The 57,671-nt window shown below is 52.9% G+C and carries 51 protein-coding genes (1 of these 51 running past the window's edge); 38 read left to right on the top strand and 13 right to left on the bottom strand.

What is annotated here, in order from left to right; genetic code table 11:
• The 3 genes in view from BUA28_RS10685 to BUA28_RS10675 are tightly spaced (at most 45 nt apart) and all read left to right on the top strand, a layout consistent with a single transcriptional unit that may run on beyond the window.
• A protein-coding gene (locus BUA28_RS10685; protein WP_072768114.1) for an RnfABCDGE type electron transport complex subunit B crosses the window boundary here: on the top strand, positions 1–565 show its 3' portion. It extends 167 nt beyond the left edge of the window; the window shows 565 of its 732 coding nt (coding positions 168–732); the start codon falls outside the window, past its left edge; its stop codon occupies positions 563–565.
• Positions 562–1,194, top strand: coding sequence for an endonuclease III (gene nth, locus BUA28_RS10680; RefSeq protein WP_072768113.1), 633 nt, complete (start codon positions 562–564; stop codon positions 1,192–1,194). The genes BUA28_RS10685 and nth overlap by 4 nt, the downstream gene beginning before the upstream one ends.
• Before the next feature lie 45 nt (positions 1,195–1,239).
• Entirely contained in the window at positions 1,240–1,668 is a 429-nt protein-coding gene (locus BUA28_RS10675; protein ID WP_072768112.1) for a DUF1841 family protein, read from the top strand.
• Positions 1,669–2,057: 389 nt separating this feature from the next.
• Here BUA28_RS10675 and BUA28_RS10670 read toward each other — a convergent pair whose 3' ends face one another.
• The 9 genes from BUA28_RS10670 to ppc all read right to left on the bottom strand — a co-directional run bounded on the left by BUA28_RS10670 (position 2,058) and on the right by ppc (position 12,459).
• On the bottom strand, positions 2,058–2,384 hold the full coding sequence (locus BUA28_RS10670; protein WP_072768111.1) for a c-type cytochrome: 327 nt from the start codon (positions 2,382–2,384) through the stop codon (positions 2,058–2,060).
• 25 nt (positions 2,385–2,409) lie between these two features.
• On the bottom strand, positions 2,410–2,742 hold the full coding sequence (locus tag BUA28_RS10665; RefSeq protein ID WP_072768110.1) for a c-type cytochrome: 333 nt from the start codon (positions 2,740–2,742) through the stop codon (positions 2,410–2,412).
• Between the two features lie 121 nt (positions 2,743–2,863).
• Positions 2,864–4,795: an ATP-binding cassette domain-containing protein gene (locus tag BUA28_RS10660; protein WP_072768109.1), complete on the bottom strand. Its 1,932-nt coding sequence runs from the start codon at positions 4,793–4,795 to the stop codon at positions 2,864–2,866.
• A gap of 126 nt (positions 4,796–4,921) precedes the next feature.
• Positions 4,922–5,440 carry an inorganic diphosphatase gene (locus BUA28_RS10655; RefSeq protein WP_218587260.1) on the bottom strand — a complete coding sequence of 173 codons (519 nt, stop codon included), beginning with the start codon at positions 5,438–5,440 and terminating at the stop codon, positions 4,922–4,924.
• Between the two features lie 118 nt (positions 5,441–5,558).
• A complete protein-coding gene (locus BUA28_RS10650; protein ID WP_072768108.1) occupies positions 5,559–6,392 on the bottom strand; it encodes an HlyC/CorC family transporter in 834 nt (277 codons plus the stop codon).
• 77 nt (positions 6,393–6,469) lie between these two features.
• Positions 6,470–7,000 carry an rRNA maturation RNase YbeY gene (gene ybeY / locus BUA28_RS10645; RefSeq protein WP_083569966.1) on the bottom strand — a complete coding sequence of 177 codons (531 nt, stop codon included), beginning with the start codon at positions 6,998–7,000 and terminating at the stop codon, positions 6,470–6,472.
• Positions 6,975–7,952, bottom strand: coding sequence for a PhoH family protein (locus tag BUA28_RS10640; protein WP_072768106.1), 978 nt, complete (start codon positions 7,950–7,952; stop codon positions 6,975–6,977). Before BUA28_RS10640 ends, ybeY begins: the two co-directional genes overlap by 26 nt.
• A gap of 116 nt (positions 7,953–8,068) precedes the next feature.
• Complete coding sequence (miaB, locus tag BUA28_RS10635) at positions 8,069–9,433, bottom strand: tRNA (N6-isopentenyl adenosine(37)-C2)-methylthiotransferase MiaB (protein ID WP_072768105.1); 1,365 nt, start codon at positions 9,431–9,433, stop codon at positions 8,069–8,071.
• A gap of 299 nt (positions 9,434–9,732) precedes the next feature.
• Positions 9,733–12,459, bottom strand: a complete 2,727-nt coding sequence (gene ppc, locus BUA28_RS10630) for a phosphoenolpyruvate carboxylase (protein ID WP_256598302.1) — start codon at positions 12,457–12,459, stop codon at positions 9,733–9,735.
• 207 nt (positions 12,460–12,666) lie between these two features.
• On the opposite strand from ppc, the gene hemC reads away from it, so the two are divergent.
• The 4 genes from hemC to BUA28_RS10610 are packed head-to-tail and all read left to right on the top strand — an operon-like array spanning position 12,667 to position 16,683.
• Positions 12,667–13,635, top strand: a complete 969-nt coding sequence (hemC, locus tag BUA28_RS10625) for a hydroxymethylbilane synthase (RefSeq protein WP_072768103.1) — start codon at positions 12,667–12,669, stop codon at positions 13,633–13,635.
• Entirely contained in the window at positions 13,632–14,426 is a 795-nt protein-coding gene (locus tag BUA28_RS10620; RefSeq protein WP_072768102.1) for a uroporphyrinogen-III synthase, read from the top strand. Before hemC ends, BUA28_RS10620 begins: the two co-directional genes overlap by 4 nt.
• Positions 14,423–15,475 (top strand): uroporphyrinogen-III C-methyltransferase, encoded by a 1,053-nt coding sequence (locus BUA28_RS10615; RefSeq protein ID WP_072768101.1) that lies wholly within the window; start codon positions 14,423–14,425, stop codon positions 15,473–15,475. The genes BUA28_RS10620 and BUA28_RS10615 overlap by 4 nt, the downstream gene beginning before the upstream one ends.
• Positions 15,472–16,683, top strand: a complete 1,212-nt coding sequence (locus tag BUA28_RS10610; RefSeq protein WP_072768100.1) for a heme biosynthesis HemY N-terminal domain-containing protein — start codon at positions 15,472–15,474, stop codon at positions 16,681–16,683. Before BUA28_RS10615 ends, BUA28_RS10610 begins: the two co-directional genes overlap by 4 nt.
• A 138-nt stretch (positions 16,684–16,821) precedes the next feature.
• Here the strand turns inward: BUA28_RS10610 and BUA28_RS10605 are convergent, their stop codons facing one another.
• Positions 16,822–17,862: a CDP-6-deoxy-delta-3,4-glucoseen reductase gene (locus BUA28_RS10605; protein WP_072768099.1), complete on the bottom strand. Its 1,041-nt coding sequence runs from the start codon at positions 17,860–17,862 to the stop codon at positions 16,822–16,824.
• A gap of 52 nt (positions 17,863–17,914) precedes the next feature.
• On the opposite strand from BUA28_RS10605, the gene BUA28_RS10600 reads away from it, so the two are divergent.
• The 4 genes from BUA28_RS10600 to BUA28_RS10585 all read left to right on the top strand — a co-directional run bounded on the left by BUA28_RS10600 (position 17,915) and on the right by BUA28_RS10585 (position 21,821).
• Positions 17,915–18,829 carry an SDR family oxidoreductase gene (locus BUA28_RS10600; protein ID WP_072768098.1) on the top strand — a complete coding sequence of 305 codons (915 nt, stop codon included), beginning with the start codon at positions 17,915–17,917 and terminating at the stop codon, positions 18,827–18,829.
• Positions 18,830–18,865: 36 nt separating this feature from the next.
• On the top strand, positions 18,866–19,198 hold the full coding sequence (gene cutA, locus BUA28_RS10595) for a divalent-cation tolerance protein CutA (RefSeq protein WP_072768097.1): 333 nt from the start codon (positions 18,866–18,868) through the stop codon (positions 19,196–19,198).
• Between the two features lie 11 nt (positions 19,199–19,209).
• Complete coding sequence (gene dsbD / locus BUA28_RS10590) at positions 19,210–21,150, top strand: protein-disulfide reductase DsbD (protein WP_072768096.1); 1,941 nt, start codon at positions 19,210–19,212, stop codon at positions 21,148–21,150.
• Between the two features lie 116 nt (positions 21,151–21,266).
• Positions 21,267–21,821 carry a TlpA family protein disulfide reductase gene (locus tag BUA28_RS10585; RefSeq protein WP_072768095.1) on the top strand — a complete coding sequence of 185 codons (555 nt, stop codon included), beginning with the start codon at positions 21,267–21,269 and terminating at the stop codon, positions 21,819–21,821.
• A 252-nt stretch (positions 21,822–22,073) separates the two neighbouring features.
• Here BUA28_RS10585 and BUA28_RS10580 read toward each other — a convergent pair whose 3' ends face one another.
• Positions 22,074–23,048, bottom strand: coding sequence for a sulfite exporter TauE/SafE family protein (locus tag BUA28_RS10580; RefSeq protein WP_072768094.1), 975 nt, complete (start codon positions 23,046–23,048; stop codon positions 22,074–22,076).
• Between the two features lie 162 nt (positions 23,049–23,210).
• Between BUA28_RS10580 and BUA28_RS10575 the strand changes: the two genes are divergently transcribed.
• A complete protein-coding gene (locus tag BUA28_RS10575; protein WP_072768093.1) occupies positions 23,211–23,585 on the top strand; it encodes a DUF2784 domain-containing protein in 375 nt (124 codons plus the stop codon).
• A 127-nt stretch (positions 23,586–23,712) separates the two neighbouring features.
• The gene (locus BUA28_RS10570; protein WP_072768092.1) at positions 23,713–26,841 is read left to right on the top strand and encodes a DUF748 domain-containing protein; all 3,129 of its coding nucleotides are present in this window, start codon (positions 23,713–23,715) and stop codon (positions 26,839–26,841) included.
• Positions 26,842–26,928: 87 nt separating this feature from the next.
• Here BUA28_RS10570 and BUA28_RS10565 read toward each other — a convergent pair whose 3' ends face one another.
• Positions 26,929–28,629, bottom strand: a complete 1,701-nt coding sequence (locus tag BUA28_RS10565; RefSeq protein WP_072768091.1) for an OprO/OprP family phosphate-selective porin — start codon at positions 28,627–28,629, stop codon at positions 26,929–26,931.
• Between the two features lie 343 nt (positions 28,630–28,972).
• Between BUA28_RS10565 and BUA28_RS10560 the strand changes: the two genes are divergently transcribed.
• The 25 genes from BUA28_RS10560 (at position 28,973) to BUA28_RS10435 (ending at position 57,138) form a co-directional block, all read left to right on the top strand.
• Positions 28,973–29,230, top strand: a complete 258-nt coding sequence (locus tag BUA28_RS10560; protein ID WP_072768090.1) for a DUF2024 family protein — start codon at positions 28,973–28,975, stop codon at positions 29,228–29,230.
• A gap of 90 nt (positions 29,231–29,320) precedes the next feature.
• The gene (locus BUA28_RS10555; RefSeq protein ID WP_072768164.1) at positions 29,321–30,070 is read left to right on the top strand and encodes a S1 family peptidase; all 750 of its coding nucleotides are present in this window, start codon (positions 29,321–29,323) and stop codon (positions 30,068–30,070) included.
• Between the two features lie 238 nt (positions 30,071–30,308).
• On the top strand, positions 30,309–30,788 hold the full coding sequence (locus tag BUA28_RS10550) for a response regulator (protein WP_072768089.1): 480 nt from the start codon (positions 30,309–30,311) through the stop codon (positions 30,786–30,788).
• Positions 30,789–30,812: 24 nt separating this feature from the next.
• Positions 30,813–31,478 (top strand): response regulator transcription factor, encoded by a 666-nt coding sequence (locus BUA28_RS10545; protein ID WP_072768088.1) that lies wholly within the window; start codon positions 30,813–30,815, stop codon positions 31,476–31,478.
• 804 nt (positions 31,479–32,282) lie between these two features.
• Positions 32,283–33,683: a TIGR03013 family XrtA/PEP-CTERM system glycosyltransferase gene (locus BUA28_RS10540; protein ID WP_072768087.1), complete on the top strand. Its 1,401-nt coding sequence runs from the start codon at positions 32,283–32,285 to the stop codon at positions 33,681–33,683.
• Position 33,684: 1 nt separating this feature from the next.
• The gene (locus BUA28_RS10535) at positions 33,685–34,098 is read left to right on the top strand and encodes a hypothetical protein (RefSeq protein ID WP_072768086.1); all 414 of its coding nucleotides are present in this window, start codon (positions 33,685–33,687) and stop codon (positions 34,096–34,098) included.
• A gap of 33 nt (positions 34,099–34,131) precedes the next feature.
• Complete coding sequence (gene prsK, locus BUA28_RS10530) at positions 34,132–36,207, top strand: XrtA/PEP-CTERM system histidine kinase PrsK (protein WP_371915214.1); 2,076 nt, start codon at positions 34,132–34,134, stop codon at positions 36,205–36,207.
• Between the two features lie 220 nt (positions 36,208–36,427).
• Positions 36,428–37,780 (top strand): PEP-CTERM-box response regulator transcription factor, encoded by a 1,353-nt coding sequence (gene prsR, locus BUA28_RS10525; protein ID WP_072768084.1) that lies wholly within the window; start codon positions 36,428–36,430, stop codon positions 37,778–37,780.
• A 52-nt stretch (positions 37,781–37,832) separates the two neighbouring features.
• Positions 37,833–39,419: an acyl-CoA ligase (AMP-forming), exosortase A system-associated gene (locus tag BUA28_RS10520; RefSeq protein WP_072768083.1), complete on the top strand. Its 1,587-nt coding sequence runs from the start codon at positions 37,833–37,835 to the stop codon at positions 39,417–39,419.
• Positions 39,416–40,651, top strand: coding sequence for a pyridoxal-dependent decarboxylase, exosortase A system-associated (locus BUA28_RS10515; protein WP_072768082.1), 1,236 nt, complete (start codon positions 39,416–39,418; stop codon positions 40,649–40,651). Before BUA28_RS10520 ends, BUA28_RS10515 begins: the two co-directional genes overlap by 4 nt.
• Positions 40,652–40,782: 131 nt before the next feature.
• Positions 40,783–42,621 (top strand): asparagine synthetase B family protein, encoded by a 1,839-nt coding sequence (locus BUA28_RS10510; RefSeq protein ID WP_072768081.1) that lies wholly within the window; start codon positions 40,783–40,785, stop codon positions 42,619–42,621.
• 379 nt (positions 42,622–43,000) lie between these two features.
• Positions 43,001–43,702: a TIGR04282 family arsenosugar biosynthesis glycosyltransferase gene (locus BUA28_RS10505; RefSeq protein WP_072768080.1), complete on the top strand. Its 702-nt coding sequence runs from the start codon at positions 43,001–43,003 to the stop codon at positions 43,700–43,702.
• Entirely contained in the window at positions 43,689–44,387 is a 699-nt protein-coding gene (locus BUA28_RS10500) for a TIGR04283 family arsenosugar biosynthesis glycosyltransferase (RefSeq protein WP_072768079.1), read from the top strand. The genes BUA28_RS10505 and BUA28_RS10500 overlap by 14 nt, the downstream gene beginning before the upstream one ends.
• Positions 44,388–44,409: 22 nt before the next feature.
• Complete coding sequence (locus BUA28_RS10495) at positions 44,410–45,465, top strand: methyltransferase domain-containing protein (RefSeq protein WP_072768078.1); 1,056 nt, start codon at positions 44,410–44,412, stop codon at positions 45,463–45,465.
• 3 nt (positions 45,466–45,468) lie between these two features.
• The gene (locus BUA28_RS10490; protein WP_072768077.1) at positions 45,469–46,431 is read left to right on the top strand and encodes a radical SAM protein; all 963 of its coding nucleotides are present in this window, start codon (positions 45,469–45,471) and stop codon (positions 46,429–46,431) included.
• A 344-nt stretch (positions 46,432–46,775) separates the two neighbouring features.
• On the top strand, positions 46,776–48,911 hold the full coding sequence (locus tag BUA28_RS10485) for an FAD-dependent oxidoreductase (protein WP_072768076.1): 2,136 nt from the start codon (positions 46,776–46,778) through the stop codon (positions 48,909–48,911).
• Between the two features lie 169 nt (positions 48,912–49,080).
• Positions 49,081–49,914 carry a phosphate ABC transporter substrate-binding protein gene (locus tag BUA28_RS10480; protein ID WP_072768075.1) on the top strand — a complete coding sequence of 278 codons (834 nt, stop codon included), beginning with the start codon at positions 49,081–49,083 and terminating at the stop codon, positions 49,912–49,914.
• On the top strand, positions 49,868–50,746 hold the full coding sequence (gene pstC / locus BUA28_RS10475; protein WP_072768074.1) for a phosphate ABC transporter permease subunit PstC: 879 nt from the start codon (positions 49,868–49,870) through the stop codon (positions 50,744–50,746). Before BUA28_RS10480 ends, pstC begins: the two co-directional genes overlap by 47 nt.
• Before the next feature lie 19 nt (positions 50,747–50,765).
• Positions 50,766–51,647: a phosphate ABC transporter permease PstA gene (gene pstA, locus BUA28_RS10470; RefSeq protein ID WP_072768163.1), complete on the top strand. Its 882-nt coding sequence runs from the start codon at positions 50,766–50,768 to the stop codon at positions 51,645–51,647.
• A gap of 112 nt (positions 51,648–51,759) precedes the next feature.
• The gene (locus BUA28_RS10465) at positions 51,760–52,518 is read left to right on the top strand and encodes a phosphate ABC transporter ATP-binding protein (protein WP_218587262.1); all 759 of its coding nucleotides are present in this window, start codon (positions 51,760–51,762) and stop codon (positions 52,516–52,518) included.
• A gap of 444 nt (positions 52,519–52,962) precedes the next feature.
• Positions 52,963–53,499, top strand: a complete 537-nt coding sequence (locus BUA28_RS10455) for a cupredoxin domain-containing protein (protein WP_072768072.1) — start codon at positions 52,963–52,965, stop codon at positions 53,497–53,499.
• Between the two features lie 12 nt (positions 53,500–53,511).
• Complete coding sequence (locus BUA28_RS10450) at positions 53,512–55,002, top strand: cbb3-type cytochrome c oxidase subunit I (RefSeq protein WP_072768071.1); 1,491 nt, start codon at positions 53,512–53,514, stop codon at positions 55,000–55,002.
• Positions 55,003–55,020: 18 nt separating this feature from the next.
• The gene (locus BUA28_RS10445) at positions 55,021–55,635 is read left to right on the top strand and encodes an SCO family protein (protein ID WP_072768070.1); all 615 of its coding nucleotides are present in this window, start codon (positions 55,021–55,023) and stop codon (positions 55,633–55,635) included.
• The gene (locus BUA28_RS10440; RefSeq protein WP_072768069.1) at positions 55,632–56,255 is read left to right on the top strand and encodes a hypothetical protein; all 624 of its coding nucleotides are present in this window, start codon (positions 55,632–55,634) and stop codon (positions 56,253–56,255) included. Before BUA28_RS10445 ends, BUA28_RS10440 begins: the two co-directional genes overlap by 4 nt.
• A 37-nt stretch (positions 56,256–56,292) precedes the next feature.
• A complete protein-coding gene (locus tag BUA28_RS10435; protein ID WP_072768068.1) occupies positions 56,293–57,138 on the top strand; it encodes a formate/nitrite transporter family protein in 846 nt (281 codons plus the stop codon).
• 31 nt (positions 57,139–57,169) lie between these two features.
• On the opposite strand, the gene BUA28_RS15575 is transcribed toward BUA28_RS10435, so the two are convergent.
• Complete coding sequence (locus tag BUA28_RS15575) at positions 57,170–57,457, bottom strand: hypothetical protein (RefSeq protein ID WP_178298014.1); 288 nt, start codon at positions 57,455–57,457, stop codon at positions 57,170–57,172.
• Positions 57,458–57,671: the final 214 nt, after the last annotated feature.

The following is a 57,671-nucleotide window of genomic DNA, read 5'->3' as shown; positions in this document are numbered from 1 at the left end:
AGAATTGTTGGGGATAAGGCCCATGGCGCTGAACACCCTGCACGGTTTCCCCAAACCCAGGACAGTGGCACTCATTGACGAGCAGCCCTGCATAGGCTGCACGCTTTGTATTCAGGCTTGTCCGGTGGATGCGATCGTGGGAGCGCCTGGCCACGCGCATACTGTCATTGCTGCCGAATGCACCGGCTGCGAATTGTGCGTGGCGCCGTGCCCGGTGGATTGTATCAGCATGATTCCATCCAAAGCACGAGCTGCTGGTTCCGCGGATAATGAGGATGCCCAAATTGATGACTGTTTGATACTTGAATACGACAAGCAAGTTGCCGACCGCGCTCGCGCACGTTATCAGTTCAGGTTGCAAAGGATCGAGCGTGAAAAACAGGAGAGCGAAGAGAGGCTTACGCAAAAAACCAAAGCCATGAGCAGCATTTCATCATCCACCACCGATCTCAAGAAAGCAACTATTCAGGCTGCGCTTGAGCGTGCCATGGCCGCTCAAGCGCAGGCTTCGAAGAAAAATAGCACTGTCGATATGCCGGCAACATCCCGCCGTATTAATTCATGAATTCAAGCATACGCCACGAGATATTCAGGCGTTTCAAGTCGGTGAATCCTAACCCTACCACCGAACTGGAGTATCGCTCGACTTTTGAATTGCTTATCGCAGTGATCCTTTCGGCCCAGGCTACCGACAAGGGCGTGAATGTGGCGACACGGAAACTGTTTTCCACCGCAAATACGCCTGAGAAAATTCTCGACCTTGGGGAGGCCGGGCTGCGGGATTACATCAAGAGCATCGGGTTATACAAAACCAAGGCCAAAAATATTATCGCTACTTGCAACCTGCTCATCCAGCATCACGGCAGCAAGGTGCCGCAGACCCGGGAAGAGTTGGAAAAACTGCCGGGCGTGGGGCGCAAGACCGCCAATGTGATATTGAATACTGCATTTGGCCAACCCACCATGGCGGTGGATACCCATATTTTCCGGGTTGCAAACCGTACCGGACTTGCACGCGGCAAAACCGTGCTGGAGGTAGAGCTGAAACTACTGAAGTACATACCGAAGGAGTTCAGCCACGATGCACATCACTGGCTTATTTTACATGGGCGGTATGTATGCATCGCAAGAAAACCGAAATGTGCCATTTGCATCATTAACGATTTGTGCGAGTTCAAGGAAAAAACTCTTTAAGGAAAACAACTTTGAGAAAGATGATACTGCTTGGTCACAGTCTGGATGTTTAATCCTTCGCGGGAACAGGCGCGTCAGTTTTTCTTTGATACCTGGCGCAAATATCGGCAGCGAGAGATACTCTCCGACATGGAAAACATGGCAGTTGAAGTGATCTTGCTGCATCCGGAGTACCACGCCATGCTTGATGATCCGGGACGCTACCAAGACAAGGATTATTTGCCGGAAACGGGCGATACCAATCCATTTCTGCATATGGGCATGCATATTGCCATCGGGGAGCAGCTTTCAATAGACCAGCCCGCCGGTATTCGCAAGCGATTTGAACGTCTACTGAAGTTGACCGGCAATGAACACGATGCCGCGCATCAAGTCATGGAATGTCTTGCGGAAATGATTTGGCAGGCACAACGCAACCAATCGGCGTTTGATGCTTCGGTATACTTTGAATGCCTGGACCGGGGGCAAAATTGATCTTTATTTGAGGTGACGCCATCAGTCCGATTTATCTGGACTCAGAGCAGCGGGCCATTAGCTTCCAGCGCGCCCGCAACTTCTGAACAAGCTCTCCCTGTAGGGAGAGCTTCCTATGTCATCCGAGGAAGGGCCTGCGCTGGTGGGCTGAAAACCGATGGGGATGGCGCTCAAGCGATGCGCAAAGGGTTCCCCGAAGTGAGCGTCGGGCAGTACGGGATCCAACGACTGCGCCTGGCGCCTACCCCCACTCCAAGGCGCGCACCTTCTTCGGGAGCGCATTATTCTGCGCTGCGTTCGCGCACTATCCGTCTTGTTTTCCTCAACCCATCCCTACATTCATTGGACCATGATCATGCTCGCGTAGAGCTTATTCAGAAATTCCCGAATCAATATTTGGTTTTCAGACCGGATTGGCTTGCAAAATAAGCTGATACATTTTCAATGTCTTCCTTGCTCAAGGCGGCGGCCATGCCGGCCATGATGGGGTCCTGGCGCACGCCCGACTTATATTCGTTCAACGTGTGAACGAGATAATTTGCATGCTGCCCATTCAGCTTCGGAAAAGCGGGTGCGGGACTATTGCCGTCCGGACCGTGACACGCAGCGCAAACCTCTGCAGCTTTTTTCTTGCCAGCTTCAATATCGGCCGCCATTCCCTGGCTGGAAATCAGCAGCAGCGCGCCGCTCGCCGCGGCAATAACGAAATTTTTCATGAGGCTTTCCTTGCGTAATGAGTAATTATTTTCCGCTGGCACCAGCGTAATAGGCCGCCAGGTCTTCCATATCCTGGTCCGATAGTTGGGCGGCAATAGCCTTCATGCTGGGGTGGCTGCGTGCATCTGTTTTATACGCCTGTAGTGCTTTGACCAGGTACTCTGCATGCTGACCGCCAATTCTCGGGACGTTATACACCGTCGGGTAAGATGTCCGGTATCCTTCTATGCCATGGCAACCGATGCACATGGTATTCTTCTGCTTCCCTGCAGCTGGATCACCTGCTGCCTGAGCCGTACCGGTGACCGCCAGAAGCAGACCCCACGCAAATAAACTTATTATTGCTGGTCTTTTCATTATCAGTGCCCCCTCTTTACAAAAAGAGCGACTCTAAACGATGTGCCATTCCTGGTCAATCTATAAAATCTATAAAACAATAACATATATCGAATAGGGATATATGGAATGAAATTCATCGTCATGATTTCTGACCGTTTACCCGGCGTTTTGCCTCAAGCTCTTCCCATCGGGCGAGACAATTCATAAGCTCTTCTTCAATCCCGGCAAAGCGTTCATGCAAGGACCGCGCTTTTTCCGGTTGATTGAGATAAAAATCCGCAGTATCCAGCTGGCAGGTGATGGCGGCCTGTTCCCGCTCCAGAAGCTCGATCTTTTGAGGCAGCTCATCGAGTTCGCGGATTTCCTTGTAATCCAGTTTAATCCGAATGGGCTGTTCTCGCACTTCGCGCGCCTTGGACGGAGCGATCTGTTGCGATTTTGCCGCCTGTTCCTTTGCCGCAGCTTTCAGATATCCCTTTGCCCGTACCCAATCTTCATAGCCGCCGACATATTCCCGCAGTATGCCATTACCTTCGAAGGCGATAACCTGGGTTACGACGTTGTCGAGAAATTCACGATCGTGGCTGACGAGAAACAGCGTGCCCGAATAGTTTTGCAGCAGCGACTCCAGTAGTTCCAGCGTTTCGATATCCAGATCGTTGGTTGGTTCGTCAAGGATCAGGACGTTAGCGGGGCGGGTGAACAAACGCGCCAGCAATAGCCGGTTGCGCTCACCGCCCGAGAGAGACTTTACCGGCGAACGCGCCCGCTGTGGGGCAAACAGGAAATCTTCCAGATAGCTGATGACGTGCTTGCGCGTCTCGCCAATATCGATAAAATCCGAACCCTGGCTAATCGTGTCTATCAGGGTTGCCTCCTCGTCCAGCTGTTCGCGCAACTGGTCAAAATAGGCTACCTCAAGCTTGGTACCCAGTCGGACATCGCCGCTATCCGGCGGTAGTTCGCCCAGTATCAGCTTTAGCAAGGTGGACTTGCCCGCACCATTAGGTCCCAGCAATCCCACGCGATCGCCGCGCATGATCCGGCAGGAGAAATCGTCTATGATGATTTTGTCGCCATATCTTTTGCTGACGTGTTCCAGTTCGGCCACCATGCGTCCGGACTTGGCGCCTTCATCGACGTTGAGATTTACCGTCCCCATCTTTTCGCGCCGGTCGGCGCGCTCTATTCTCAGCGCTTCCAATCGTCTTACCCTGCCTTCGTTACGCGTACGGCGTGCCTGAATCCCCTTTCGTATCCAGACCTCTTCCTGCGCCAGCACTTTATCGAATTTTTGATTGTGGACGGCTTCAACTTCCAGCATCTCCAATTTTTTTCGCTGGTACTCGGCAAAATCGCCGGGGAAGCTTGCCAACTTACCACGGTCGAGCTCGACAATCCGCGTCGCTACATTATTTAGAAAGCGGCGGTCGTGCGTGACGAACAGCACGCTTCCGGCAAAGTCCTTCAGCAGTCCTTCCAGCCACTCGATAGAGGAAAAGTCCAGGTGGTTGGTCGGCTCATCCAATAGCAGCACGTCTGGAGATACCACCAGGGCGCGAGCCAGCGCCACCCGCTTTTTTTGTCCGCCGGAGAGTTGTCCCACTAAAGCGTCGGGGGGGAGATCAAGCTTGTCGATAGCGGTTTCCACCCTGGCCTGGATGCGCCATCCATCTTGAGCTTCCACTTCGGCTTGCAGATCCTGCAGGCGAGAAAGAAGCGCCTCGGTGTCTCCCGTGCCGTCGCTCAAGAGATGAGACGCTTCATGATAATGAAGCAGCACCTGGCTGACTTTCCCCAATCCCTTGGATACTTCCTCGAATACCGTAAGGGCGGGGTCCAGCTCCGGTTCCTGCGGCACATAGGCCAGCTTTAATCCGGGCGTGCGCCAGATCCTGCCATCGTCCGGCTTGATTTCGCCTGCTATGATGCGCAGTAAGCTCGACTTCCCGCCGCCATTTCTGCCGATCAGCCCGATACGTTCGCCGGTATCAAGCTGCAAGTCTACATGATCAAGCAGCGTGTGATGACCAAAGGCAAGACAAGCGCTTTCAAGAGTGAGGAGAGGCATGGGCAGGGAAAGTTACTTCAGCTTGATTGATAAGGGGCGCAATTCTGGCATGCTTGGTGAAGTTTGGCAAAGAATCCGCCATGCTGATCAATGCGGGTTCGCCGGGCACGAGAACGATGCAGACAATTAGTCGAGCGGCAGCTCAAGCAATAAATTGTCTCGCGGCCGAGCGCGCCCGAGCGCCTGAACTGCTTCGCACCAGCCTTCACATGCATTGCGCCCCGGCCGGCCTCGCCAGATATTCAGCATCCCCTTGCATTTTGCGTAGAAGTAGAAGAATTTCAATACTTCCTGGCGCTGCGCCGCATTCGGAGAGTAATCGCTACAGACAAGCTTGTCGTCTATCAAGCCGCCATCAGTCATAATCACGGCTCCCCAGGCTTTGACGCGTATCCTTGCGCCCAACGACAGGCGCGGGCCGAGTACCAGCGCATCCAGAAGATCGCCGTCGAGGCCGATGTAACCAGGTACCGAGCCGTAGTTGAACGGACATGGCAGGGGCGAGATAAAGTCGACTCTACCGGTGGATCCGCGTTTAAGGAAGCTGCCCCGCGGAACTTCAATCACCACTTCCACCACTGGCGGTTCAGTCAGCGCCTGATGTATCGTATCCAGGCCGCAATAGGCGTTGCTGATAGTTCTCACGGTTCGAAGACACTTATTTGCGCCAGAACGCTTTGAGGTCCTGCTCCGTCCAGGATGGACATTATTGGTCCATCATCTTGAAGTCCGGTTTTGATCCAACCCCCGACTTTTTTGTACGTTAGCACTGCTCGACATTATCCTTTTCGACCAGTAGCGTATACAGCCTGCGGCTATCGGCGCGCAACACGGTAAACTTGAAAGTGCCGACAGACACCGATTCGCCTCGTTTCGGCAAACGGCCAAATTTATGCAGTACCAGACCACCCACAGTGTCGTAATCTACATCACTTAACCCGGTCCCGAGCCTTTCATTAAAATCGTCGATTTCGGTAATAGCCTTGACACGGTAATGACCGCCCGGATCCTGCACGATGTTGTCTTCGGCCTCGTCGAAATCATGTTCATCCTCAATGTCACCAACGATTTGCTCCAGTACGTCTTCGATAGTCACCAGCCCCGCGACACCGCCATACTCATCCACTACGACGGCTATATGATTGCGGTTAGTCCGAAAATCCTTGAGCAACACATTGAGCCGTTTGGATTCAGGAATAAAAACGACCGGCCGCAGCATATCGCGTACATCAAATTCTTCTTCTCCTGCAAAGTAACGCAACAGATCTTTCTCCAATAATATACCTATGACATTATTTTTATCGTTTTCAGTCACGGGAAATCGCGAATGGGCCGTCTCGATAACCAGCGGGATAAACTTGTCCGGCGTTTCGCTGATATCGATCACACTCATCTGTGAACGCGGAACCATGATATCTCGAGCCTGCATTTCGGATACCTGTATCACCCCTTCGATCATGCTCAGGGCATCCGAATCGAATAAATTGCGTTCAAAGGCAGAATGCAATAACGCGATCAGTTGCTCGCGATCCCCTGGCTTGCGCAAAAGCCAGGCGCTGACGCGATCGAGTAAGGCTGGTTTCGGGGGATCATCCATATGCGTTTGCCAGTTCGTTTACAAGAAATAAATAAACTGTGGAAGATGCCGACAAGCACATGCGGACCTCTCCATAATCAACATTCTTCAGCGGTCCCCAAAGATTCCCTGTAAGGATTTTCATATCCCAGTCTTTCGAGATACTCGGCCTCCATCTGCTCCATTGCCGCTGCTTCAACATCGTTTTCATGATCGTAGCCCTGAAGATGCAAGACGCCGTGCACGGTGAGATGTGCGTAATGCGCTGTCAAATTTTTATGTTGCTCACGCGCTTCTCTTTCGATTACCGGCGCGCACAGCACAATATCTCCAGCCAGGGATTGCGCGCTTGGCCCAGCATTATCGTAAATAAAAGTCAGGACATTGGTCGCATAATCCCTGTTTCGAAAATTCCGGTTGAGGCTATGGCCCTCCGCTTCATCAACGACGCGCAGCCCAATCTCCGCATCGTGCGTCAATGCGGCTTTGATCCATTTGCGAAACGCCGATCTAGGGGGCGCCTCCGCAGCGCGGGCAGCGTATTGTGTCGCCAATTTCAGCTTTACTTCGCGGTGCGAGACTTCTGTAGGAGCCGGGGAAAGGTTACTTGTCTTTTTCGTATTTTTCATAGGCATTGACAATTCTTTGCACCAGCGGATGCCGCACCACATCCTCCGCCCCAAAATGCGTAAAAGCGATACCACGCACTTTTTTCAGGACCTGCTGGGCCTCTACCAGGCCACTTTTCTGATGTTTTGCAAGATCGATCTGAGTGATATCGCCTGTTACCACAGCCTTGGAGCCAAAGCCGATACGAGTCAGGAACATCTTCATCTGTTCGGGTGTCGTGTTTTGCGCTTCATCAAGTATGATAAAAGATTGGTTCAACGTGCGCCCGCGCATGAAAGCCAGCGGCGCAACTTCAATTGCGCTCCGCTCGAACTGCTTGCTGGTTTTATCAAACCCCATCAGATCATAGAGTGCATCATAGAGAGGCCGTAAGTAAGGGTCCACTTTCTGCGCCATGTCGCCCGGCAGAAAACCCAGGCGCTCGCCTGCTTCCACCGCAGGCCGCACCAGTACGATACGCGCTACGATATCGCGCTCCAGCGCGTCCACCGCGCTCGCCACGGCCAGATAGGTCTTTCCCGTTCCCGCAGGACCGATCGAAAACGTGATGTCATGCGTCTGGATTTGCTGCAGATATTCGACCTGGCGAGGCGTCCGGCCGCGTAAATCGCTACGGCGGGTAATCAGCGCGGGTTCCGTCGGTTCTTTCGTAGCAGTAGCAGCCGCAAGTTTTTTCGAATGATGAGGATTCATCGCTTCGATCAGGCCCAGTTGAATTTGCTCGATGCTCAAATGATGTTGCGCATGGCTGTAAAAATTTTGCAATGCTTCTGCGGCAAGCAAAGTCTGTGCGGATTTGCCCCGTAGGCTGAAGTGTTCTCCTCGGCGCGCAATGGTGACATCGAGTAGGGTTTCGATCTGCCTGAGATTCTCATCCAGCGCACCGCATAAGTTGGCGAGACGCTGGTTATCAGCTGGGGAAAAAGAAATTTCGACAGGTTGGGGTTTCAAAAAGGCTGTAAGACACGATAGCGAGGACTTAATTCTGGCAGCGACAGCCGTACTTTGCAAGGAGTGAACGTGAAGAGGGCTTGCGGCGCATCACAAATCAACCTCACGTGGACATCTTACTCAAGTTCCGTAAATTTGGGCTGCACGATTTTCCCGCGCAACGAGTGCGCTAACGCCGCAGAGATCTCGATGTTTAAAAAATGCCCGGTCTCTGCCGGGTTGCCGACAAAATTTACCATACGGTTATTATCGGTGCGTCCGCAAAGCTCGTTGGCATCTTTTTTTGATTGCCCCTCCACCAGAATACGTTGAGTCGTGCCGACCATGCTCCGACTGATGGTCCGCGCCTGTTGCTCGACTTTTTCCTGCAAGCGTTGCAACCGCTCGAGCTTGATTTCATAAGGCGTAGTGTCCGGCAAGGCTGCCGCGGGTGTGCCGGGCCGCGGGCTATAAATGAAGCTGAATGAACCATCGAAGTTCGTTTCTTCTATCAACCTCATCGTCGCCTCGAAATCCGCCTCGGTTTCATCGGGAAAACCTATGATGAAGTCGGAGGTAAGTGAAATATCGGGGCGGATATTACGCAAGCGGCGGACGATGGATTTGTATTCCAGGGTAGTATAGCCGCGCTTCATTGCCGCCAGTATCCGGTCTGACCCTGACTGAACCGGCAGATGCACATGATTTACCAATTTCGGCAATGTTTCGTAAGTCCGGATTAATCGTTCAGTGAATTCTTTAGGATGAGAGGTGGTATAGCGGATCCGCTCGATCCCGGGAATTTCATGAATATATTCAAGCAATAGCGCGAAATCGGCCATCTGCCGATCGTCCCCGGCTTCCCCATATTCGATTATGCCCCGGTAAGCATTTACGTTCTGCCCCAGCAGCGTCACTTCCTTGACGCCTCGACTTGCCAGCCCTGCAATTTCCGCCAGTATGCTGCTCAGGGGACGGGAGATTTCCTCGCCGCGGGTATAGGGCACCACGCAAAAACTGCAATATTTGCTGCAGCCTTCCATAATAGAAACGAAAGCGGTTGCACCTTCTGTACGTGCTGGCGGGAGGTGATCGAATTTTTCAATCTCGGGGAAAGAGATATCCACTTGCGGGCGGCCTGTGGCTTGACGCGCGGAAATCAATTGGGGCAACCGGTGCAGGGTTTGCGGACCAAATACCAAATCGACATATGGCGCACGCTTCACTATTTCTGCGCCTTCCTGGCTGGCGACGCAACCCCCTACGCCAATGAGAAGATTCGGGTTGGCCGTTTTAAGATGCCTGACGCGTCCCAGATCATGAAATACCTTTTCCTGGGCTTTCTCCCTCACCGAGCAGGTGTTGAACAAGATCACATCGGCCTCGGCGGGATCATTTGTTTTTTCCATGCCTTGCGCGTCATGCAGCACGTCCGCCATCTTGTCCGAGTCGTACTCGTTCATTTGGCAGCCAAACGTTTTAATATAAAGTTTTTTAGCCACACCTATCTCCAGCCTTACCGAAATATTGTTCGAACTACCCAGTACTGCCACCGTTCAGAAGTCGCAACGAATGCGCGGGTTTCAGCACGTCAAGCCGTTGGGGCTTTTATAACGGCGGCAACCATTGTTCAAACCTGAATTCGCCCCGTATCGAATCCACCAAAAAGGTGAAGCACAGGATATAAAAAATCCTGTTTAGTTATAGCGCTTAGTTGACAAATAAGCGGTCAACTGCCGGATTCGGGTTCGTCGCGAGAACATGATCTTTCAGAGGGAGTCCGGTAATGCCGTAAATGAGCTTATCCGCTGTTTCGCAACCCTGCGGCCACTCCATTGATCGTGAGTTGTATTGCACGCTTCACGGCATCGGTCGCATCGCCCGAACGATAACGCCGCAACAGTTCTACCTGCAGATGGTTGAGCGGATCAATATACGGCGTGCGATTACGAATGCTGCGAGCAAGTGTAGGGTTATCCTGCAGCAACTCGGTGCGGCCAGTGACTGCGAAAAGCCACTTCACGCTAAGATCCCATTCTTTCTGTATGCGGCCAAAAACTTCCTCGCGCAAGTTGATATCGGTAACCAGCTCCGCATAACGCGATGCAATGCCCATATCGGTCTTGGCGAGCACCATATCCATATTGGATAACATGGTTTGCAGAAATGGCCAGGTACTATGCATTTCCTGCAGGAAGCCCAGCCCTTTTTTGCCTCGGCCCTGGCGCTGGACAAACATTTCCACGGCCGTGCCAAAGCCGTACCAGCCCGTAATCATGGCGCGATTGACACCCCAACTGAACGTCCAGGGTATGGCGCGCAAATCTTCTATCCGATCGGATTGAGTGCGTGATGGCGGGCGGCTGCCGATATTAAGTCCAGCAATTTCCCTGATCGGGGTCGATTCCTGAAAATAACGCTTGAACTCCGGGGTTTCGTATACAAGGTTGCGATAAGCGGTGAGCGCATCGCGCGCGAGTACTTCCATAGTATTGTGATACTCGGTGGCGCGTTTACCAAGGGGATCGCGGCTCAGCAGCGTAGCCTCAAGCGTCGCAGCGACCAACGTTTCAAGGTTTCGTCGTCCGATTTCCGGGTCGGCATATTTGCTGCCGATGACTTCGCCTTGCTCGGTAATGCGGATCTGACCATTCACGCTTGCTGGTGGCTGGGCCAGTATTGCTTGATAGCTGGGGCCGCCGCCACGTCCAACCGTGCCTCCACGTCCATGAAAAAGGCGCAGCTCAACTTTGTGCCTGGCAAAAATTTTCGTCAATTCGGTTTCGGCTTTGTAGAGCTCCCAGTTGGCTGCAAGAAAACCGCCATCCTTGTTGCTGTCGGAATAACCCAGCATCACCTCTTGCACATTGCCGCGCGAATCCAGGAGCTTGCGGTAATATGGCAGTGAAAATAATTCGTCCATGACGGCGCCACAGCCGCGCAAGTCCGCGATTGTCTCGAACAACGGAACGATATTGAGATGCAGGTGCGGCTTTTCGCCGGGTTGCAAAAGACCTGCTTCCTTGAGTAACAGCGCGACCTCCAGTATGTCGGAAACGCCGTCGGTCTTGGAAATAATGTAATTTGGCAACGCGGCACGACCGAAGCGCCGATGAATTTCCGTTGCCGTTTGTGCCATGCTCAGTTCGCTCTGAGCAAGTTCGGAGTATTCCAGATAAGGTGAGCGCAGGAGACGAGGACTGCTGATTTCGGTCAGCAGCCACTGTACCCGTTCCGTCTCGCTCAATTGGGAATAATTCCGGTCCCTTGCACAATGCCCGAGCAATTCCGCAACGACCTGCTCATGTATATTACTATGCTGGCGCATGTCCAGCGACGCGAGATGGAAGCCAAACACCTCCGCCGCCCGCCGCAGGTGACGCAGATCACCGCGCGCCAATAATTCGGATTTGTGCTGCTTGAGCGACTGAATGACGATATCAAGGTCCTTGATGAATTCCGTGCTTTTCCCGTAAGGTGCAGCGGGTCCAACCGGTCGACGCTGCCTGATTACGTGACCGAGGCCCTGGCTGGTGGCAGCGAGCCGTGCATAAACACCGATTAATGCGCGGCGGTAAGGCTCATCCGCACGGCTGGGAGCGCGATCGGGCGACGCCTCGGCCAACGCCGCCAAGGCATCATCCACATCCACCAAGCGCTCGGTCAGGCTTAACCTGCGGCCTATCCGATGTACTTCACCCATATAAAAATCCAACGCCAGCGCCGACTGTCTCTCAGCCGCATGGAGCATGACTTCATGGGTGACGAAAGGATTGCCGTCGCGATCGCCGCCTATCCAGCTACCGATGCGAAGAAACGGGGGAATATGGGGCGCATCCGCGCCCATTCCACTTTCCAGCAAATCCTCCATCTCCGCATACAGGCGCGGTACCTCAGTGAGAAAAGTATAGTGATAATAGGCGAGACCGTTATTGATTTCGTCATAAACCGAGAGGCGCGCCGAACGCAGGATACGGGTCTGCCATAATATCTGGATGGCACTACGCAACTCCTCTTCGTTGTTGCGTAGTTCATCCGGCGTAAGTTGCATGCGATCGCGCTCGTTTAAAAGATGCGCAATGGCCAGGTGGCAGTCCAGTATGCTTCTGCGTTGCACTTCAGTCGGGTGTGCAGTCAAAACCGGCGAAATCAGCGCCTTATCGAAAAATCGGGCCAGAGCGGCGCCATTCGTTCCGCTGGAGATGATCCTCTTCAGCGCGAGGGCGACGCTGCCCGCCTGCGGCGGCGATCCGTCGAGAAGATAGCTGCGGCGGCGGCGATTGTGATGCATATCCTCGGCAATGTTCGAAAGCTGCGAGAATTGACTAAATGCGCGAACCACCGCTTCCGTCGCCTTGTTGCTCAACTGATTCAGCATCACGTCCAGTTCGTGCCGCGCCTCCAGGTCCTGCTCGCGCCGGAATCGAATCGCGGTCTGGCGAATATTCTCGACAAGATCAAAAGTAGGCTCGCCTTCCTGCTCACGCAGGGTATCGCCCAGCATACGGCCGAGCAGGCGGATATCCATGCGAAGGGGATCATCCTTGGGCCTGTCGTCATCAATGATGTGATTTTTTTCGAGGCTTCCGCTCGGGGAAGCAAGGGATGTCATAACGCTACCTCTTCTTGAACGCAGATACGAGCTGATGGCAGGTGCACTTCAATCCGGCTTGGAGCTTGCCATGCTAAAATAAGCACCGGCAGCAATTCCCTAATTTTCTCATCGTAATAAATAATGCTTAATTCCTCATCCATACCCTTACAAATCATTATCGCGACCCGTGAAAGCGCCCTTGCCTTGTGGCAGGCAAATTTTATTCAGGGACAACTGGCGAAATTATACCCGCAAACGGAATCCAAAATATTGGGGATGACCACGAGGGGAGACCAGATACTTGACATATCCCTCTCCAAGATCGGCGGCAAGGGGTTATTCATCAAGGAACTGGAACAGGCGCTGGAGGAGCGGCGCGCGGATATCGCCGTGCATTCCATGAAGGACGTCCCAATGGATATGCCGCCAGGATATGCGCTCGCGGCTATCGCCGAACGTGAAGATCCGCGCGATGCTTTTGTTTCCAATCAATACGCCGATCTCGACGCACTCCCGCCTGGAAGCGTGGTGGGGACTTCGAGCCTGCGGCGCGAAAGCCAGTTGCGTGCGCGCTTTCCGCATTTGCAGGTGCAGCCGCTGCGGGGTAATGTTCAGACCCGCTTGCGTAAGCTCGATGAGGGACAGTTTGCGGCAATTATCCTCGCGGCTGCAGGCTTGAAACGGCTGGGGCTGGCTGACCGCATTACCGCATTGCTAAGTCCCGAAGTGAGTTTGCCGGCGGTGGGACAGGGCGCTTTGGGGATTGAATGCCGGTCGGATCGAACCGATTTGATCAAATTGATGGAACCTCTGCACCATCTTCCGACCGCTCAGTGCGTTGAGGCGGAACGCGCCATGAGCCGCGCTTTGGGAGGAAGCTGCGAGGTTCCGCTGGGTGGATTTGCAGAAATAAATGAAGGTGTTCTGAGGCTGCGCGGTTTCGTTGCAAGCCAGGATGGATCGCGCGTCATAAGCGATGAGCTGAGCGGCAATCCCGGCATGGGTGCGGTAATGGGCGCACAACTGGCACAGAATCTGAAGGCACGCGGTGCGCAGGAAATTCTGACGGCACTGGCATCGCAAACGATTGAACCCGTGAGCCATCCGTGACCAAGCCGCTGGCCGGGATCGACATCCTGGTTACGCGTCCTGCGCATCAGGCTGGCGAACTTGCTGACAAGATACGCATCGCGGGCGGTAATCCTGTTTTGTTTCCGGTACTCGAGATCCTGGATATCCCCAATCTGCATCCGTTGCTGGACTTGATCGGGCGCCTCGATGAATTCGACATTGCAATTTTTATCAGCCCCAACGCCGTTGTTAAGGCGATGAGCCTCATAAGCGCGAAGCGGACGCTGCCCACCCAGTTGAAAATAGTCGCTGTCGGCCAAGGTACCGCAAAGGAGTTGGGAAACTTTGGCGTCACCGGGGTAATCGCGCCCGCTTTGCGCTTCGATAGCGAAGCTTTGCTTGATCTGCCGCTCTTGAGGCAGGTGAAAGGTAAGCGTATCGTAATTTTTCGCGGCGACAAGGGGCGTGAATTGCTTGGGGAAAGCTTGCTGAAGCGAGGCGCCGTCCTCGAATACGCGAAATGCTACCGCCGTGTCATGCCGAAATCAGATACTGCTCCGTTGCTGCACGCGTGGGCGAATGACAAGATGAAGGCAATTACCATAACCAGCAGCGAAGGGCTGCGCAATTTATGCGAAATGGTCGGCGAAGCATGGCTTAAGAAAACGCCATTGTTTGTTTCTCATGTGCGCATCGCCCAAGTCGCGGGAAATCTCGGGTTCGCCCATGTCATTCTAACCACTGCTGGAGATGATGGATTGCTGGAGGGTTTGCTAAACTACTTTCGGCCGGAATCCACCAGAGAGATTCGTGGCTTGGAAAAACCATGAGCGCGGAAAAGCAGTCGGGCAAGACCGAAAAACCTCCGGAAGTGCGCAAGAGGTTGGCGTTGCGCATCCATCCGCTCTTCATTTTTGTCATAATCCTTGTTCCCATTATCGCGCTGCAGTGGTACGACACTCGCAGTCAGATCGGGGGATTGCAGCATGAGCTGGCGAAGCGGCTAGCCGAGGCCGATGCTTCTGGAAAAGAGTCGCGTAATATTGTAGTGGAAGCGGCCGAGGCAGGACGCCGGACAGAGACAAAGCTCGGCTTGCTCGAATCAAGGCTCGCTGAATCGCAAAACCAGCAGTTGGCACTGGAGGCGCTGTACCAGGAACTTACGCGTAATCGCGATGAAGCAACGCTGGAAGAAGTGGAACAGCTGCTGCTCATCGCCAATCAGCAGCTTCAGCTTGCAAGTAACGTAAAAGCAGCCCTGATTGCAATGCAAGAGGCCGACGCCCGACTGCAGCGTCTTGATCGTCCGCAGTTATCTTCCCTGCGTAAGGTTCTGTCAACGGATATGGATCTGCTCAAAGCTGCGCCATATGTGGATACGGTAGGCGTCAGCATACGCCTGGACAATCTTGCCGCCTCGGTCGATGTGTTGCCATTGGCAATGGAACTTCGTCCACCCGAACCCGGCGCTTCCCGGTCCCCCCAGTTTCCAGTAACCGGGAATATATGGCTCCAGTTCCTGCATGAAGCGTGGGAGGACATAAAGCGTCTGGTGCGGATTCAGCACATGGATAAGCCGGATATTGCTCTGTTATCGCCATCACAAGCCTATTTTTTGCGGGAAAATCTAAAACTGCGTCTTTTGTCGGCGCGGCATGCGCTTCTGGCGCGTGATGGAACGAGCTTCAAGGCTGATATCGATGCATCCACGGACTGGATAGGCCGGTATTACGACAACAGCTCGCAGTCTGTCGTCAATATGCTTGAAACCCTGACCCAGCTGCGAGAAAGTGAAGTGGGCATTGAATTGCCCCGTATTTCCGCGAGTCTCGATGCGGTGCGCAACTATCGTCTCGCCCGTGATCGGGGAAATAGATGAAGGGAGCGCTCTGGCTTCTGGCGTTGTTCCTGATTGCGGTAGCGGTAACACTTGCGGCCAGATACAACAGCGGTTATGTACTGATAGTGGCTCAACCTTATCGCGTCGAGCTATCGCTCAATTTACTGGCGGTGTTGCTGCTGGTAATGTTTTTTATTGCCTATTTTATAGTGAGGCTGGCTGTCATTACTTTCAGGTTGCCAGCGGAAGTGAGCGGATTCCGTCTCCGCCGGCGTCGCGAAAAAGCACGAATGATGATGCTGGATGGGCTAAGGGCGTTCTTCGAAGGCCGTTATGCCAAAGCTGAGAAAGCTTCCGTCGCCGTTCTGGAACTAAAGGAATCTCCCTCCGTCAGCGCGCTTAACGCAATGGTTGCGGCCCGTTCCGCGCACGAGCTGAGAAAGTATGCTCGTCGTGACGAACTTATTGCCCAGGCAAAAACCAGTGCACCGAAAGAAATAACCTTGCTGCTAATGACGCAAGCCGAGTTGCTGCTGGATGAACATCGGCCCGAAGAAGCGCTAAAAATATTGCATTCTCTTCCTCATGCCGGGGCGGGGAAGCATACCGCGGCGTTGCGGCTGGAACTGAGAGCGCAGCAGCGATCCAAAAATTGGGACGCCGTACTGGATCTGCTCGGGCAACTGGACCAGCGTAATGCCATCGAAAAGACAGTGATGAGGCAACTGCGGCTCCAGGCGCGTATAGAAAGTCTCAAAAGCAGGATGTTGAATCCGAATGCGCTGAAGGAATATTGGCAAAATATATCTTCGGCCGACAAGAAAGACAGCAAGCTGGCTGCTGCCGCTGCGCGGGCTTACGCAGCGATGGGCGATTGTGTCGCAGCTCATCAGATTATCGAGGAAAGTTTAAATGCCCAGTGGGATTCCGAATTAGCAGGATTGTATGCAAAATGTCCGGGAAGCGACGCCATCAGCCAGATCGAGCACGCCGAAGCGTGGCTCGAATCTCATCCTAATGACGCCTGTCTGCTGCTGGCGCTGGGCAAGCTTTGCGTTAATTGCGAGCTTTGGGGCAAAGCACAAAACTATCTGGAGGCAAGCCTGTCCGTGGACCCGGATTATCCCGCTCATCTTGCATTGGCGCAGTTGAACGAGAAACTCGGACGGCTCGAGTTGGCAAGGGATCACTACAGCAAGGGGCTGGAACTTGCATTGTGGCGGCTGGACGCGCTAGAGCAGGAGTAGCTGGAAAATGGATCGGGCAAACCGCGGCACAGTCCGATTGGTTTCATTCCAGCCGCTGTATGCCAAAAGAAGTCGACTTATCCGTGCAACAGCGGATTGCCGGATGAGAGCAGGTAAAAAGGAGAACGGGTAAAAAGTTCAAGATCGGGGTTCGCGTGGCGAAACGGTGAATGCGTCGGAAAAGAATTCCTCTTCCGGAAGGCTGCGCAGCGTAGTGAAATCCTTGTGGGCGGCTTCAACCATGGCCGGTGTTCCGCAAGCGTATACCTGATACCCGGCGAGGTTGTCGAAATCCTGCAACACGGCCTGATGCACCAACCCGGTCCTTCCGCTCCAGTTGTCGCCCGGCAGTGCCTCAGACAGTACCGGTATAAACGTAAAGTTGTCATGCTCCCGCTGCCAGTTTCCTGCCATGTCAGCCATATATAGATCGGCCTTCGTACGATTACCCCAGTAGAGCACGATCTGCCGTTCATTGGCCCGCAGATATTGTACGTGGAAGATATGCTCGAGTATGCTTTTAACCGGGGCGAAACCCGTGCCGCTGGCAACGAATATGATTGGTTTATCTGAATCTTCGCGTAGAAAGAATGTGCCGAGCGGTCCCTCAAAGCGCAAAATATCCTTTTCCTTCATCTTGGTGAACACATGCTCGGCGAACGTACCCCCCCGATAGTTGCGCACGTGCAACTGGAGCAGTTCGTCGTCATGAGGTGCGTTCGCCAGCGAAAAACTCCGGCGCTTGCCATCTTTCATGAGGATATCAATATATTGCCCAGCAAGAAATTGCAGCCGCTCGCTAGTTGGCAGCTTTAGGGAAATAACCATTACGTCCGGTGCGACTCGCGCCAGTTGTTGGACACGGCATGGCAGTATTTTGACTTTGATATCTTTTATTGCCCCAATTTCCCGACATTCAATTGTAAGTTCCGATAGCGGCACAGCACAGCAAAACAATGCCATTCCAGCCTGTTTCTCCATTTCGGTCAACGTACCTTCGTTATGACTGCCGAAATCCACCGTTCCCTGTATGATTTTGCCCTTGCAAGTCCCGCAGGCGCCGTTTCGGCAGCCATAAGGAAGCGGAAAACCTTCACGAAGCGCGGCTTGCAACACGGTTTCACCGGGTTGAGCGAAAAAGACGTGTCCGCTCGGCTTGATAGTGATTTGATGCGGCATCTGGTTACAAAATGAGTCTATAAAGACAATTTAACTGACGGCAAAGAAGAAAATGAACACGACGAAACGGACGCTTTTATTTATTGGTTGCGGCGACATTGCCTTGCGCACAGCGCCCCTGCTACAGGCGCACTACCGGCTACTGGGCTTGCATCGTAGACCCGACAGCCGCGCCGCATTACGTTTGCATGGGATTACGCCAGTGCTCGGGAATCTCGATATACCGGGCAGCCTTGCCAAACTTGCGGGAATGGCTCATGCAGTTGTTCACCTGGCCCCTCCACCGAACTGTGGTCAACGCGATACCCGCACCGCAAACCTCCTGGCAGCGCTGACAAAGCGGCCAAAGATGAAGGGGGCAATGTTACCACAACGTCTTGTCTACATCAGTACCAGCGGTGTGTATGGTGATTGCAACGGCGCCCTGGTGGATGAAACCCGATTGATAAATCCTCAAACCGCGCGCGCAATGCGTCGTGCCGATGCGGAGGCGCAGGTGCGCCATTGGGGACTGCGCAACGGCGTGAGTGTTTCAATCCTTCGCGTGCCGGGTATTTATGCCGACGATCGCTTGCCGCTGGCCCGGTTGCGTGAGCACGCGCCAGCGTTATTGCCGGAAGAGGATAGCTATACGAACCACATACACGCCGACGACCTCGCCCGCATTATCTCCGCGGCGTTGCACTACGGAAAACCGGGCAGGGTTTACCATGCCTGTGACGACTCAAAGCTTAAGATGGGCGAATACTTCGATCTCGTCGCGGACCATTTCGATCTGCCGCGGCCGCCGCGTATCTCCCGGGCCGAAGCGGAAGGTTTCATATCGCCAGGTATGCTATCGTTCATGCAGGAATCGCGGCGGTTGGCAAACATCCGTATCAAGCACGAGTTGCGCGTAAACCTTCGTTATCCCACCGTGGTCGAGTGTTTCACGCCGAGCGCAGCAAGTACTGCGGAAAATGGGTAAAATCCGATCTACGGATGAGCCAGGAGCACAATCGCAATGGAATCCATACTCATCATTAGCAATTTGCCTGATAGAGCGAGCGCGATGGCCCTTGCTCACAAACTGGTCGATGAACGATTGGCGGCCTGCGTTAACGTGCTTGACGGATGCACTTCTGTCTACCGCTGGCAGGGGAAAAACGAAAGTATCCGCGAAGTGCCGATCTTTATTAAAACCCTTGCGCAGCATTATGCACGGTTGGAGCAGTTGATAAACGCGATGCACCCCTACGAACTACCCGAAATCATTGCTGTCCCAATTAGCAACGGATTGCCTGCTTATTTAAAGTGGATCGCGGACGAAACATTAGTCCCGGACATAATTGATTAGAACCGGTTGCCATGCGCCTGAGCCAATATTTTTTGTTGTCGCTGTGTTTATGCAGTATCAATAGCTTCGCAGAGGAGAGGAAGCCTTTTGGCTTTCTTTCAGGGTTGCAGCAGCTTAGCTCGGGTTTCGAGCAGAATGAACAGGAATTGCTCCCTCCGGATCAGGCTTTCAAATTGACGGTAAAGGTCCGGGATGCAAATACGCTGGTGGCTCAATTTGAGCCGGCAAAAGACTATTATCTTTATAAAGACAAGGTTGCGTTCAAGCCCCAGGATGCTGGGACATCGATCGAGAAAATTTCACTGCCGCAGGGAGCGATAAAAAGCGATGTTACCTTCGGCCAGGTCGAAGTCTTTCATCAGCCATTCGAAGCGTTGATTTTCCTGAAGCGCGACGCATCGTCATCCGACAAACTGACTCTCGTCGCTACCTACCAGGGCTGCAATGAGCCAATAGGGGTGTGCTACGCGCCTATCAACAAGGTAATCGAGCTGACGCTGCCAATGGCAAAAGCCGCCGCCGGCGCGGTGGCCGATGCCATGAGCAGCTCGGCAGTGGCGGCGCCATCCGGCGCTTTAAAACCGGACGCGGCCGCAGAGCTGTTCCCGTCTGCAGGATCACCTGCCATCGAAACAGAATCGAACCGAATAGAGCGCATGTTCCAAAGCGGTAATTTTGGGCTGATCCTGACCGGTTTCTTTGGTATCGGCCTGCTGCTCTCATTTACTCCCTGCGTATTTCCGATGTTCCCGATTCTGTCCGGCATCATTGCCAGAGGCGGTACAAATATCACCAAGACGCGTGGATTTTTCCTGTCGCTCGCCTATGTCATGGGGATGGCGATTACGTACGCCATCGCCGGTGTGGCGGCTGGGCTTTCGGGTGCAATGCTCTCCGCAGCTTTACAAAATGCCTGGGTGCTGGGCACGTTCGCGCTGGTCTTTATAACGCTTGCTCTGTCGATGTTCGGTTTCTATGAACTGCAATTACCCTCCTTTCTCCAGAGTAAGCTTTCCGAGGAAGCGGGGCATTTAAAAGGCGGGCATCTGACCAGCGTATTTGGCATGGGGGCGTTATCGGCATTAATTGTCGGCCCGTGTGTAGCTGCTCCGCTGGCGGGGGCATTGCTTTACATTAGCCAGACCCGCGACATCGTGCTGGGTGGATCGGCGCTGTTCGTCATGGCCCTGGGCATGGGTGTGCCACTGTTGATATTGGGCGCCTCCGCAGGGGCAATTTTGCCGAAAGCGGGACCATGGATGGAGTCCATCAAGCAATTTTTTGGCGTATTGCTGCTGGGAGTTGCAATATGGCTGATATCGCCGGTCATTTCCGCAGTTGTGCATATGCTGCTGTGGGCAGCCTTATTGATCATCTCAGCCATCTATCTGCACGCAGTTGATCCATTGCGTCCAGGAGCTTCGGGTTTTCAGAAGCTCCTGAAGGGCGTTGGGATGATTGCATTGCTGACCGGAATTGCTTTGCTGGTGGGTGTTTTGTCAGGTAGTCGCGATATTTTGCAGCCCCTCTCAAAGTTAGGTATTGCTGTGGTCGATGTATCCGGAAAAAAACAGGATATCGCGCAAACGGATCATTTGCCCTTTCAGAGAGTGAAGTCGGTCGTGGAATTTGAACAGCATGTCCTTCGGTCCAGGAACCAATACGTGATGGTGGATTTTTCCGCGGACTGGTGCATTTCCTGCAAGGAAATGGAGCGCTTCACGTTTTCCGATTCGCAAGTACAGTCCCGCCTGAAAGATGTGGTACTGTTGCAGGTTGATGTTACCGAGGGGACGCCGGATGACATGGCGTTGCTCAAACGCTTCAAGCTTTTCGGCCCTCCCGGCATTCTGTTCCTCGACCGGGAAGGACGTGAAATTCCCGGCATCAGGCTTATAGGTTATCAGGACAAGGAAAGCTTTCTGAAGATACTCAATGCAGTTTTGACCTAGCCGTTTCCGAAAAAGGTTCAATTCATCCGGATGTCATCGTTCTGAGTTCGAGCGAGGTCGTTCGCCAATTGCCGGCCGCGGCTCAATGCAAACCGCATTTGTGGGATTTACATTAAATGACCAAATTGCAGCAGGTATTATTGTACACAGGTGTCGCCATACTTGCGGTAGCGGCGGGATTTCTGTTGCGGGGCCAACTGATGAGCAGCGATGCTCAATCCGGGGCAACTGATGCGGCAGTGGCGAGTAGAGGAGCCGAGGCGATATTTGCCGCGAGTTTGCCCGACCTGCAGGACAAAAGTCAGGCAATATCGCAATGGCGCGGCCAAGTAATGGTAGTTAATTTCTGGGCGAGCTGGTGCGAACCTTGCCGCAATGAAATTCCCGAGTTCATTGAACTCCAGGAAAAATTCAGGGATAAGGGCCTGATTTTTATCGGCATCGCGGTGGATCAGAAGGAAAGAGCGGCAGCATTCAGCAAAGAGATTGGCATTAATTATCCCGTATTGGTGGGAGATATGAAAGCCATGGCACTGGCGGAGGCAGCAGGAAATCGCCAGGGAGCGTTACCTTTTACCGTCGTCATCGATCGTAACGGAAAAATTATCGGTACGAAATTAGGTCGTCTCAGTCAGGAAAAACTTGAATCCATGTTCAAGCCCTTGCTGTAGAGGGGCAGCCTCATCCATTCCTGAAGCTATGGGTTTCAGCGAAATAATAACATTTCTATTTGCTGCGGAAGCGAGGCAGTGGTGCGAATTTTCGAGCTTTGCAGCGTGTCGGACTTGAAGGAAATCGGCTGCAAAAGCGTTCGGCTGGTCCATATTTCGCTGCCTTTTCGGCCTATAGAATAACTATGGGCCTTTGAATCCTATGCTCTCACCCAGTCACTTTTCGCCGCAATTCTTAAAGTCCGACAGCTGCTAGGCGAGCGCCCGATAAAGATTGTAAGAGCTCATGATGACAATCAACGTCCCCACCATTATCAGTAAAGTTCGTGCATGGAGCTTTTTGCACAACACCGCCGCAAACGGGGCGGCAAACAAGCCTCCGAATACCAGCCCTACTATGATGGACCACGTATTGGTTTCCATCAGCAATGTAAAAACCGTGGCGCCTGCCAGCGTCAGAAAGAACTCAGCGAAATTGACCGAGCCGATGGTTGTACGGGGATCGTTTCCTGAACTCACCAAAGTGGATGTGACCACCGGCCCCCAGCCACCCCCACCCGCCGCATCGACGAATCCGCCAAACAATGCTAATTTTCCGACATGCCTCGGGGAGCCCTTGCGCAAACGCAGCGGGCGAAACGCTTTACTGAGTATGTATATCCCCAGCAGCAACAGATAAGTGGAAATATACGGCTTGAATACGGCGCCGTCGATCTGGGTAACGAGCACTGCGCCTAATATGCCACCGAGAATACCGGGCACCAGCAAGCGTATAAATAATTCTTTATTTACATTGCCGAATTTGACGTGGGAAATACCCGAAACTCCGGTGGTGAAAATCTCCGCGATATGAACGCTGGCACTGGCCGCTCCTGGCGTCGCGCCTGTTGCCAACAGGAATGTGGTGGCGGTAACGCCGTAAGCCATGCCCAAGGCACCATCCACCACCTGCGCGAGAAACCCGACCATTACCGCGGTCCAGAAAAGTCTGCCGCTGACTGTCTCGCCAATAATTTTCCAACCGCCAAACCAGTGATTGGAAATAAAAAAGCGACTCGTCAAAAACAGGACCAGCGCAATCAACACCGCAATAATAAACCATACGCTGGCCTTCAGGAGAGGATGGGCGCCAGGATGAGAGACAGGCTCCTCGACGGGAGGAAGCCCAAATTGCTGGTGTTCGACGTTTATTGGATTTCGCGTCAGATCCAGATTGCGAATCTTCATAAGTCCCGTGCCTCTGCCTCTTCAATTTGCGCACTATACCGATATGAGCAAATATGCAGAAATAACCTAATAGAATATGGTTATGCTTTTGCTTTTGTGCATGTTGCGGCGAATAAGCACTGAGCCTTGAAAATACCGGCCCATCAATACATGGAATAGTGCGTGTTAGCGGATATCGTTCTTATCATTCATTTCCTGTTCGTGTTGTTCGTTGTCGTCAGCCTGCCATTGATATGGATAGGCGGATGGATGAGATTGGATTTTGTACGAAATCTTCGGTTTCGGCTTGCGCATATTGCCGCCATCCTGTTCGTGGTTGTCGAGTCTTTCGTCGGCATGATATGTCCGCTTACGTTATTGGAAGATAGGCTGCGTGGCGGGGAAAGCGGTGGTAATTTCATCCAGCGCTGGCTGCACCGCATACTTTTCTATGATGTGCCGGAGTGGATATTAACAACAATCTATGTACTTTTTGCGGTTCTCGTCATCATTACTTTCAGGCTGCTTCCGCCGCGACCTCGCAAACGTCAGCCATAGCATGGTCCAGGTTGACTGCGATAATTGACCCGGCGTAACGTGCAGGGTAAAGTTGACGTGGAAGATTGATTTTGCTCTTAAAATCCGCACAATCGCTGCCCAATTGCCTTTCAGGAAACGTGCAACTATGCCCCCGATAACGCTGCTGCACCGTTTTAAAAGCCACAGACGCCTGGTTATCGGGCTGGGCACCTTAGCTGCCATCATTCTATTATTCGGACTGCTCGGTTATTTCTGGCTGCCGGGGTATGCCAAGGCCAAGCTTGAAACGTTGCTGTCAGAAGCCCTGCATCGCCCGGTGACAGTTCAATCGATCGATATTCAACCCTATACCCTGGAATTGACCGTTCGTGGTTTTCGTGTGGGTGAAAAGGAGACGGACATCGATGCGGGAAAGGCGCTTTTTTCCGTTGATGAACTGTACACCAACCTTAGCATTGCTTCGATCGCGCGGCGCGCACCGGTAATCAGTTCCTTATCAATAAAAGCACCCGTGCTACGACTGGTTCGCGAAGGCGAAAACCGCTTCAATATCACCGACCTGATAGAAGACCTCATGAATAAGCCGAAGGAGGGCGGCGAGACCATGTTTTCGGTGAGTAATATCGTGATAGACGGCGGTCGCTTCGAATTTGTCGATCGGCTCAAGAAAAGTCATCAGGATATATCCGAAATCACAGTTGGAATACCCTTCATTGCGAACTTCGAAAATGACGAGAAAAGCTGGGTAGAGCCGCGCTTCAGCGCCAGGATCAATGGCGCTCCGCTCACTCTGGAAGGGAAGTTGCGCCCCTTCACGCAAAATCGCGAAGCGACGCTTGAACTCAAACTGAAAGACGTCGATTTGATGCGAATAGACGAATACTCGCCCGTCCCGCTCGGCATCAGCCTCGTGTCCGGCTACTTTGATAGCGACTTATTACTGACGTTTACCCAGATCGAGGGGCAGGCGCCAAATATGGTGTTGACGGGCCGCGCCGCGCTACGGAAGTTGGAGATAGAGAACCGAGCTGTGGAAGTGCCCTATACGGCGAAACTTGACCAGCTCGATCTTAAATTGACCGAAGTCCATCTGAACGGCCCTAAGCCCTCGCTTATTGAACTGGCCTTGGCTGAAGTTGCCTTAATTCGCAACGGAGAACCGGAACCGGTACTGAGCCTGCCTAAGGTAAGCCTGGATAAGGTCACGATCGATATCGGGCGCCAAAGTGTGGCGCTTGGTTCGTTGACGCTGGATCACTTCAAGGGTTCCGTGCGCCGAGAAGCGGATGGCCGGCTCGACCTCGTCAAGTTTTTTTCCGCGCTGCCGGGCAAGGCTGAGCTGGAACCGGAAGCGACCCCTGCCGCTACAAAGAAAAATAAGCCATGGACAACTCGGCTTGGCAGCTTGCAATTGATAGCCGCGGCACTGCGCTTCGAGGACCGCACGCTGCCAAATGTGGTACCGATGGTCGTCAATCCGCTGGATTTAACCTTATCCAATATCGACTTCAGCGGTACAACGCCGCTGAAGCTGGCATTGAAGGCCGAGGTAAATAAAACCGGGAGCCTCGAGACAAATGGGTCCCTGGCATGGGCGCCGTTGATGGCTGATCTTGCTATAAACGCCAAGAATATTGATCTTGTCGCGCTGCAAGGTTGGGCTGGTAACCAGTTGGATGCCTTGCTGACGAGTGGTTCGATATCCTTCGATGGCAACGTCAAGGCCGATGGGTCACCGCTGAAAGTGGCACTGAACGGTGAAAGCCGTTTCACCAATTTTAACGTCCTTCAAAAGACAAACATGGTGGACCTCATGCGATGGCGAAGCCTTGATGTGGGCGGCATCCAGTTTGCCAGTGATCCGCTTCGCGTCGATATCAAGTCGATTGCGATTGCCGACTTCCTTGCTCACGTGTTGCTTACTCCGAAAGGAGAACTCAATTTCAAGCATATTGCCGCTCAAAATGATAGTAGGGAACCGTCCGGGCAAACAACTCCGGCCGCGCAGCCTGTAGCGCAACAGCAAGCAACTTCCGATGTCGCCACAAAAACCGTTGCTGAGAATTCTTCGAAACCATCGACCAAGAAGCCCCTGCCTGTTCGTGTTGGTCGTATCGTGATGACCGGAGGCAACGTTAATTTCCATGACCAGTTCATCAAGCCCAACTACCGCGCCAAGTTGACGGGACTTGCCGGCCGCGTTGGTCCCCTTGATCCACGAAAGCCCGGTGAAATCGATATCCGCGGAGCGGTGGACAAAACCGCACCGCTAAAAATCGTGGGCAAGGTCAATACCCTTGGCAGCGAACTTTTCCTCGATATCACGGCGACCGCGAAGGGGATCGATATGCCGACTTTCAGTCCCTATTCCGGTAAGTACATCGGTTATGCAATCGAAAAAGGCAAGCTTTCGGTTGATATACATTATCACGTTGAAAAAGGGGAGCTGACAGCGGAAAACAACGTTTTCCTCGATCAATTAACTCTTGGCGAAAAAGTTGAAAGCCCGGATGCGCTGTCAATCCCGGTGAGTCTGGCGCTGGCGCTATTGAAAAACCAGCGAGGAGAAATCGATGTTCACCTGCCGATAAGCGGCTCCATCAATGATCCGGAATTCAGCATAGGCGGGGTGATTGTCAAGGTCTTCATTAATTTGATTACAAAAGCCGCGACTGCGCCTTTCGCCTTGCTGGGCTCGCTCTTCGGTGGTGAAGAGTTATCGGAGATAGATTTTTCGCCGGGTTATGCGCAAATTACGCCTGAAGCCGAAAAACGCCTTGAAGCATTAGCCAAGGCATTGATAGATCGACCCGCACTCAAACTCGAGATTACAGGGCGAGCCGATCCAGCGCATGATCCGGAGGCTTTGAAACACATGATACTTGAACGTACCGTAAAAGCGCAGAAGCTATCGGAAAGCGTTAAAAAAGGAGAAACGGTCGCATCGCTTGATGACGTTGAGCTCAAGCCCGAGGAGTATGAAAAATACCTGACGCGGGTCTATAAGGATTCAAAATTCTCGAAGCCGAAAAATATGATTGGTCTTTCGAAAAGCCTGCCAGTACCGGAAATGGAACAGTTGCTGCTGGCAAATATCGACGCTGCGGATAGTGAAATGCGTGAACTTGGCGAGCTTCGGGCCGAAGTCGCGCGCGATTGGCTAATTGAGCAAGGTGGTGTTCCAAGCGAGCGAGTATTTGTGCTCGCGCCGAAAGTCGAGCCGGAAGCCAATAGCCAGAAATCGGGAAGCCGGGCAGAATTCTCCCTTAGGTAAATGCTGCCCAGCCAATGGCCGCGAAGATTTCCGTAAATTATGCGGAAATCTTCGCGGCCATGTTTCCATCGACCTATACCCGCTGTTTTAAAACTCGACTTGAACTTGCGTCAGGAAAGAACTCAAGTCAGCCTTATTAAAACCGGCGGTGCGAGAAATGGTGGATCCTTCCGTGTTCACATTTAGAATGTGAACAATGTTGTTCTGTATTTTGATATTGGGGTGAGGGTACCAGTTCAGCGCAAACCTGACCATATCCGCTTGGCCTCCTCTGATTACTCCGCTGTTCAAGTTGATATAATCATAACCGGCGGCCACCTCCCAAGCTCCCCAGCCTGAACCGTTCCATTGAAAATTCTGCCTGGGTTTTATTCGGTTCGCTGCACCATTTTTGACATGGTAGGCTTTGGATTCGCCGGTTAAAAAGTAACTGGCAAAGCCATAGTAGCCTGTGAAATGTTCGTTGTCATAACCCAGCCCATTTATATTCGTTCGTAAATATTCCCCTTGAACCGCGAATGGACCGTGGACCAGCCAACCCTCCGCGCCAAATCGGTCGTAACTGTCTATTCGGCGCGAGCCCGGTGCGCCCTTGTCTCCTACGCTCAAGTTGCCGGTATTCAACATGTTGGTGCGATCTACGTTAGTTCCCGGAAAGGCAAAGAATGCCATCCCTCCACCTCCCCCGCCCTGGGCAGATGGCGTAGTCGCTATTTGACCGGCGGCGTTGTACTGGGTGTTTACAGCAGTGTGCCCCGCCGAAATCCCCACATGCAAGAATTTGGTTTCGTCTTCCATCCAGGGCCGGCCCGTTATCCGGCCGATGCCTTCCCAGCCGGAATCGCCTGAACCATTGTTGCGGCTAACGTTGCCTGCGGTATTAACCGAGGTGGAAGCGGCCGACCAGGCCCCGATGGGTTCGGTCTGAAAAGCGACTCCAAACTGAAAACGCGGCACGGCATAATTGACCCCAATGCCGGTTTTGTAGGTATTGGGATTGTCGACAAACGAATTGACTGACATGTGACGCTCGATGAATGTGAGATAGCGGTTACTGGCTGCTTCTTCCAGACTGAACGGTTCTTTAAATGAACCGATCTTGACTGAAAAAGGCTTGGTCACGTTCAGCCGTGCGTAAGCGTCGGTAATTCCCGACGCTACAGAACCGTTACCTCGGCTGAAGTCGTACTCGAATTTGTAATCCCAGATCTTGAAAAAAGTACCTTCAGCACCAAGGCGGGCACGGCGAAGCGTCGCGCCGCTATTCCATTCATTAGGCAGGTTGGTGCCGGTAGCGGGCAAAACATCGTTGATGAAATTGTACTGTGAAGCTACCTGCATCCGCCCGTTGATCGCAAATGTAAAATTTCCGTCTTTACTTGCAAAATGCGGCGCACTATCAGTAAATTGAACGTGAACATTTTCTGTTTCCTTGACCCGCTCTTCGAGCGACGCGATATCGCTGGCAAGACGCGCTCCCATCATCTTTGATTTCAATTCTATATCTCTGCGGACAGCGGATAAATCCGCTGTTTCCTTTTTTTCTGCTGCTATGGGGCCGGTATTATCTGCTGTCTCCGTCTTGTCGGTCGTGTTATCCGCGGTTTTGTCTGCTGTTTTAGGCTTGTCCTCTCTTACGAAAGAACCTATATGGACGCGGCCGGGTCCAGGCTTTGCGTAAAGCTGTTCGGTGTAGGTATCGACATAAAGGTCAATGGCGAGAGCCGCGGTTGATAGGCTTGAGCCTAAAATGGCTGTGATTGCCAACGACAGTCTGGATAATTTCATATAGTTTTTCTCTTCCCGGTTGTTTATCTAGGCCGGTTGCGAGAATACTGCAGGGAAATGTCCGTTTAATTGCAGTTTTGTAACAGTTTCATGACAATGATGCGCTTGGCGAGTGAGGCGGCCAGATGGGGAAATAGTCAAGGGGGAATAACTTGAGGCAAGCGAGTCCGTGGCTTGTCTATTAAACGAATGGAGTATCGCAATGCCCTATTCCGACAGGCCATCCTGCGTTCCACTTTTCTTGTTGCCGTGATAGTCTATGTGCTGAGTTATTTGAACTATCAGGTAAACCGTTTTTAGCTCAAACTTCCCTTAAGATCCGTTAAACATTAGAGAGGAATCAATGGAAATTCATGTGTATGACACTTATGTCAAGGCGAAAGATGGCCACACAATGCACTTTGACGTATTTACAGGTGTAAAAGACGACAAGAAAGCGATCGAGTATGCGAAACAGTGGCTCACCTCGATTGGTGAAGGCGACGCGACAGTCACCAGTAAAGAGTGTAATTTTTGCCACAGCCAAAGTGCTCCGCCTAATGTCACTGACGCGATCAACAAGGATGGGTATTTCATTTACAAGATGGAAGGGTGCGGATGAGCATTAAGGAAGCATGCCGGTGAAAGCTGTCGGTACATTTCAAAGACGATGAATACGCGGCACGCTTTGCTGGTCTTCATCACCGGCTCTATGAAGAGCCTGGGCATTTTCGGGCTTATGTTTGGTTCCCCGCTTTGGGGTAGCGAGCTGGCCAAAACTATCGAACAGGTCAAGCCCTCGATAGTTGGAATCGGAACTGTTCAGATAACCCGGTCCCCGCCCGTCAATTTTTTGGGGACCGGCTTTGCGCTGGACGATGGCCTTCACGTGGTTACCAATGCTCATGTTGTTCCGGAGGTCCTGGACATTGCGAACAAGGAGTCCTACGTCGTGATTACAGGCAAGGGCAAGCAACCGGAACTCAGAGTTGCCACCATCGTTGCTCTCGACAAAGATCATGATCTGGCGCTGCTGAAAATCAGCGGCGTCGCTTTACCCACAATGAAGCTTGGAGACGCAGAAAAAGTTCGGGAAGGGCAAGATCTGATTTTTACGGGTTTCCCGATCGGTATGGTCCTGGGATTTTACCCGGTTACTCATCGTGCCATGGTTTCTTCAATAACGCCCATTATTTTGCCCGCTCACAATTCGAGGCAGCTCAATGCGAAGATGATCGGCCAGTTGCAGAAGTCTGCCTATGCGGTATTTCAGCTTGACGGCACCGCCTATCCCGGTAGCAGCGGAAGCCCTCTCTACGATCCCGAAACCGGACTGGTATATGGCGTGATCAATATGGTATTTGTAAAGGGTAAAAAGGAGGCCGCGCTCAGCAATCCGAGCGGCATTACGTATGCGATCCCCGGCAATTATATTCGCGAGTTGCTGCTGCAGCGCAAATAACAAAGATAAGTACGTTGCCGTTAAAACACGTTTGGATCTGTTCCTTGGTACGGCGCGGTTCGCTTGTCACCAACACACAAGAGCCAGAGCATAAGCTGGATATCATTCCGAGACGTTGAGAAAAGCTTTAGAGTTCGAAGCATAAATGCAATAAATGCAATATCGCTGGAAGTTAACCGCAAATGAAGCTGGGCTACATTACCTTTAATACCCGATGAGTGAGCTGTAAGGAGGAACGATGCAAATGGTCACTGTGGCAATAGCCGATACGGATCCCGGGCGGCGCATAAAATTAGAACAGTACTTGCAAGACGGGCCGGGCATTAAGGTGCTTACAAACATCATGCCATCTAAAAATGAGATAAAGCATCAGCTCGAGCCCGATACTGCCGTTATACCTGTTGACGAGGTAGTTGCCAGGATCGACAAACTGAAGCCTCGCATTGTTTTTGTCAGTCTGGATCAGTCTATCGGTGGAGATTTTGCTTTGCTGGAGGCTTTGCATCGCGAATGCCCCGAGACGCTCGTATTGTTGTTAACCGATAAATCGGTCCAGGAGGAGCAGATAATACAAGCCTTGGCGAGCGGTGCGCGCGGGTGTTTGAGCCATGAAGCAGACCCGCTTTATTTTTTGAAGGCTGTGCATGTCGTTGACCGTGGTGAGATCTGGGTAACACGTAAAATGCTCGGTAAAATTATGGATAAGGTATTGCACTAATCCGGATTTTGATGGGAGACATTCTTGATTTTGCTTGCTAGTCAGTTTCAAGACGACCTGTATCGATGGGAACAGGGGGTGCGCGGCGTTGCCCCCGTATTCTGTTCAACTAATTTGGACTCGCTCAGGGACGAATTGGTACGTCTAAAACCACAGATCCTCCTGCTCGATCATGATTTGCCAAAACTGGATGGGCTAAACGGAATCGCGGCGCTCATGAAATTGAATCCGGAGACTAAAGTCATTATTTTGAGCTATCCGATCGCCGACGAGATCGAGTGGGCATTATTCAGAACGGGAGTAAGGGGATGTTGCCAGCGCGACGTAAAACCTGAGCAGCTTAAAAATGCCGTTGTGGCTGTTCAGCAAGGCGAGTTGTGGATTCGGAGATCGCATAGCTGGCATCTGCTGAATGAACTTGTCACGATCACGCGGGAAAAGAATAAAATTAAAGAGGCCGTTGGGGAATTACTCGCGAATTTAACGCGGCGCGAATATGAAATTGCTACGCTTGTCGGAAATGGTGAAACCAATAAACAAATCGCGCGGCGGCTGGCTATCACGGAGCGTACAGTGAAGGCTCATTTGACCGAGGTCTTTCGCAAGCTGGACATTGCCGATCGACTCAAGCTGGCGCTGATTGTGAAGGGCTCCATGTCGTCACATGACTCGACACGAATCGACCACTAGCATTCTGTCGGACTTGAAGAGTCGCAGCGAAAAAGTGACTGGGTGAGAAAAAATTTTGAGGATTTTGAAGGTCAATAGTTATTCTATTGACCGAAAAAGCGCGGAAATATGAGCTGACCAGACATTCTTGCAATCGATTTCCTTTAAGTCCGACAGGTTGCTAGATATTTACGCTCTCGCATTTGCTTATTTCATCCTGATCAGGCTCGCTGCGCCAGTGCAGCAAATTCACCGGGCATTCCATAAATAATAAGCGTTTTACGCTTGTACTTGCACCGCCAAGCCTTGGTTCAAAGCACTGTTCCTTTTTATACTTCCCGATTCACTTTTCGCTTACGCAAATGCGTAATTGACGAGGTGAATTGCGTCTAGCTCGCACACATCCATATCGTGCCCAAGCCTCTCCAGTTGTGGAGGAGCATTAATCTGTTTTAAAACCGCAAAGAACTCCAATTTGCTCGTTAGCGTACCAAAGTCCAATTGTTCTTGCCGGTGAAGTTGATATGATGCATATAGGACTTGACGTTAGCTGACTATATAATACTTTCGTAAATTAAAGGCTTATCCCGCGGAGACAAGAAACTGCTCAGGTGATTGGTGAACCAGACGTCCATTAATAATCTTTTCAACATTTACGATGCACGCTCAATAATATCAAGGGCAACGGCGCGGACGTTTCGATCGGAGGCGTGCAAACATTAACTAGAAGTAAACTTTAACCGGTGTCGCTTGAGGCGGTTTGCGCTGACCTTGGGCTGAGCGAGAAGTGCCTGGGAGCTCATAAGATACTGATGAGGAACGAAATTGTTTCGGATTTATAATCACTTCATTTCCAGAACCGTGATCCTGCTTATCAGTGCTGAAATTCTCGTGCTGATGTTCATGGTATATCTCGGGGTAACTATTCGTTTTTTTGATCAAGCTGACCCCTTTCCCTTCTCTTTCTCGTCCTTGCTTCCCGAGGCGGGGACTTTCACCTTTGTCATGATCCTCTGCATGTCCGCCATGGGGTTATATCAATTGGATTCCCGCCTGGATATCAAGGACACTTTATTCCGCCTCATGCCTTCCATGATGCTCGGATTCGGAATAACGACGCTGGTTTTTTATTTGCTGCCTGACCTCTATCTTGGCCGTGGCATATTGGGGCTGGTAATGCTTTTTGCTCTGTCCGGGATTCTCCTGACACGAGCGGCTTTTCTTAAATGGTCCAGCCTGGGCATCCTGGAGTCACGGGCCATCGTGTTGGGCATAGGTGGCAAAGCTAAGGAGTTCGTCGAACAAACTAAAAAAAGCGAGTCAGGACACAGGGGATTCAAGATCATTGGTTTTGTCCCGTTGCCGGATGAAGAACTTCATGTGCCAGCCTCTGCCGTTCTGCCGAATGTGGATTCCTTGATATCTCTCGCTAATCGCCATGGGGCAGGGGAGATCATTATCGCAATTCAGGAACGTCGCGGCGGATGTTTTCCTATTCAGGACCTGCTGGAATGCAAGCTGAACGGGATAAAGGTGACTGACTCAGCCGCTTTTTTTGAGCGTGAACGGGGGCAAATTCGAGTAAATACCCTCTACCCGAGCTGGCTGGTTTTTGGCGGCGGGTTCGACCAAAGCCTGCTTAGATCCGGTATTAAACGCGTTTTCGACTTGGCCGCGAGCGGCGTCCTTCTGGCTGTTACGCTACCTGTAATGTTGATTGCCGCTCTTTGTATTCTGTTAGAGGACGGTACCCCCATTTTTTACCGGCAGGAAAGGGTTGGAAAGGGCGGGAAAATATTTATGGTTCTGAAATTCCGCAGCATGCGGGCTGATGCGGAGAAAGGAGGAACGCCGCAATGGGCGACAACGGATGATCCCCGGATAACACGAGTGGGTAGAATTATTCGTAAACTGAGAATCGATGAGCTTCCCCAGATATTGAATGTCTTGAATGGTGACATGAGTTTTGTCGGTCCCCGTCCGGAAAGGCCTTATTTTGTAGACCAGCTTTGCATGAAAGTTCCCTATTACAATGTTAGGCACAGCATCAAGCCGGGCATAACCGGATGGGCCCAAGTGCGCTACCGGTATGGCGCGTCGGTAGAGGACGCCATCGAAAAGCTTCAGTACGATCTTTATTATGTGAAGAACCACAGCCTGTTTCTTGATGTAATTATCCTGATAGATACCGTTGAAGTTGTCGTGCTGGGGAAGGGTGGAAGATGATGTGGGACGCCTTCAAGTCCTGCGCGGGCGTGGCGGCATTGCGGAATGGAATGCGCGAAAGGCGGCGACGCGAATGGTGCGACCGCTCAGGGCGGGACGGCACCTTCCCGAGGAAGGCGCGACGCCAGAGCGGGATATTGGCGCCAGAAGCGCGACCGCGATATTCCCGGCACTGCCGGATCGCCGCTCCGCGCTATCCCTCGCACAACACTTTAGGGCGCCTCCCTTTCGCCGCGAGATCGACAAAGCGGGTGGCTCTCAAAGCCGCCATCCCTTCGCTCCACTGGCACATGAGCGGCAAAATCGGGCATTCATGTCGTTGCCCGTCTTGGCATGTGGGGCAAACCAAGACCTTCTCCGCCCATCTTGTGATCACCCCGATTTTTGCAACACGCTCCACGGGCGACCTGCTTGAAGGCTCCCTTAAGCGCAGCGATATAACATGTTGATGAATATAGCGACGGCCAGCTACACGCTAGCGGCAGTCGCGCATTTTTTCCTGGCTTTACTTTTGGTAACAAGCTGGCGAGGTCGTCTGCACGGGATCGTGTTACCGATAGCCTGCCTCCTTTCTGCATTCTGGGCGTCATTGCTCGCTTATCAAGCTAACCAGAATCTCCCCCTCTCGCTCCTGACAGATACACTCGAAATTGCCAGAAATGGGGGCTGGACTGTCTTTCTCATTATGTCGCTGGGGCTGTATCGGAAAGATGACTCATCCATCGTGAAGATCAGTCCGGCCCTGGTTGCAATAATGATGATGTATATCGGGTGCTTCATCGTTGCGCTCTACTCTCAGGCTGACTTTGACTTTTCATCGCATAAAACGATTGACTTCATCGATAATATCGCTGGAAGCCTGGCAATGGCAATACTCGGCATGATTCTGGTAGAGCAGCTTTACAGAAATACGCCGGTCAAGCAGCGTTGGGGAATAAAATTCGCATGCCTCGGCATCGGGGGCATCTTTGCCTATGATTTTTACTTATACAGCGATGCGCTGCTGCTTAGGCACGTGAATCCTGAAATATGGGCGGCACGCGGGATAGTTAATGCGCTGGTTGTTCCGCTCGTCGCCGTTTCGGCTGCGCGAAATCCCCAATGGTCAGTCGGCATCGCGGTATCTCGTCATATTCTTTTTTATTCAGCAGCATTGTTCGGCACCGCAGCCTATCTACTGGCAATGGCTGCCGCCGGCTACTACCTCCGTTTTTTTGGGGGAAGCTGGGGCATCGTCATGCAGGTGAGTTTTTTATTTGGCGCTGTGGTTCTGCTATTGGCCGTATTGTTTTCGGGTACTTTGCGTTCCTGGCTCAGGGTCTTCATCAGCAAGCACTTTTTCAGCTACAACTACGACTACCGGGAAGAATGGCTGCGTTTTACGCGCACGCTCTCGGACGGTGGGCACGTACTGGGTGAGCGCGTGATCCAGGCATTGGCGCAATTGGTTGAAAGCCCTGCCGGGAGCCTGTGGATCTGCAGGGAATCCGGTAATTGCGAGCCTGTAACGCATTGGAATATGCCGGCGACTGGCGGGCTTGAGCCTCTGACCAGCCCTTTCTGTCAATTTCTGGGAAACAAAGAGTGGGTGGTCGATTTACAGGAATACGCCATAAATCCTGAAAAATATTCAGCAGTTGCTCTGCCTCAATGGTTGCAAACCATAGGCAGGGCATGGCTCGTGGTGCCGCTGATTCAACATCGGAAACTATTTGGTTTTGTAGTGCTGGCGCAGCCAAGAAGTAGGGTCAATCTGAACTGGGAGGTGAGTGATCTGCTCAAGGTTGCGGGCAATCAAGCTGCAAGTTACCTGGCGCAGCAAGAGGCGGCCAATGCGCTTATGGTGGCGCGTCAGTTTGAATCCTTTAATCGTATGTCGACGTTCGTAGTGCACGACTTGAAAAATCTCGTTTCACAGTTATCGCTTTTGCTTTCCAATGCTGAGAAGCATAAAAATAACCCGCAATTCCAAGTAGACATGATCGAAACGGTATATCTCTCCGTTCAAAAAATGAAGCGGCTACTGGAAAAACTAAGCAGTGTCGATTCGCCCGAGAATTCGGTTCCTCTTTTTATCGCGCCGTTGTTACAAGAAGCGGTAAAAAGTAAATCCGTTGCCGAACCTGCGCCGATTCTTGAAATACAGGATACGAGCCTTGCAGTGTGCGCAAACTCGTCCCGTCTTGAGAGAGTCATGGGACATCTCATCCAGAACGCGATCGAGGCGACCTCAAAGAACGGGCAGGTTCGGGTTCGGCTGAGAAGAGAGCAGAATTGCGCGATAGTTGAAATAAAGGATACCGGCCATGGTATGAGCGAAGAATTCATTCGCGAAAAACTTTTTAAACCTTTCGAATCCACCAAATCCGCGGGTATGGGCATCGGCGTGTTTGAAAGCAAGGAATACGTGTCTGAACTAGGTGGGGAATTGGAGGTTACCAGCAGTGAATCGAATGGCACGGTTTTCCGCATCATCCTGCCTCTTCATCAAAGTGCTTCCATCGTTAAAGTAGTGGCTAGATAGTGTGGGATTCGTTTTTGGAGATGCAGTAGGCGATCGAAAATGCAGCTTTCCCTTGCAGTACCAAGACAAGCAAACGGTCGAAAGCTTCAATGGATATACGCTCGCCAGGTTAGAAAGACCGATACATCGCATAAATGAAAAATGTTTCGTAAACGTTCCACTAGAAGTAGCGGTACAAAGTCAGGTTGATTCAATTCAAGCTTAGGTAAGAGGGCATCAGGTGAGTCAGGATAAAAAGAGTTTATTGGTAATCGAGGATGATCCAGGCCTGCAGAAGCAATTGCGCTGGAGTTTCGACGCTTATGAAGTATTCGTGGCGGGTGATCGCGAAAGCGCGCTTGCCTTGGTCCGACGGCATGAGCCTGCTGTCGTTACTATGGATCTGGGACTTCCGCCCGATCCGGATGGCGCCTCGGAAGGGCTCGCCACGCTAGCACAGATACTTGAACTTGCGCCGGACATCAAGGTGATCGTTCTGACCGGTAACCAGGATCATGGGAATGCACTAAAGGCTATCGCGGCTGGGGCTTACGATTTTCATCAAAAGCCTTTTGATCCAGAGATGCTGGGGTTGGTGGTAGAAAGAGCATACTACCTGCATGCGTTGCAGCAGGAGAACCGCAGGTTATCGCAATCTCAGGCGTCTCCCATCATAGCGGGAATTATTACCCGCGATCCCGCGCTGATCAAGGTATGCCGTAATGTGGAGAAAGTGGCCCCGTCCGATGCCACGGTTATACTGCTGGGTGATAGCGGTACAGGTAAGGAAATTCTGGCAAGAGCGCTGCATCAGGCAAGCGCCAGAAGAGAAAAACGGTTCATGGCAATCAATTGCGCCGCGATTCCGGAAACGCTTCTGGAAAGCGAATTATTTGGCTACGAAAAAGGCGCATATACTGGAGCGGTCAAGCAGACGCCCGGAAAAATCGAGCTGGCTAATGAAGGTACTTTTTTTCTTGATGAGGTCGGTGATTTGCCCATGCCGTTACAGGCAAAACTTCTCCGTTTCTTGCAGGAAAGAGTGATCGAAAGAGTTGGAGGACGTAAAGAGATCCCGGTCGACGTTCGTGTTGTATGCGCGACGCATCAGAATTTAAAGAAGCTGATCGAGGAAGGCCGTTTCCGGGAAGACTTATATTATCGCTTGAGCGAGATTGTTATCACAATTCCTCCGCTGCGAAATCGGATGGGGGATCCGGCATTGCTTGCGCATCACTTCAAGAATAAGTTCTGTGCACAGGAGAAGCGACTTTCGCTGAATTTCAGCCAGGAGGCGCTCGCTGCGATCGAAAACTACCCTTGGCCTGGCAACGTACGAGAAATGGAGAACTGTATTAAACGCGTTGTCATCATGGCCGACGGCCCCATAATCAGCGTTGACGATCTCGGGCTGCAGGTTTCAACCAGCTTGGCGGAACCGATCAACCTTCGCCACGTGCGTGACAGGGCGGAGCGCGATGCCTTGATGAAAGCACTGGCAAGAGTGGATGGGAACGTTGTCAAGGCGGCGGAACTACTGGGCGTCAGCCGTCCCACCATTTATGATTTAATGAACCGCCACCGGCTAAAATAGCCACGCCTTATAACATTCGTCGCCCCTTCCTTTTTACGTACAGGTATTTTCGATGGCAGATCTCCTCCACGAACTCATCTTCAAGTCTGCTGATCATGCTTCCGATAAAGAAGCGCTCGTGCATCAGAGAAATCGAACAAGCTATGGCGCATTGGCCGAGGATATTGGCTCAGCTGGCGCAGCCATGCTCGCTTTAGGGCTTGGGCGAGGCGAACGCGTCGCTATTTATCTCGAAAAACGCCTGGAAACTGTTATCGCATTGTATGGTGCCGCAGCCGCGGGCGGCGTATTCGTACCCGTCAATCCGCTCCTGAAGCCGGAGCAGGTGGCTTACATTCTTCGCGACTGCAATGTCAGGGTCCTCGTCACCTCAGCCGACCGGTTGAAGCTGCTTGCCACCGTTTTGCCGCAATGCCATGATCTGCATGCCATCATGCTAGTGGGTTCGGCCGAGCTTGCGCCCGTCGTTTCCGGCATTAGTGTCATCTCATGGAGCGACGCGTTGACGGCACGGGGCCATGCTAAAGCGCATCATAGTATTGATGGCGATATGGCTGCGATTCTCTACACTTCCGGAAGCACCGGCAAGCCAAAAGGCGTAGTCCTTTCCCACCGAAACCTGGTGGCGGGAGCAACGAGCGTAGTTCAGTACCTCAAGAATACGCCGGATGATCGAATTCTGTCGGTGCTGCCGTTGAGTTTCGATTATGGGCTCAACCAGCTTACCACGGCATTTCAGGTCGGAGCTACCGCTGTCCTGATGAATTATTTGCTGCCGCGGGATATCATCCACACGGTTGAGGACGAAAAAATCACAGGTCTTGCCGCAGTGCCTCCGTTGTGGATTCAACTGGCCCAATTGAACTGGCCAGCGGATAATTCATTGCGTTACATCACCAATTCCGGGGGGGCAATGCCGCGAGCGACGCTCGATTTGCTGCGCAACATTCTCCCTCATACAGAAGTATTTCTCATGTATGGCCTCACCGAGGCGTTCCGTTCGACCTTTCTTCCACCCGAGGAAGTGGTCGCACGCCCCGACTCCATAGGTAAAGCCATCCCGAATGCGGAAGTGCTGGTGGTACGGGAGGATGGATCACTCTGTGCGGCCGGGGAGCCGGGAGAGTTGGTGCATCGTGGCGCGCTTGTTTCCATGGGATACTGGAACGACCAGGAAAAAACCGCCGAGCGGTTCAAACCCGTTCCGTCTCGCCAGTCGGGGTTGACTATTCCGGAATTGGCGGTGTGGTCGGGTGATACCGTGCGCATGGATGAGGAAGGTTTTCTGTATTTCATTGGCCGCCGCGATGAAATGATCAAGACGTCCGGCTATCGCGTCAGCCCCACCGAGATCGAAGAGGTGATCTATGGGACGGAGCTTGTGGGAGAGGCCGCTGCCGTTGGCGCTCCTCACCCCGTATTGGGGCAGGCCATTATTCTGATCGTTACGCCGCGAGCAGGCTCGAGAATTGACCAGGACGCGTTGCTTGCGGCGTGTAAGCTTCATCTTCCCGCTTTCATGCTGCCGAGCTCGATCGAGTGCAAGGAAGGCAATTTACCGCGGAACCCCAACGGGAAAATTGACCGGAAATTCCTTGCCCAGGAATTGCAGAATACTTTCATGGAGACCGGCGCGTGAATAATGTCCGGCCAAAACATGCCTCAATGGTTCAATTCTCGAGCCGCGACGACTGCCTTCAGATTGGAGGCATGTCCCTCAAGCGGTTGGTGCAGCGGGTAGGCAGAACCCCATTCTATGCTTATGACCGGCAGCGCATTACGGATAGGATTGCCCTTCTGCGTCAACATCTTCCTGCCGAGGTTCACCTCCACTACGCAATGAAGGCTAACCCCATGCCTGCGGTTGTGCAGCATATGGCTGGTCTGGTGGATGGGTTGGACGTGGCATCTGCCGGCGAAATGAAAATCGCTCTGGATACACCCATGCCTTCATGTCAGGTCAGTTTTGCCGGGCCAGGGAAGGCCGACCAGGAACTTTCCTGCGCGATCGCTGCAGGCATTATCGTTAATATGGAATCCGAGCAGGAAATGGAGCGTATCGCCAATCTGGGCAATCACCTTGGTATTCGTCCGAAAGTAGCGGTCCGTGTCAACCCGGATTTTGAACTCAAATCCTCCAGCATGAAAATGGGCGGAGGAGCGAAGCCGTTTGGCGTCGATGCAGAACGAGTTCCAGCAATGCTGGCCCGAATGGCTAAGCTTGAACTCGATTTCGAAGGGTTCCATATTTTTAGCGGCTCGCAAAATCTGAAAGTGGCGGCTATCCAGGAATCCCACGAAAAGACCTTGCAACTGGGAATCTCCCTTGCCAGGCACGCACCCGGTCCGGTTCGTTTGCTGAATATAGGCGGCGGCTTCGGGGTGCCTTATTTTCCTGGAGACGAGCCATTGAATGTAGCAGAGGTCGGTGAAAATTTACGACACCTGATGCCTGAGGCGAGACGGCAACTTCCCGATGCGCAAGTGGTGATCGAACTTGGGCGTTATCTGATAGCGGAGGCAGGCATTTATGTATGCCGTGTACTGGAGCGAAAAGAATCAAGAGGGCAAATATTCCTGGTAACTGATGGTGGATTGCATCACCATCTCGCAGCTTCCGGAAATTTTGGCCAAGTCATCCGCAAGAATTATCCCGTAATCGTCGGCAACAAGGTAAATAGTGCCGAAAGGGAAATTGTCTCGGTGGTGGGACCGCTCTGTACGCCACTGGATCTGCTCGCGGATCGCATGGAAATGAGCAAAGCGGAAGCCGGGGATTTAATTGTCATTTTGCAATCGGGTGCTTACGGCTTGACCGCAAGCCCGACGGCATTTCTCGGCCATCCGCCACCCGCCGAAGTGCTGGTTTAAAAACCAACGTAGCATCGATGTTTTATTTGAGATGAGTCGCTTGATCGTCCGCAAATTCGCCAGCAAGCAATCATTAACGAAAATTAACGAAACGATGGAAAGATGATGTACAAGAAAACCGGAGATCTATCATGAGCGGGTTGTGCGGCTGGACAGGCCAGGACGGATCCGTTACCGAGAATCTCCAGCTTGCCAGGCGAATGGCTGGACCTCTTGCCCGTTTCGATGGCAGTGTTGTTGAGGCAGTTGCTGGACGAAACAGCGGTCTTGCCATTGCTGCAAGCAGTGATAACAAGCACATTTACCAAAAGAATGGGCTTTTCCTGGCATTATGGGGGCGGGCCAATTTTCTTGAACCGCGCCTAATCCAGCTTGCGCGAACCGAAGGCGTGGCAAAAACGCTGGCGGAGGATTGGCGGGAAAGAGGAGAAAAGGCACTCAAAAATTTGACGGGCGCATTTTCTCTTTGCATCCTTGATGAAAATACCAACGACGCGATTTTGGCAATCGATCGTATGGGCATATGTCCGCTCGTCTACTGCAACGATCGAGGACGGCTGGTTTTTGGTTCATCGGCAGACGCCGTAAACCTGCACTCAGCGGCTACACCGGATATCGCTCCACAAGGCCTGTATAACTATCTCTATTTCCATATGGTACCCGGCCCGGATACGATTTATCAGGGGCAAAAACGTCTTCTGCCCGGCGAATACCTGATTTATCGAAAGGGAAACGTTGAGACACGCAAGTATTGGGAAATGCGATTTCAGGAGAACGAGAAACGCCCGTTCCAGGAGCTCAAGCAGGATTTCATGCATGTACTGCGATCAAGCGTCCGCGAAGCGGTCGGGGATCAGCAGGTCGGCGCGTTCCTGAGCGGAGGAACCGACAGTTCGACCATCGCGGGATTATTAGGTGAGGTTTCGGGCCAACCGGCACACACCTATTCCATTGGCTTCGATGCCTCCGGATATGATGAAATGGAATATGCGCGCATCGCCGCGAAACATTTTTCCACGCAGCATCATGAGTACTATGTCACTCCGGATGACATAGTAAGCGCCATTCCCCTAGTCGCGGCGATTTTCGATCAGCCTTTTGGCAACGCGTCTGCCATCCCTGCCTACTATTGCGCGCGCATGGCGAAAGCTGACGGCCTCAGCAGGATATTGGGAGGAGACGGAGGGGACGAACTCTTCGGCGGCAACGTTCGCTATGCCAAGCAACATCTCTTTTCCCTCTATGGGCAAACGCCCTCCGTGGTGCGCAAAGGAATTATCGAGCCGCTGGTTTTTGGCATTCCCGGCGGAGCGGTGTTGCCGCTGATAAAGAAGGCGCGCAGCTATATCGAACAGGCCTCGATTCCGATGCCCGCCCGCACAGAGACTTACAACCTGCTAGAACGCTACGGCTCCAGGGAAGTTTTTACGGCGGAATTTCTAAGCACGGTTAATCCTGGTAACCCAGCTAACCTTCTCGATGAAATCTATCATGAGAACAACGCCGCGAGTCTGATAAATCGTATGCTGGCTTTCGATCGAAAGTTCACGCTTGCCGATAACGACCTGCCCAAAGTCGCCATGGCTTGCGAATTAGCCGGAATGGAAGTTGCGTTTCCCCTGATCAGCGATGAAATTGTGGCTTTCTCCTTGCAACTCGAGCCCCATCTGAAGCTCAAGGGTACAAAATTACGATATTTCTTCAAGGAAGCACTACGCGGTTTCTTGCCTGACGATATCATCACCAAGCAAAAACACGGGTTCGGTTTACCTTTCGGTGTGTGGCTCCAGCAGCACAAGCCACTGCAGGCTCTGGCTTCGGATAGTCTGAGCGATCTCAAGTCCCGGCGCATCGTTCGCCCCGATTTTATCGATAAGCTGCTAGGGCAGCATCTGAATGAGCATGCGGGATATCATGGCACCATGGTTTGGGTACTGATGATGCTCGAGCAATGGTACAGGCAGCGGTAAGGTGCAGACGCAATATCTTTAGCATATACCGCAGGTAAAGCGGGTTTCTTGTTGAACGTGCCGCTCGATTACGGGAAGCCAACGGAGCTGACGCCTTTGTATCGGCGGACAACTCAACGTAGACATATTTCAGCGAAACATATTGACATCATAAAATCAAAGTCGCACGATTTTATAAAAATTTCATGCTTCATCATTGAATGCTGGCTATGATGTAACAAACCCGGCCTTCAAGCAGATAGATCAGTTAGCCGCACATGAGTGAGGCTGTGCATAGAGCCCGCTGCATCATCGAGGTGTCGATAAAAGAAGCTTGCGAGCAACTCATGCTGATACCGATCATGCAATTTGTATTAGTTTCCCCGGCAAGCCGCCGACCATGACAGAAGCCGCGCTGGTGCTGGTGTGCAAGCGCCCGGCATCGGGAGTCGGCAAGCAACGGTTGGCTGCAAGCGTAGGTGGAGAGGCAGCAAATCGCATCGCCGAGGCGTTGCTCGCCTGCGCGCTGGAAGACGCGCGTGCTTGGCCCGGTCCGGTGGTAATCGCTCCTGCGGATCCGGTGGATCATGCTTGGGCATCCGCACTATTGCCGCAGGCGCGGGTACGACTAAAAACACGTATAGAGCCGCAAAAAAAGGGCAATCTCGGACAAAGGCTTAATGCACTGGATCATAAGCTGCGCGGCTATGGGCTGGAACAGTTGGTGTATATCGGCAGTGATGCGCCCCTGCTTGCGCCGCCCGATTATGCGGCGGTTTACGAGGCTTTGATGAGTCATGATACCGTGTTGAAGCCGGCAGCGGATGGCGGTGTGGTACTGATGGCGAGCCGGAAGCGATGGCCGGCGTTGAGCAGCTTGCCGTGGAGCACAGCGCGCCTTGGTGCTGCGCTGGCCAATTGTTGCCGATCTGCGAGACAATCGGTCGTTAACTTGGCACAAAGTTTCGATGTGGATGAAGAAGACGATGTCATTCGTCTGATCGAAGCGTTGAATACGGATCAGCGGCCGGCACGGCGAGCGCTGCATGGGCTGGCTTGCGATCTGGCCCACTGGAGGGAGCGGAGTCATGTCCAGTTTTAGTGCGATTATTCCCTGCTATCATGACGAGAGCAAGCTGGTCGATCTGCTCCGCCAGTTGCGAAATTTGCCGGATAACTCATTTCAAGGGGCGCTGGAGGTCATCGTGGCAGATGGGGCCGACAGCCCGTCATGCCGCAACATCTGCCATCAATACGACGCACGCTGGATAGCCGGCGAACCCTGCAGGGGAGGGCAATTACTGTCGGGTGCTGCGCTGGCGCAAGGTGACACCTTATGGTTTCTGCATGCCGACATCCGTTTGCCGCACGATCCGTTGAAGGCGATGGGCCGCGCATTAGCGCAAGGTGCGGTAGGAGGCTATTTTCGCTTTCGTTTCGATGAGCCGCGTGCCTGGCCAGCACTACTGCTGGAGCCGGCTATCGCCTTTCGTTGCCGTTTCGGCATTCCATATGGTGACCAGGGTCTTTTCATGACCCGGCAGGCCTATGCGGAGGTGGGCGGCCACTCCCCTTGGCCCCTGTTCGAGGAAGTATCTCTGGTTCGAGGGTTACGCCGGATAGGACGATTTCTACCTTTACGCGAATCGGTTTTTATCGATCCGCGCCGCTGGCATCGCGACGGGTGGTGGCGGCGTACCTGGGCAAATCGCAATCTGGCGTTCGCTTTCGCGCGTGGCGTCGCGCCCGAAAGGCTGGCGGCGCGCTATCGTTCCAAAACGGTTTAATTCCGATCATGAGGTGAATGCCATGCATGACACTATTCAGCAATACTATGGACAAATTCTGAGCTCTTCGCTCGATCTTCAGACCAACGCGTGCCGGACGGATGCAGGCTTGCCCGAATATGTGAAGCCCATATTGGCGCAGGTACATGATGAGGTGCTGGCTCGTTACTACGGCTGTGGCCTGGTGCTGCCAGAATCGCTCGATGGCTTGACCGTACTCGATCTTGGGTGCGGCGCCGGACGCGACGTTTACGTACTATCGAAGCTCGTGGGAGAGCATGGCCGGGTAATTGGGGTGGATATGACGGAAGAGCAACTTGCGGTTGCGTCCCGGCATGAGGAATATCACCGTAAGGCATTTGGGCATGCAGAGAGCAACGTGCGTTTTCTGCATGGCTATATCGAGCGCTTATCCGAACTCCAACTGGCAGATGCCAGCGTGGATGTCATCGTATCCAACTGCGTGCTCAATCTTGCCCCCGACAAGGCGGCGGTATTGAGCGAAGCGTGGCGGGTACTCAAGCCCGGAGGGGAGCTATATTTTTCAGATGTGTATGCTGATCGGAGAGTGCCCCCGGAACTTACCGCCGACCCGGTGTTATATGGTGAATGCCTGAGCGGAGCGCTGTACTGGAACGATTTTCTCGGCCTGGCCCGCGCACATGGCTTTACCGATCCGCGGTTGGTTGACGATCACGGAATTACTATTGGAAACGCGGAGCTGGCTGCGCGAACCGGAAACATCCGCTTTTACTCTGCTACTTATCGATTATTCAAGTTGGACAACCTGGAATCCGCCTGCGAGGACTATGGTCAGGCCGTGGTTTATCGCGGCACGATACCGCATCATCCTCATGTGTTTGAGCTCGACAAGCACCACCGCATCGAGACCGGCAAGTTCTTCCTTATCTGCGGCAACTCTTGGCGCATGCTGCATGATACCCGGTTGGCCACGCATTTTGACTTCTACGGTAACTTTGATCGGCACTACGGTATTTTCCCCGGTTGCGGCACAGGACTACCTTTCGACGATACAATTCGCGACGCCGCAGGCAATCAATCGGGCGGATGTTGCTAGTCCATGGGCATCGGGTACGAGGAGATCATCCCCATCAGTAGCGAGGGATCCAGCCGTTCCGAAAACTGGCGGCGCACGCCTGACGATCAGCCACGCGGCTTTATTCGGCCGCATGCGCTGGATGAATTGTGGTTCCATACCGGCACTGCGTGTAACCTTGCCTGTCCCTTTTGCCTCGAGGGCTCGAAACCGGGAGACGACCGCTTACAGCTGTTGCGCTTTGAAGAAGTTGTTCCGTTTGTGGATGAGGCGCTCGATCTCGGCGTCAAACAGTTTTCCTTCACCGGGGGCGAACCATTAATCAATAAGGATATCTTTCGTATTCTCGATTACGCGTTGCAGTACAAACCGTGCCTGGTGCTGACCAACGCAACCGAACCGTTGATCAAGCGCCTGAAGCAACTCGAACCGCTGCGCGACCGGCCGTCCTCGCTCAGTTTTCGCGTGAGCCTGGATTATCCCGACGCCGTCCGGCATGATGCCGGGCGTGGTGAAGGCATGTTCGCCCGTGCGCTGGAAGGATTGCGAGCACTCCATGAACTGGGATTCAATATTTCGGTGGCGAATCAGCTTTTGCCTGACCTCACCCCGGAAACTGTTTCGGCACGCTTCAGAGAAGTTTTTCGCACTGCGGGCTTACCTGAGGATCTGCTGCGTATCGAATTTCCCGAATTTCACTCGCCGGGTGCACAGGTGAAATCGCCGCATATCACCGAACACTGCATGACAGACTTTCATACCGAAGAGGCTCGCCGCTCATTCATGTGTGCGTTCAGCAAGATGATCGCGAAAAGCGACGGGCGGTTACGGGTTTATGCCTGCACTCTCGTGGATGATGATCCGGACTATATTCTGGGGGAAACACTGACGGAAGCCATGCAAATGGCCGTGAGCATGAAGCATCACCGCTGTTACAGTTGCTTCAGACATGGTGCTTCATGCAGCGAAATGAAACGAGGTAATTGAATAATCCTAAATCCGGTAGTTGGACGTAGCGGCCTCACCCACAAGGTGAGCGTCATAAATATGAAATATTGTTATTAATCATAATGCTGATCTACTAAATGAGCAGTCAACTACCGGATTTAGGATAATCGTTTTCAGGAATAATCTTCGCGATTCAGGAAGCCAATGAAGAGGCGAGAAATGAAATGGCTTTTGTACCAAGCTCAACCTGTCAGTTAGTCTGCTTATCAAGGTAGTGGCAGTCTGACGATAGTTTATAAACAGGTTTTATTGACGGTGCGAGACGCACGCGCGCAGATAACTCCCCTGACAGTACTTGCAAATCAGATTTAGAGGCGCCCAGGATGAAACATTGGTGGCTGCTCGTGTTGCTGGTATTGTTGATTATTTTGTTCCTGGCGTTTGATCTCGGGCGCTTCTTCAGCCTGGAAACGCTCAAGAGCGGGCGTGATGAGCTGCAACAGGCTTATCATGCACGGCCACTGCAAATGATGGGTCTGTATGCCGGCATTTATATTGTCATAGCTGCACTCTCCCTCCCCGGTGCCGGTGTGATGACGTTGGCGGGCGGCGCCATTTTTGGTGTCTGGGTCGGCATTCCGCTGGCTGTCATTTCCGCCAGTATTGGTGCTACGGTCGCATTATGGATGGCGCGCTACGTCTTTCGGGAGTTCGTGCAGCAACGTTTCAGCGATCGCATGACGGCAATCGACGCTGGCATCAAGCGCGACGGTGCATTTTATCTTTTCACTTTGCGCCTGGTACCGGTATTTCCTTTTTTCATAATCAATTTGCTGATGGGGCTGACGGCAATACCAGCCGGTACCTTCTTCTGGATCAGCCTGTTGGGCATGCTGCCCGGGACGGCAATTTATGTTAACGCCGGCACGCAGTTAGCTTCGATTACCAGCCTTTCCGATATTTTCTCGCCGGCGCTGATAGCGTCTTTCGCGTTGCTCGCCATATTCCCTTGGTTGGCACGGTGGGCAGTGGAGCGTGTGAGGATGAGAGGGGCTGGAAATATACACGCGCGTTGGACTAAACCAATCCGGTTCGATCGTAATCTGGTGGTCATCGGCGCAGGCTCGGCGGGCTTGGTGACGTCCTACCTTGCAGCGGCCACCCGCGCCAGGGTTACGCTGATTGAAACGAACAAGATGGGGGGGGATTGCCTTAATTTTGGCTGCGTGCCCTCCAAGACGCTGATCCGTTCGGCTACTTTCCTGAGGGAGGCGCGACATGCAAAAGACCTGGGTTTCAGTGGCGCAACCGTCGAATACAGTTTTGGCGAGGTAATGGCGCGTGTACATCGCATCATAAAAACGATCGAGCCGCATGATTCGGTAGAACGCTATACAAAGCTGGGGGTGGAGGTAATCCATGGCAAAGCGCGCATCACCTCGCCTTGGACGGTGGAGGTCAACGGGCAAATCATAAGTACGCGCGCGATTGTCATCGCTACAGGTTCGCGCCCCGCTATTCCGCCGATCCCGGGGCTGGAGCAGGTGCGCTACTACACCTCCGACACCATCTGGTCGCTTACCGAGCGACCCGGCCGGCTCGTCGTTCTAGGCGGCGGGCCTGTCGGCTGCGAGTTGGCGCAAGCATTTGCGCGTCTGGATTGTCAAGTCACGCAAGTGGCGAGATCAGGGCTGCTGGAAAGGGAGGATACGGACGCCGTTGCACTAATCGAGTCTGCGCTTCGCGCCGATGGAGTGCGTCTCCTAACCCAAACCGATGCTATTCGTTGCGAAAGCGGAGCCGGTGAACAGCGGCTGGTTGTGCGCCATGACGAAAAGGAGGAAGCCATTCCATTTGACGCGATGCTGTGCGCGGTGGGAAGAACGGCTAATACCGAAGGATTCGGTCTCGAGGAACTCGGAATTTCGAATTCGCCAAAGGGGACGATTGAAACGGATGCGTGGTTGCAGACGCTCTATCCCAACATCTATGCGTGCGGAGATGTGGCCGGGCCATATCAGTTTACGCACGTCGCCGCCCACCAGGCGTGGTATGCGTCGGTCAATTCATTGTTTGGCGGCCTCAAACGTTTCAAAGTGGATTACTCGGTGATTCCATGGGCTACGTTCACCCATCCAGAGGTTGCCCGCGTCGGCTTATCGGAGGCGGAAGCAAACAGGCGCGGCATTAAATTCGAGGTGACCCGCTATTACCTGGAAGGCCTGGATCGCGCTATTACGGATGAAGCAGCACATGGGTTTATCAAGGTGCTCAGTCCACCGGACAGCGATCGTATCTTGGGTGCGACTATTGTGAGTGACCATGCCAGCGACCTGCTGGCGGAATTTGTGCTGGCGATGAAACACAACCTCGGCCTCAAAAAGATACTTGGTACCATTCACACTTATCCGACCTGGTCGGAGGCCAACAAATATGCGGCAGGCGAGTGGAGGCGTGCACACATACCGTACCGCCTTCTGGACTGGGTGGAAAAGTACCATGCATGGCGGCGAGGCTAACCCGGATGTTTCATAAATTGACGCGCGCCCTTGCTGGTCTTTTGTTTCGTATGAAAATTTCGTTCAGTCGGGCGTATGAATAACTACGCCACTCTTTCACAAAATCTCCCTACAAAACAAAATTCTGCGCAATCATCACGCGAATTTATGAAACATCCGGGCTAAGAGAATGAGGATATTTTCGACAAAGAAATATGCCTTATTTATTGCGGCACTATTGCTGGTAAATGGCTGGGCTCAACCTGGCAACGCTGCTCCGGAGAAACTGGTTTTAACCGGCGCCAGCACCATCGCCCCGCTGGCAGCGGAAATCGCCCGGCGCTTCGAGGCGCAACATCCCGGTACGCGGATAGACGTGCAGACCGGCGGTTCTTCCCGCGGTATTAACGACACGCGCAACGGAACTGCAGGGATCGGCATGGTATCCCGCGCCTTGAAACCGGCCGAGCAGGATTTACAAGCACATACCATTGCCCTGGATGGTGTTGGGCTTATTCTGAATGCGAGCAACCCGATCTCCGGGCTAAGCCGACAGCAGGTTATCGATATCTATACCGGCAAAATCATCAACTGGAAGACGCTAGGCGGGCGAGATGCACCCATAACCGCCATTAACAAGGCCGAAGGCCGATCCACACTTGAGCTGTTTCTGGGCTATTTAAAGCTGAAGAACAGCGATATCAGGCCACACGTGATCATCGGCGACAACGCGCAGGGAATCAAGACGGTAGCCGGCAACCCGAACGCCATCGGTTATGTATCGATCGGTGCGGCAGAATACGAAGCACGGCATGGCACCCCGATTAAATTACTGCCCCTCGATGGCGTCGCGGCTACCGTAGTGAATGTACGTAACGGTACTTTTCCTCTATCGCGGCCGCTTAACCTCGTAACGCGGGCTGCACCGCAAGGGCTGGCGCGGGATTTCATAGCGTTTGCCCGTTCGGAACAGGTACATGATCTGGTCGAGGCACAATATTTTGTCCCCGTCGGTTTCCGTTGATACGCTGACGCTCTGGCTGCTGCGCGGCGCAGCAGGCGCCGCGATGGGCGTGGTGCTGCTGATCCTTTTATTCCTCGCGATTGAGTCCTGGCCGGCGCTGCGGCATATATCGATCGAGCGTTTTCTCACCGATCCTTCCTGGAATCCAGGAGAAAACTTGTACAACCTGGCGCCCATGCTGTCCGGTACCCTTTACGCCGCAGCCGGTGCACTATTACTGGCAACCCCGCTGGGCATCGCCTCGGCGCTGTTTATCGCCTATTACGCATCGCCGCATGCGGCAAGCATCTACCGGCGCCTGGTTGAGTTGCTGGCGGGTATTCCTTCCGTGGTCTACGGTTTCTGGGGGCTGACTACCCTGGTGCCGCTGATCAACCAGTTGCATCCACCCGGCGCCAGCCTGCTGGCCGGGATTCTGGTGCTGACGCTGATGATTCTGCCTACGATCGCGCTCACTGCGTACGCCGCGCTATTGGCCGTGCCTGGCGAATATATGCTGGGCGCAACAGCACTGGGCCTTTCCCGCTGGGGGACGATCCGGGGTGTTGCACTACCGGCAGCAAAAACGGGTATCGCCGCAGGCGTCATTCTCGCAGCTGGCCGCGCTATCGGCGAAACCATGGCCTTATTGATGGTCACGGGCAACGTCGTGCAAAACGCCTCCAGCCTGTTCGAGCCGATACGTACTCTGGCTGCCAATATCGCGCTGGAGATGCCCTATGCCATGAACGACCATCGGGCTGCACTGTTCGTATCGGGCCTGGCACTCATGCTCCTCGTAATGTTGCTCTGGAGCATTGCAGCCCGGCTGGCGAGAAATGGCAATGGCTGAAATGGTTTCGATGAAATCAATGCGTACTCCTCGCGATTGCTTCGCAAAATTAGCAATCTACTGCGCCGCGTTACTGGTCTGTGCGGCGTTTGCGTGGATACTGAGCGATATTGCGCGCGGTGGCATGGCGCATCTTTCCCTGGATTTTGTCATAGGTTCGCCGCGGGACGCTGGCCGTGCCGGGGGCATCGGTTCTATCCTCGTTTCCACTGCGCTTGTGCTTGCGATTGCTCTGATGGCAGCCCTGCCGCTGGGATGGACAACTGCTGCGTTACTTGCCGAATACGTTTCTGCCGGCAGTCGCTTTGGCGGTGCGGTACGCTATAGCCTGCAGGTGCTCGCCGCAGTTCCCTCTATCGTTTTCGGCCTGTTCGGCAATGCCTTTTTCAGCATTTATCTGGGCTTGGGATTTTCCATCCTTTCGGGTGGCCTGACCCTGGCTTGCATGCTGTTGCCCATTCTCGTCAGTACCGCCGAGTCGGGCTTACGCGCAATACCTGATGCACATCGCCTGTCTGCCGCTGCCTTGGGCATGTCGCGCACTTCGACGTTGTTTCGTTTGTTATTGCCAATCGCCGCGCCATCACTGGCTGCGGGACTGCTGCTGGGGATCGGCCGCGCCATTGCCGAAACCGCGGCGCTATTGTTTACCAGCGGCTATGTCGATCGCACGCCGGGTTCGCTGCTCGATTCAGGACGGACTCTGGCAGTACATATTTTCGATCTATCCATGAATGTCCCCGGCGGCGATGCCGCAGCTTATGCGTCCGCGCTGGTGCTGATAGCAGCGCTACTACTCATCAATATGGTGGCCATGCGCCTGGCTACTGACTGGCAGCGTCGGAAGATAATGGCAGAGAACTCAAACGGATACTCAAATATCGATGCACCGCGAGCCTGAACCCACACCCACAGAACCCGCCAAAGCCGCTGATGACCCCCCGCTCAAGGCCGACAATGGCTATACGCTGGGGCCGGTACAGGCGGGCCCAGCGTGTTGCGACCCTCAGCCCTTGATCCAGGTCGAAAATTTTTCCCTTCGTTACGGCCTCAAGACCGCCTTGGCCAACGTTACACTGGATATTTACCGCGGCTGTATTACTGCACTGATCGGGCCTTCGGGATGCGGAAAAACAAGTTTTCTATCCTCCATCAATCGGCTTACCGACCTGATTCCCGGCTGTGGAATTACCGGCCGCATTTGCATCGATGGTGGTGACATCCATGACCCCGCCCGCGACGTACAGGCATTACGGCGGCAGATAGGCATGGTATTCCAGAAGCCGACGCCATTTCCGCTCTCGATCTACCGTAATATCGAACTGCCTCTGCACGAGCATGGTGTTAAGCGGCGTGCAGACACGGTAGCCATTATCGAACAGGTATTGCGGGATGTCGGGCTGTGGGAGGAGGTGCATGACCGGCTGCATTCGTCTGCGCTCAGTCTTTCAGGCGGGCAGCAGCAACGTCTTTGCATTGCCCGCGCGCTGGCCCTGAATCCACGGATACTGCTGATGGATGAACCCTGCAGCGCGCTTGATCCAATTGCCTCGGGTATAGTCGAAGACCTGATCAGCCGCTTGCGAGGCCGCTACACGATTGTCATCGTTACCCACAATCTGGCGCAGGCGCGACGGATCGCGAACTACGCGGCGTTTTTTTGGGTAAGAGGCCATGCCGGAAGCCTGGTTGAATTTGGCCATTGCCGGCAGATTTTCGAATCTCCCGCACACGAGCTAACCGCCGCTTACGTGAATGGCGCGAGAGGATAACAGGCCGGTATTGACAAGGCGATTTTCGTGTTAAATCCGCACAGTCGGCGCTTGACACCAAGTTCCTCATAAAGCATAATCCAGCCCTCACGCAGTAATCAAAATGCATACCAGCGTGGAAAGTGTGGGTATTACTAGTGGGATTGAAAAAGATTGTTTCCGGCATGATGGATAAAAAGCGGTTCGAAATAACCGCTCAAAATGACCGTTGAATATAAGCAGTTCTCGGATGCGCTGTGATCCTCCATGAACAATATTTTCTCCCGGTTGTCCGCATTTCTGGTAGATTTCCAGTCTCGCAGATCTGGAAAATTCACCGGAATATAAGCAACCATTTCAAATCGGCATTTAAAACTTTTCAAACCCCGCTAGAGTTATCGCCCGGCACCGCTGTAATTTAACCGGGCATTACCGATGAAATACATAGAAAGAAGGAGAGTATAAATGCAAGAAACCGCGTGGCAGGTTTCCCTTGTATTGATGTCGCTGATTACATTCGGAGTTATTTACGTTGCCATCAATTCCGGCAAACGGGAAGAAGACTACGGGCCGTTGGTAAAGAGTGCATATGGTTTTCGCACGAAGTTATTCTGGACGGTGGCATTAATATTTTTCCCGGCAATGATTTATAACCTGGTTGGTCTGCCTTTGCCATATGGCGAAAGTCGCGCCGATTCCAAAATTGGTCCGGCGCAGGTCATCAATGTAATCGGGCATATGTGGTACTGGGAAATGGATCGCGACCAGGTCGAGGTGGGGCAACCCGTCGAAATCCGTATTACCAGCGCGGATGTTAATCATGGCTTTGGCATCTATGACACTGATTTACATCTGGTGGCGCAGGCACAGGCCATGCCCCACTACACCAATGTAATCTATCACACCTTCAAAAAGGAAGGCACATACAGAGTGCTGTGCATGGAATATTGCGGTGTTGCACATCACAATATGATGACTGAAATCAAAGTTGGCAAATCTTAGAGAGGAATAAGCATGGCAAGCTATACCTATACCCCAGTTCCTGATACAGGGGCAAAGGCCGGCGTACTGGCCTATTTAGTCGTCTCAGCTGTTGTATTGCTGCTGATGATGGTTTTTGGTCTGCTCATGAGGCTGGAGCAATCGCAATTCACCTCCATCGGGGGACTCTGGTTTTATAAGATCATGACGTTGCATGGCGCCGGTATGGTAGGTATCGTTGCGCTGGCTGGCGCAGCTGTCATGTGGCATTTCCTGCGGCTGTACGTGGACCTCTCCAACGGCATATTCATGGCTAATCTGGCGCTATTCCTGATCGGCGTGGTGATGATCCTGGCCAGTGTCCTGCTGGGTGATTTCCATGCTGGCTGGACTTTTCTGTTTCCCTTGCCCGGTACCTCGATGGGCTTGTGGAGCACTGGTGCCGCTGCCCTGTTCATGGGTGGTCTGCTGATAATCGGCGTGGGTTTCGTGCTGCTGCATCTGGATATCGCGCGCGCGATCATCACCCGTTACGGCGGCCTCGGCCGTGGGCTTGGCTGGCCGCAACTTTTTGGTCATGATGATGGTAACGCCCCGCCACCGACCGTGGTCGCCAGCACAATGGTGACGATCGTTAACCTTATCGGTTTGGTTGTCGGCGCCAGTATCCTGGTGATGATGCTGGTGAATCTCTATGTGCCAAGTTTTGAAATTGATCCGCTGCTTGCCAAGGGTATGATCTATTTCTTTGGCCATGTGTTCATCAACGCGGTTATCTACATGGCAGTGATTGCCGTCTATGAAATTCTGCCGCGATACACGCAGCGTCCCTGGAAATCGAACAAGGTGTTTCTTGCTTCCTGGACAGCTTCCACCATCATGGTCATGTTCATCTTTCCGCATCATTTGCTGATGGACTATGCCTATCCAAAGTGGTTTCTGATCGTTGGCCATATAATTGGCTATCTCAACACCTTTCCCATTTTAATAGTGACCGGCTACGGTGCCATGATGATCGTGTACCGTTCGGGCATTCGTTGGGACATGTGTTCACGACTGCTGTTTGTATCATTGTTTGGTTGGGCGGTGGGTGCCATGCCGGCATTTATCGATGGCACAATCACCGTCAATTATGTAATGCATAACACGCTATGGGTACCAGGGCATTTTCATACCTATCTGCTGCTTGGCATGGTCGCAATGGTATTCGGGTTCATGTACTATCTTGGCAAGCCGAATGAAAATGCCAAAGACAGCCCTATCGATGTCGCGGCCTTCTGGGCATTCGTTATCGGCACTCTGGGTTTTACGATGTCGTTTCTCTACTCGGGAAAAATAAGTGTACCGCGTCGGTATGCCGAGCATCTCCCGGAATGGGTGCCCTACGATCGCCTTGCTTCGTATTTCATCGTGTTGATACTTGCTGCCGTGCTGGTGTTCATATTCCGTTTCCTCTCAAGGCTCGGTTTCGCCAGCCGCGATTACCAGCGCGCATCTCTGGCGCGAAGTCTCGCTACTACATGATGCAGGCCGTATAACCCCATGAACCCGGTGAAACGCAGCGTAGTGACAACAACGCTGGTGATTTCACTGGGTTCATGGTTTTTTTGGTGGGCTACGGATGGATTTACTGCGTTCACCGCTGAAACGGCGCGGAGAGTGGAAATTCTGCGCTCCCCCCGTCCGCTGCCGATGGTTACGCTTGAGGACCAGGATGGGAACAAAATCAGCCTGCAGGATTATGAAGGGCGACTACTTGCAGTAGACTTCATCTACACAAGTTGCACCACGCTGTGCCAAAGCATGGGCATGATCTTCAAGCAGATCCGCGATCTCATACCAAGGGAATCCCTGGGGCGCGATTTTGCGCTTATCAGTATCAGTTTCGACCCGGATCATGATGATACGGCCAGCTTGAAGAAATACGGCCAGGCCTACGGCGCTGACGGGAAAATCTGGCGCGTTGCGAGAGTACCTGACAAGGCGGAGCTCAAATCCCTGCTCGACGCGTTCGGCATCGTTGTGATTCCTGATGAATTCGGGGGATATGAGCATAACACCGCCCTTCATCTCGTCGGCCGCGACGGACGCTTGAGGCTGATTACCGATATTGATAAAGCAGCACCGTTTGCTGAACAAGTGGTGGCGTTGCTATGAGCAGTCCCACTTTACCTCGTGATGTCAAATACGGTATTGGCCTGGGGATATTGTATTTACTCCTCGGAACACCGATGGCCCGCGACTGGCTGGAAGCAACCATGAGCCGTCACATGCTGGTGCAAATGCCGTTACTTGTGATATTGGGAATTATCGGCTGCCGACTGCTGCCTGTGCGCTGGCAGAACGATGTTCTGGCGCGAGTAGGCGGTTCGGTACCCTGCGTAATGGTTGCGTTATTTGCCTCAAGCTACTGGATGCTGCCTCGGGCACTCGATGCGGCGCTGACGGAACCTCTGGCCGAGGTTGGAAAATTTCTCAGCCTGCCGCTGCTCGTCGGATTTCCTCTAGTCCTCGCCTGGAGGCGTCTGACCCTGATTGGCCGGGGCTTTGTCTGGACAAATTTTATTAGTATGCTGGCAGTTCTTGGCTGGTTATATATCGTTGCGCCCGTTCGTGTTTGCAACAGCTACCTGGTGAATGACCAGGAGCATGCCGGCTGGTATATGGTCATAGGTTCGATTCTGCTTTTTGTATGGTGGCTCGCCACTTTATTTATTGGTAGCGGGGTTGGCCCGAATAAGCCGGGTGGTAACGGTTCGGGTACGACGCTCGCGTAAGATTGAGAGATACAGAGTTAGAGGAATAGAAAAAAGCATGGACTATCATCCACCGTATAAACTCATGGAAGAGGTTGAAGCTGCCAGCAAAAAGAAAGCGGGTCTGCCTGCTGGCGGAATGCTGGTTAAAGGTTTCCTGTCTGGCGCGCTTCTCGCGTATGGAACCGCGCTTGCTTTCAAGTGTTCTGTCGGCTTTTCCGAAGGCGCCGCTGCCCTCGTCTCTGGAGCCGTTTTTCCGGTAGGCTTCGCGATGATCATATTGCTCGGTATGGAACTTGCAACCGGCAACTTCGCCGTGCTGCCGGTTGGCGTCGTACGCGGCAAAGTAACGGTCAACCAGATGTTTCGCAATTGGGGCTGGGTATATCTGGGGAATTTTTTCGGCTGCGTGTTTGTCGGTTTTTTGATTGCAATTGCCCTGACCGAGGCTTTCATCGAACCTCACGGGGCGCTGGGCGATAAAATCATCGCGGTGGCGATCTCCAAAACGCTCGTCTATGAACATGCGGGGGCGAATGGCTGGTTGACCGCATTTACCAAAGGCATACTTTGCAATTGGATGGTCGCGCTTGGAACCATTCTAGGTATGGTTTCAACATCGGCATTCGGCAAAATAGCTTCCATCTGGTTGCCGGTATCCACATTTTTCGCCCTGGCGTTTGAACACTCGATAGTAAACATGTTCGTTATGCCGACAGCCATGCTTCTTGGCGCTGACATTACCGTCGGGCAGTGGCTGTTCTGGAACCAGATCCCCGTCACGTTGGGTAACATTGTCGGAGGCGCCGTTTTTACGGGCTTGTTGCTGCATTATTGCTACAAGCCGTCTCCTCCGGTTACGGAGGAGAAGCCCGTACATAATGTAACCCGGACTGCACCGTAAAAAAACCGAAATACGATTCAAGCCGATGCGGTCATTCAATGGTTGTGGTCAAACGTTTAGCTGCGGATAAAACCTGCGGCTTTGCGACATAGCAATATCTGAGCAGGCGGGGATCACCATATACCCGCTTGCTCAGTATTAATGCCTCCACCTTCCCGCCCGGTTTACCCGTCACGCTCATCAATTCGGGTTTTGCATCGCTTGGTCCGATAGAGGCAATTGAGCCGCCACACCTGCCCGGCAGTTCCCCTGATATGGCGCCACCCCTGCCGGATAGACCCGTTCCAATTTTTACTGCACAGCTCAATTTTCTTGACACGAAGTAGTTGTACGTTTAGGCTACGCGGTGTTTTAGGGAGGCCTTGGGGATAGTCCTGGGGGTTTTACAGAAAAGACAGATATCGGACTAGGGAGAGGCCCTGATTGCTTGGCGATCGAGGTTTCAAGTCTGGATATTGAACACAACAAATCAACACGGAGTAAAGGAGAGAACAAATGGTTGTCAAACCTTGGCTGAAGCTGGTCACGCTCGC

Source organism: Nitrosospira sp. Nsp11 (assembly GCF_900142705.1).
Lineage (GTDB): Bacteria > Pseudomonadota > Gammaproteobacteria > Burkholderiales > Nitrosomonadaceae > Nitrosospira.
The sequence above is the reverse complement of the archived record's forward strand: the minus strand, read 5'-3'. Positions and strand labels throughout refer to the sequence as shown.

Bases quoted from the DNA above. Each gene is read 5' to 3' on its own strand.
- BUA28_RS10510 (WP_072768081.1), top strand. From the start codon at position 40,783: ATGAGCGGGTTGTGCGGCTGGACAGGCCAGGACGGATCCGTTACCGAG.
- BUA28_RS10495 (WP_072768078.1), top strand. From the start codon at position 44,410: ATGCATGACACTATTCAGCAATACTATGGACAAATTCTGAGCTCTTCG.
- nth (WP_072768113.1), top strand. From the start codon at position 562: ATGAATTCAAGCATACGCCACGAGATATTCAGGCGTTTCAAGTCGGTG.
- dsbD (WP_072768096.1), top strand. From the start codon at position 19,210: ATGCGCCTGAGCCAATATTTTTTGTTGTCGCTGTGTTTATGCAGTATC.
- BUA28_RS10600 (WP_072768098.1), top strand. From the start codon at position 17,915: ATGAACACGACGAAACGGACGCTTTTATTTATTGGTTGCGGCGACATT.
- BUA28_RS10550 (WP_072768089.1), top strand. From the start codon at position 30,309: ATGCAAATGGTCACTGTGGCAATAGCCGATACGGATCCCGGGCGGCGC.
- BUA28_RS10665 (WP_072768110.1), bottom strand. From the start codon at position 2,742: ATGAAAAGACCAGCAATAATAAGTTTATTTGCGTGGGGTCTGCTTCTG.
- BUA28_RS10605 (WP_072768099.1), bottom strand. From the start codon at position 17,862: ATGCCGCATCAAATCACTATCAAGCCGAGCGGACACGTCTTTTTCGCT.
- BUA28_RS10440 (WP_072768069.1), top strand. From the start codon at position 55,632: ATGAGCAGTCCCACTTTACCTCGTGATGTCAAATACGGTATTGGCCTG.
- BUA28_RS10485 (WP_072768076.1), top strand. From the start codon at position 46,776: ATGAAACATTGGTGGCTGCTCGTGTTGCTGGTATTGTTGATTATTTTG.
- BUA28_RS10675 (WP_072768112.1), top strand. From the start codon at position 1,240: ATGTTTAATCCTTCGCGGGAACAGGCGCGTCAGTTTTTCTTTGATACC.
- BUA28_RS10505 (WP_072768080.1), top strand. From the start codon at position 43,001: ATGACAGAAGCCGCGCTGGTGCTGGTGTGCAAGCGCCCGGCATCGGGA.
- BUA28_RS10615 (WP_072768101.1), top strand. From the start codon at position 14,423: ATGAGCGCGGAAAAGCAGTCGGGCAAGACCGAAAAACCTCCGGAAGTG.
- BUA28_RS10435 (WP_072768068.1), top strand. From the start codon at position 56,293: ATGGACTATCATCCACCGTATAAACTCATGGAAGAGGTTGAAGCTGCC.
- BUA28_RS10490 (WP_072768077.1), top strand. From the start codon at position 45,469: ATGGGCATCGGGTACGAGGAGATCATCCCCATCAGTAGCGAGGGATCC.
- cutA (WP_072768097.1), top strand. From the start codon at position 18,866: ATGGAATCCATACTCATCATTAGCAATTTGCCTGATAGAGCGAGCGCG.
- BUA28_RS10480 (WP_072768075.1), top strand. From the start codon at position 49,081: ATGAGGATATTTTCGACAAAGAAATATGCCTTATTTATTGCGGCACTA.
- BUA28_RS10660 (WP_072768109.1), bottom strand. From the start codon at position 4,795: ATGCCTCTCCTCACTCTTGAAAGCGCTTGTCTTGCCTTTGGTCATCAC.
- pstC (WP_072768074.1), top strand. From the start codon at position 49,868: ATGATCTGGTCGAGGCACAATATTTTGTCCCCGTCGGTTTCCGTTGAT.
- BUA28_RS10670 (WP_072768111.1), bottom strand. From the start codon at position 2,384: ATGAAAAATTTCGTTATTGCCGCGGCGAGCGGCGCGCTGCTGCTGATT.
- BUA28_RS10585 (WP_072768095.1), top strand. From the start codon at position 21,267: ATGACCAAATTGCAGCAGGTATTATTGTACACAGGTGTCGCCATACTT.
- BUA28_RS10610 (WP_072768100.1), top strand. From the start codon at position 15,472: ATGAAGGGAGCGCTCTGGCTTCTGGCGTTGTTCCTGATTGCGGTAGCG.
- BUA28_RS10580 (WP_072768094.1), bottom strand. From the start codon at position 23,048: ATGAAGATTCGCAATCTGGATCTGACGCGAAATCCAATAAACGTCGAA.
- ybeY (WP_083569966.1), bottom strand. From the start codon at position 7,000: ATGAAAAATACGAAAAAGACAAGTAACCTTTCCCCGGCTCCTACAGAA.
- ppc (WP_256598302.1), bottom strand. From the start codon at position 12,459: ATGGATATCCGCCTGCTCGGCCGTATGCTGGGCGATACCCTGCGTGAG.
- BUA28_RS10445 (WP_072768070.1), top strand. From the start codon at position 55,021: ATGAACCCGGTGAAACGCAGCGTAGTGACAACAACGCTGGTGATTTCA.
- BUA28_RS10565 (WP_072768091.1), bottom strand. From the start codon at position 28,629: ATGAAATTATCCAGACTGTCGTTGGCAATCACAGCCATTTTAGGCTCA.
- pstA (WP_072768163.1), top strand. From the start codon at position 50,766: ATGCGTACTCCTCGCGATTGCTTCGCAAAATTAGCAATCTACTGCGCC.
- BUA28_RS10560 (WP_072768090.1), top strand. From the start codon at position 28,973: ATGGAAATTCATGTGTATGACACTTATGTCAAGGCGAAAGATGGCCAC.
- BUA28_RS10570 (WP_072768092.1), top strand. From the start codon at position 23,713: ATGCCCCCGATAACGCTGCTGCACCGTTTTAAAAGCCACAGACGCCTG.
- BUA28_RS10555 (WP_072768164.1), top strand. From the start codon at position 29,321: ATGAAGAGCCTGGGCATTTTCGGGCTTATGTTTGGTTCCCCGCTTTGG.
- BUA28_RS10450 (WP_072768071.1), top strand. From the start codon at position 53,512: ATGGCAAGCTATACCTATACCCCAGTTCCTGATACAGGGGCAAAGGCC.
- BUA28_RS10520 (WP_072768083.1), top strand. From the start codon at position 37,833: ATGGCAGATCTCCTCCACGAACTCATCTTCAAGTCTGCTGATCATGCT.
- BUA28_RS10650 (WP_072768108.1), bottom strand. From the start codon at position 6,392: ATGGATGATCCCCCGAAACCAGCCTTACTCGATCGCGTCAGCGCCTGG.
- prsK (WP_371915214.1), top strand. From the start codon at position 34,132: ATGAATATAGCGACGGCCAGCTACACGCTAGCGGCAGTCGCGCATTTT.
- BUA28_RS10500 (WP_072768079.1), top strand. From the start codon at position 43,689: ATGTCCAGTTTTAGTGCGATTATTCCCTGCTATCATGACGAGAGCAAG.
- hemC (WP_072768103.1), top strand. From the start codon at position 12,667: ATGCTTAATTCCTCATCCATACCCTTACAAATCATTATCGCGACCCGT.
- BUA28_RS10455 (WP_072768072.1), top strand. From the start codon at position 52,963: ATGCAAGAAACCGCGTGGCAGGTTTCCCTTGTATTGATGTCGCTGATT.